This is a genomic window from Caulobacter sp. Root1472, from assembly GCF_001426985.1.
Taxonomy (GTDB): domain Bacteria; phylum Pseudomonadota; class Alphaproteobacteria; order Caulobacterales; family Caulobacteraceae; genus Caulobacter; species Caulobacter rhizosphaerae.
In genome coordinates, this window is record NZ_LMFX01000013.1 from 87,915 (window position 1) to 131,796 (window position 43,882).

A 43,882-nucleotide genomic window follows, 5' to 3' on the forward strand; every position below is an offset into this window, starting at 1 on the left:
ATAACGACCGCGCGGAGCGATCGGGCTTCGTCGAAACGGTATTCATTTTCAAACTCCGGACGATGTCCGGCGCTCCGCGTCCCTTTCCATCAGCTCAGCGGTGATCCGCGTGAGGATGAGAGATCGTGCCCGCGAAAGACCCCCTCAGTCGCTTCGCGACAGCTCCCCCAGAGGGGGAGCATCGACGCGACCAGATCCTCCCCCTCTGGGGGAGGTGGCCCGAAGGGCCGGAGGGGGATAGGCCGATGGCCGCAACCCGGATCGACGATTCCCACCGATCGCCGCGCGATCGCCTCTCCACAGGAGGAGGGGCGCGGGCCGGAGGGTCGATGTCAGTAGGGCAGTTGCTCCGGCGCCGGCGTTCCGGCCGGCGGGGTTTCGGCGGCTGGGCCTTCGGGGGCGGCGGGCGGGTTCAGGATGTCGCCGATCGGGTCCTCGCCGGCCGGAGCCGGCGGCTCGATCACCCCGCCGGGGATCGGCGTGGCCTTCAGGCGCGGCAAGGCCGCGGCCATGAAGTTGCGCCAGATCTCGGCCGGGGCGCCGCCGCCGGTCACCCGCTTCATCGAGGTGTTGTCGTCCTTGCCGGTCCACACCGCGGTGACGAAGCCGCCCGTGTACCCGACGAACCAGGCGTCGCGGTAGTCGCTGGTGGTGCCGGTCTTGCCGGCGATGTCATAGCCCTCGACCTTGGCCCGCGTGCCGGTGCCGCCGGCCACGACCTGGCGCATCATCTGGTTCATGTACTGCAGCGAGGGCGAGGCGATCACCTGGGCGCGCTGGCCCTTGTCGACGCCGTGGTCGTACAGGACCTTGCCGCTGGTGGTGCGGATCCGCTCGATGCCGTAGCCCTTGGCCAGGAAGCCGCCGTTCGAGAACGGGGCGTAGGCCTGGGCCATCTCCATCGGCGAGACCTCGACCGCGCCCAGGGCCATCGACGGGTCCAACTGGATCTTGCTGGTGATGCCCAGGCGGCGGGCGGTGGCCGCGACGTTGCTGGTGCCCACCTCGCTGGCCAGGCGCGCGGCGACCGTGTTGATCGACTGGGCGAGAGCCGTCTGCAGGGTCATCGGGCCCAGGTACTTGTTGGTGTAGTTCTTGGGCTCCCAGTTGCCGATCTTCACCGGCTCGTCGACGACCATGACGCTGGGATTGCGGCCCTGGTCCATGGCGGTCAGGTAGACGAACGGCTTGAAGGCCGAGCCGGCCTGGCGGCGGGCGCTGGTGGCGCGGTCGAACTGGCTGTCGCTGTAGTCGGCCCCGCCGACATAGGCGCGAACGCGGCCCTCGCCGTCGATGGCCACCAGGGCCGCCTGCTGCACGCCCTGGCCCTTGTGACCCTCGACGCCGGTCTGCACCGAACGCTCGGCGGCGACCTGGATCGGCAGGTCCAGGGTGGTCTCGACCACCAGGTCCTCGGTGGGTTCGCCGACCAGCGAGCGCACCTGGGCGTCGACATAGTCGGTGAAATACTGGGCGCGCTGGTTGGCCAGAGTGGCCGAGACGCGGACCGGCTCGGCGAAGGCCTGGTCGCGCTGCTCGGCGGTGATGGCCTTCATCCGCACCATCTCGTCCAGCACGATGGTGGCGCGGCGGGCGGCGCGATCGCTGGCCGAGACCGGCGAATAGCGGGCCGGGGCCTTCATCAGCCCGGCCAGCAGGGCGGCCTCGCCGACGGTCAGCTGCGAGGCGGGCTTGTTGAAATAGCGCTGCGAGGCGGCTTCGATGCCGTAGGCCCCGGCCCCGAAATAGACCCGGTTCATGTAGAGGGCCAGGATCTGCTTCTTGCTGAACTTCAGCTCCAGCCAGACGGCCAGGATCAGCTCCTGGGCCTTGCGGCGATAGTTCTGGGCCGGGCTGAGGAACAGGTTCTTGGCCAGCTGCTGGGTGATGGTCGAGCCGCCGCGCTGGGGGCCGCCCTCGTGGCTCAGGTTCCAGATCAGCGAGCGGGCGATGCCCCACGGGTTGAAGCCGATATGGTGGTAGAACTGGCGGTCCTCGATGGCGACGAAGGCGGCCGGCACGTAGTCGGGCAGGGCGTCCAGGTCGACCGGCGGCGCGTACTGGCTGCCGCGCACGGCCAGCAGGGCGCCGGAGCGGTCCAGATAGTTGATCGAGGGCTGGCGCTTGACGTCGTACAGCTTGGAGGTGTCGGGCAGGTCGCTGGCGAACACCGCGAAGAAGGCGACGACGAAGATCAGGCCCCAGACGCCCAGCACGACCGTCCAGTAGAGCAGCGCCTGCAGGGGCGTGCGTTGCGGCTTCGCCGGCTTGTTCCCGCCGAAGGTACCGTTGGCCATGTCGTCCTTAATCCCGCAAACGCGCGGTCGCCCCGGGGCCCGCGCCGCACTTCGTTTAGCCGATGCCCACAGAAGGCGCGACAAGATTGACGAGAGATGAACACATCTTCACCCGCCTCGCGCGCGCCCTTGCACCCCGGGCGTGTTCATGGTTCGTTTCGCCTTCCGGTCGCGGCGCGAACATGCTGGCGACCTTCCGTGCGGGGCCGTTGAAGCCGATGTCAGCCTTCAAGCCGATTTTGGCGGCCGGATCATGGCGCCGCGCTTGGCCTGGCCCCCGCGCGCTGTCAAAAGACGCCTGTGTACGACCATCCTGATTCCGCATACGGGGCCCCTGCGCCGGGGCCGGCCGTCTCGCTCGACGCGGCGCGCGAGGTGCTGCGCCGCACCTTCGGCCATGCGGACTTCCGAGGCCTGCAAGCCGGGGTGATCGGCGAGCTGCTGGCCGGGCGCAGCGCCCTGGCCGTGCTGCCGACCGGCGGCGGCAAGAGCCTGTGCTACCAGATCCCCGCCCTGGTCCGTCCGGGCCTGGGCCTGGTGGTCTCGCCGCTGATCGCCCTGATGGCCGACCAGGTGGCCGGCCTGCAGCAGGCCGGGGTGGCGGCCGAGCGGCTGGACAGCAACACCCTGCCGGGCGAGCGGGCCGAGATCTGGCGGCGGATCGACGCCGGGGTGCTGGACCTGCTGTACCTGTCGCCCGAGGGCCTGATGCAGCCGTCGATGCTGGAGCGGCTGTCGCGCCTGCCGCTGTCGCTGGTCGCGGTCGACGAGGCCCACTGCGTCAGCCAGTGGGGCCATGACTTCCGGCCCGAATACCGCATGCTGGGCCGCCTGGCCGAGGTGTTTCCGCATGCCCCCCGCCTGGCCGTCACCGCCACCGCCGACGCCCGGACCCGCGACGACATCCGCGCCGAGCTGCGCCTTTCGGGCGCGGCCGAGTTCGTCGACAGCTTCGCCCGCCACGAACTGGCCCTGAACGCCGAACGCAAGAAAGGCAAGGGCCACGACCGGGTCATCGAGCTGGTCACCGAGCGCCCCAACCGCGCCGGGGTCGTCTATGCCGGCAGCCGGGACTCCACCGAGAAGCTGGCCGAGAAGCTGATCGCCGAAGGGATCCCCGCCCTGGCCTATCACGCCGGCCTCGACAAGGCCGTGCGGGCCCGGCGGCTGGAGGAGTTCCTGGAGGCCGACGAGGCGGTGATGGTCGCGACCATCGCCTTCGGCATGGGGGTCGACAAGCCCGACGTCCGCTTCGTGATCCACGCCGACCCGCCGGCCGCCATCGAGGCCTATTGGCAGGAGATCGGCCGCGCCGGCCGTGACCGCCAGCCGGCCGAGGGCATCACCCTCTACAGCTCGGCCGACCTGGCCTGGGCCGTGCGGCGGATCGAAGCCCAGAGCGCGCCCGACGAGGTCAAGGCCGTGCAACTGCGCAAGCTGCGCCAGTTCTACGCCATGCTGGAGGGCGTCACCTGTCGCGCCGCCGCCGTCCGCCGCTATTTCGGCGAGGAGGGAGTCGAGCGTTGCGGGGTCTGCGACATCTGCGTCTCGCCGCCGACCGGCGTCGACGCCACCCAGGCCGCCCAGAAGGCCCTGTCGGCCGCCCATCGGATGGGCGGGCGGTTCGGACGCGGCCGCCTGGTCGACCACCTGCTGGGCAAGACCAAGGACGTGACCCCGGCCGAGGCCCAGATGTCGACCTTCGGCATCGGCAAGGAGTTCAGCCCCCAGGGCTGGCGCGACCTGATCGACACCCTGGTGTTCGAGGGCCTGCTGCGCGAGGACCCCAATGACGGCCGGCCGCTGATCGGCCTGGGCGACGGCGAGGGCGTGCGCCAGGTCTATCGCGGCGAGCGGCTGGTCTCGGTGCGCCAGCAGGCGGCGACGGCCGACAGTCCGGGACGTTCCGGCGCCGGCAAGACGGCCCGCAAGCGCCAGGCCCTGACCGTGCCGCTGGAGGACCAGGCCCTGTTCGAGGCCCTGCGGAGCTGGCGGCGCGAGGAGGCGGCTCTGCAGCACGTGCCGCCCTATGTGATCTTCCACGACGCCACCCTGGCCGAGATCGCCGCCGCTCGCCCGGCCACGGCCGCCGCCCTGGCCAAGGCCGGCGGGGTGGGCCAGGGCAAGCTGGACCGCTATGGCGAGGCGGTGCTGAAGGTGGTGCGCGACAACTAAGTTGGCGCCGGACAGGGAAACGTTTCACGGCGCGATGTGTTAGGCTGGCTGGCGCCTCATTCCACGGGATTTCGCATGACCGACTTCACGATCAAGACTCCGGCCCCCAAGGCCTCCGCCAAGACGAAAGCCCAGGCTGGCGTGAAGCGCGCCAAGGCCGCCGTCGAAAAGGCCGTCGAGACCGTGGCCGAAAAGGCTGAGGTCGCCCGGACCTACGCCGCGGAGAAGGCCGATATCGGCAAGACCTGGACCGCCGAAAAGGCTCAGGTCGCCCACCAGCAGGCCGAGGAGCATCCCGTCGCCCTGGCGGTCGGGACCTTCGTGGCCGGCCTGGTGTTCGGCTTCCTGCTGGCCCGCAACTTCGACCGCTAGGCGTTACAGGGACAGCCGCTCGGCGGTGACGCCGGCGGCCCGCAGCGCGGCCAGCCGGGCGAAGGCCAGGGTCAGGGCCTTGCGCCGCGCTGGGGCCAGCGGGGCGACCGGCGCCTCGCGCACCACCGCGCCGCCGAAGCCGTCGGCGACGATCAGCCCCGGCTCGTCGGGCAGGATCCCCTCGGGAAAGTCCGGTGACACCGCGAAATAGAAGGCGTCGCAAAAGGGGGCGTATTCGGGCCATTTGCGGTCGACCCGGAAGTCCTCCAGCCCCGACTTGACCTCGACGATCAGCACGTCGCCCTTGGGGCCCAGGGCCATCAGGTCGGCGCGGCGGCCGTTGGGCAAGGTCACCTCGGCCAGGGGCGCATAGCCCAGCGAGACCAGGAACCGCCCGGCCCCGCGGGTGACCAGGCCGGTGGTCTCGGGCCGCGAAGGCCGAAGATCGATGACGACGTCCATGCCGGAACCATGTTCCAGCTTTGTTCGCGGATCAAGAGTGCTTCGTCACCCGCAGCATCGACGTATCGTAGCCCATCGCCCTGGCCCTCCCGATCAGCGCCTTCAGCTCCACCGGGGTCGGCGGCCTGCGGGTCAGGAGCCACAGATAGCGCCCCGAGCCCTCGCCGACGATTGACCAGCCGTAGTCGTCGGCGTGGTCCAGCACCCAGTAGTCGCCCACGAAGAACGGGCCGAAGAACGAGACCTTCAGCTTGGCTCCAGTCGCCCGGTCGGCGACCTTGGCCTCGCCTTCGCTGACCTTGACGGGGCCGGTCGGACCGCCCTGATGGCAGGTGTTGACCACGCGGATCAGGCCGTCGGGCCGTTTGGAATAGACCGCCGTGACCCCGTCGCAGCCCCTCTCGAACGGCATGTCGTAGCGCGCCGCCTCGTACCAGAGGCCGGCGTAACGCTCGAGGTCGACGGCCTTGGCCGGGCGCGGCGGATGCGAATTGCCGCTGGGCCCGGCCACGCAGGCGGCGATGGAGGCCGTGGTCAGCAGGACGGCGGAGAGCGGCCCCGGCAGGCGGCGGATCACGGTCAGGCCGGCGGCTGCTGCGGATATTCCAGCTTGGCGTAGCCCAGGGCCTTGACCCGCGCCAAGGCCTGGGCCCTGGCGGAAGGGTCCATCACCGGCTTGCGCGACAGCAGCCAGACGAAATTGCCGCCCGGCGTGGCCATGATCGCCCAGGACTGGTCGTCGGCCCGGTCGAGCACCCAGTATTCCTGCTTCTTCAGGCCGCCCAGGAAGCTCATCTTGAACTTGGCGTTCTGGGTTCCCGAGACGATCTGGCCGGTCGTGTCGAACACCTTTTCCGCGCCCGAGGCCGAGCCCTTGCGGCAGACCTGGTGCACCGAGAAGCCGTTGGCGCCCTTGCCGGTGAACTCTGTTGTCGGGGCCTGGCAGTCGCGCTGGCCCGAATTGGGCGTGCGGGCGATCTCGTACCACTTGCCGGTATAGAAGCTGGCGGCCACCGGCTTGGACGGCTGTTGAGCCGCCGCCCAGGCCGCGACCGGGGTCTGGGTCGCGAGCAGGGTCGCGGCGATCAGGATCGTAAGTCTGTGCATGATGCCCATCTTGCCCCCCAAACCTTGCCCCAAGGACGCCAGGAACGCAAAGCGCCCCGCCGAAGTTCCGGCGAGGCGCTGGCGGTCGTGCGGCGGCGGCCTATTCGGCGGCGATGGTCACCGGCGTGGCGCGGTCCCTGAAGTTGATGGCCTGCAGGTGGCGGATGCCCTCCTCGGCGATGTCGTCGCCGACCATCCGCTCGCCCTCGCCCTTCAGCTCGTCCAGGTCGACATACATGGCGTAGAAGGCCTTGGTGCGTTCGGTGATGATGCCGGCGTTGAGCAGCGTCTTGACCAGCACCCGGAAGATGTTGGTCTGCTCCTTCATGTTCTCCCGACGCAGGTCGTCGGTCATGATCTTCCCATACTCCTCGACCACCTTGTCGGGATCCAGGCCGAACTCGGCGTAGAGGTCCAGCTGCTGGTGCGGTGAGACCAGGTTGAACAGCAGGGTCTGGAAGCAGTGCGCCGCCCAGTCCTCGATGATCGCGTGCTCCTCGGGGGTCAGCTTGGGCACCGTGCGGTCGGCCCAGATCTTCCCGAACTTGTGGTGGAAGGCCTCGTCGGTCATCACCAGCTGCAGCATCTTCTTGCCCAGCGGATCGTTGATCTGGGTGTAGAAGGTGGCGAAGGCCCCCATGGCCAGGCCTTCGACCAGCATCTGCATGCCGATGATCTTCTTGTAGACCTCGGGCGCGCCGATGATCTCGACCAGCAGGGTCTTCAGGGCCGGGCCGCATTCGACCGGCTTGCCCCAGCGGGCCTTGATGTACTTGGCGAAGGCGGTGACGTGCCGAGCCTCCTCGCGGGTCTGGTTGGCCGCGTATTCCTGGGCGCCCTGGTCCTTGAGCACGTGGCACAGGCTGGCCGACAGGTTCAGCGCCCCCTGCTCGCCGTGCAGGATCGACGAGAAGCTGCGCAGCACCGACTGGTTGATGAAGCGGATGCGCTGCTTGGGATCGCTGAGGTGGTTGGAGACGTAGTCGGTCGACAGGGCGATGACCAGATCCTCGGGAACCAGCGCCTGGTTCTCCATGTCGAACGGCTCGTCATAGTCGATATAGGCCTTGTCCAGCGGATCCCAGAAGTGGTCGTGGGTCGCGGAAATGATCTTGTCGAAGGCGGTCGAGCGGTTGTTGTAGCGGTCCAGCTCGAGCATCGACTCGAAGTCGTCCGGCGCCACCGCGTCGTACATGGCGTCCTTGGTGATGTTCTTGTCCGTCACGGGAAGTTCCTCGCCAATGGGTCTGGACAGGATCCGTCTAACGCGGGTCTCTTGCCTATCTGAACACTGTCCACTCAAAGAACCGGCGGGGTCAAATTAAAAATGACGGCTGCGTCAGGTTTGCAAAGCGGCGTCGCGCCGGGAGAAAACCCAACCATGGGCCTGAACGTCTTCGTCCTGACCGGCGCTGGCATCTCGGCCGAGAGCGGCCTGGGAACGTTCCGTGACGCCAGCGGAATCTGGACGCAATACGACCTCTCGGAGGTGGCGACCCCGGAGGGTTTCGCCCGTGATCCGGCCAAGGTTCGCGCTTTCTATAACGCCCGTCGCGCGAACCTGGCGGGCGCGGCGCCCAACGCGGCGCACCTGGCCCTGGCCCGGCTCCAGAAGGGCCTCGTCGCGCGAGGCGGACGCCTGTTCCTGTGCACCCAGAATGTCGACGACCTGCACGAGCAGGGCGGCTGCAGCGACGTGGTCCACATGCATGGGCAACTGGGGATCACGCGCTGCCACGGCTGCGGGGCGACCTGGCCGGATTCCGAGCCGCTGAGCGGCGAGACCGCCTGCGCCCGCTGCGGCGAAACCGGAACGGCTCGGCCGCACGTGGTGTGGTTCGGCGAGACGCCCCTGTTCCTGCACGGGATCGAGGACGCCCTGGAAGACAGCGACCTGTTCGTCGCCATCGGTACGTCGGGCGCGGTCTATCCGGCCGCCGGCCTCGTGGCCTGGGCCCGGCGGCTGGGGATCCGCACCTGCGAGCTGAACCTGGAGCCGTCCGACAACGCGCGGGTCTTCGACGAGCGCCGCTACGGGCCCGCGACCGAAGTCGTGCCAACCTGGGTGGATGAGGTGCTGGGCGGGCAGGGCGCGCGCCCTATCCCTCCAATCCCGCCAGCACCTTAGGGTTCTTCTTCGCCAACTCGACGATGCGTTCGATCAGGGCGTCCCGGCTCTCCAGAGCCAAGCCGTCGCGCAGGCGGGCCAGGCGGTCGCGGACATAGCCCCGGCCCGTGGCGTCTAGCAGGTTGGCCGCCGCCACCACGGCCGCCTGGTGCTTGCAGGCCCCGAACTTGTCGAAGCCTGGGCAGGTGCAGGCGCCCTCGCCGTCCGGCGCGCGCAGGGTGACGACATAGAGGTCGCCGGCGCTGCCGGTGACATGGCCGGTGACGACGTCGTCCTCGATCGCCACCAGGTCGACGGCCCCGGCCTCGGCCATGGCCGCGCCGCTCTCGAACCAGCGCTCGTCCATGCGGCCGCGCCAGGCGGCCTCGTCGAAAAAGGCGGCGTCGGACAGGCTGTCGGCGTGGCTCATGCGTCATCCTCGATGCGGTGGAGGGAGCCTTGAGCCCAGGTCGATCATTTGTCTAGGCCGGGCGCCCAGGCGGCGACCGGTTCGTTTCGTCCGGACGCCAACAGGGAGATCCGCATGGGAAAACCGATCAGTCCTCCGCCGGTCGTCGGCGGTCTTCGGGGCGAGCTGCCCGCCTATCTGTCGAACGGCGTGATCGGGCTCCGGGTCCGGCCCAATCCGCTGTCGGCGGGCATGACCCTGGTCAGCGGCCTGGCCGGCCGCCATCCGGCCCGCCACATCGAGGCCGCCGCCCTGGCCCCTTATCCGCTGGCCGCCGACATCAGCCTGAACGGGGTGTGGGCGTCGGACGCCAGCGACGCCCTGACGATCGTCGACCAGGTCTATGACTTCGAGACCGCCGAACTGACGACCCGCCTAGTCTACCAGCCCGGCGACGTGAGCGCCGAGATCACCGTGGTCGCGTTCTGCAGCCGCGACGATCCGACGATCGTCTGCCAGGAACTGAGCCTGCGGCTCGATGGGCTGGCCAAGGTCGTCCTGCGACCGATGATCGACGCCCGCGACGTGGAGGGCCGGGCCCTGGCCCACGAGCGCCACACGCCGGGCGAGGCCGAGCCCGCCTGCGACGGCTCGCTGCTGTGGGAGACCGAAGGCGCCCTGTCGACCTGCGGCCTGGCCATGGTCAGCAGCGTCGACGCGCCGGTGGAGACCCAGTATCCGCCGCTCCAGCGTGGCCGGCTCTATACCGAGCACAGCTTCGAGGGTGACCAGCGGCGCGAATACCGGCTGCGCCAGATTGTCAGCGTCACGCCCAACGCCATCCACGACCAGCCCGACCAGCACGCCGTGCGCATGGTCGCCTTGGCCCGCCGCCGGGGTTTCGAGGCGATCCGCGAGGCCAACCGCAAGCAGTGGCGCGACCTGTGGCGCGGCCGTATCGAACTGGTGGGGGCGCCGCCGCGCTGGCAGGCCCTGGCCGACGCCACCTTCTACTATCTGATGGCCTCGACGCACCCGTCGTCGCCGAGTTCGACCTCGATCTTCGGTTTGGCCACCTGGGGCGACTATCACTACTACTACGGCCACGTGATGTGGGACCTGGAGACCTTCGCGGCGCCGCCGCTGGTCTTCCTGCAACCGGGCGCGGCCGAGGCCCTGCTCGACTACCGCAGCCGCACGCTGGAGGCGGCCCAAAAGAACGCCCTGGCGCGCGGCCATCGCGGCCTGCAGTTTCCGTGGGAAAGCGGCCCGGCGACGGGGCAGGAGGCCGCGCCCTTGCCCGGCACGGCCTCCTGGCACGAGGACCATGTCACGCCCGATGTCGCCCGCGCCTTCGCCCTCTACGCCGCCGCGGCCGGCGACGAGGAATTCATGCGGGAGCGGGCCTGGCCGGTGCTTTACGGCGTCGCCCAATGGATCGCCAGCCGGGTGACCCCTACCGAGCGCGGGCACGAGCTGCAGGGCTCGATGGGCATCGCCGAGCGCCAACAGGAAAGCGACAATCCCGCCTTCGGCGTGCTCGCCTGCCAGGCCGCTCTCGACGACGCTCTGGATATGGCCGAAAGGCTGGACAAGCCCGCGCCGCCCGAATGGCGCGCGATCCGCGACACCCTGGTTCTGCCGATGCAGGGCGACCTGCTGGCGTCGCACGACGACTATCGCCCCGACGAGGAGAAGGGCGAGACCCCCGATCCGCTGATGGCGTTCTTTCCGCTCTGGCGCGACCTCGGGGCGGAGGTCGAGCGCGCCACCCTGGCGCATTACCTGTCGCTGGCCGACGCCTATGCCGGCGCGCCGATGCTGTCGGGCCTGCTCGGCGTCTGGGCCGCCTGGTCGGGGGATCGGGCGCTGTCGGCCCGCCTGCTGGAGGAAGGCTACGGCAAGTTCGCCTCGGGCCGCTTCAACCAGATCCTGGAATATCGTCCCGACCGCTTTCCCGAGCAGCCGCCGGCTGGGCCGTTCGTGGCCAATATGGGCGCGTTCCTGATGTCGCTGATCCAGGGCTTTCCGGCCCTGCGGCCGACCTTGGGCCCGCCCGAGACCTGGCCCCAGCGGCCGGTCGTGCTTCCGGAAGGCTGGGAGGCGATCCGCATCGGCCATCTGTGGGTCCGCGGCCGACCCTATCGCCTGGAGGCCCGACATGGTCAGCGGGCGACCCTGGAGCCCGTCGAGAGCGCGTAGGGCCGTCTGCTTCCTCGCAAGAGCCCCAGAACGGATCGACATTCCGATCCGGGGACCGAAAGCCTCGCCCTTCGACAAGCTCAGGATGAGGTTTTCTATGGCTCGGTCTGCAAATTGGTCCTCATCCTGAGCTTGTCGAAGGACGAGGACCGCGCACGGCCTTGAAGGTCGACCCGTCCTACGACTGCTCGACCTGCTCGATGCCCGCGTCGCTGAAGCCGAAATGGTGGGCCACCTCGTGAACGAAGACGTGCTCGACCAGCGCCTGGAAGCCGACGTCGCCCGCGCACCACTCGTCCAGGATCGGACGGCGGAAAAGCCGGATGCTGGAAGGGTTCGGCGCAACGTCGAACACGCTTCGCCGCGTCAGGTCGACGCCTTCGTAGACCCCGGTCAGCTCGAACGGGTCTTCGATCCCCAGGGCGTCCAGCGTTTCGTCGTCGGCGAACTCCTCGACCCGGACCTGGACGTCGCCGACCGCCGCCTTGATCGGCGGGGGAAGGTTGGCCAGCGCGTGGCCGGCCAGCGCGGCGAAATCGGCCAGCGATGGGGATCGGGCCCCGCTCCAGCCTTCCGAGGAGGCGGCCGCCGACGACCAGGCGGCGTCGACGGTCCTGCTCAGCTCGTCGGCCACGACATAGGCGACCAGGTCGCCCAGGGCGATGTCGCCGCGCTCGCACCATTCGTCGAGGATCGGCCGGCGATAGAGGACCAGCGTCGGCCGATCCTGGCCGACGTCCTGCAACAGGCCGGTCAGAGCGTACCGATCCTCGATCCCCTGGTCGTCCAGCACCGCGTCCGAGGCGAGGTCGTCGATACGCAGCGCCACCTCGCCGGCCTGCCGGCGGATCTCTGCGGGCAGGCCCTCGAAGGCTTTTCGCGCCAGGGTCGCCAGATCATCCAGCGAAGGGGCCAGGGTCGCGGCCAGAGGGTCGGTCCAGGTCATGGCCGGTAGATAGGCCGTCGGCGTCGCGTCGGAAAGGCGGGACCGCGAGGCCGTGACGGCCAGGCTCATCGCGCTCTGGTCACGCACGGCCTAATCTGTGAATCTGATTCGCTAACCACGTCCGCAGCCCGGGGGCCGACGACAAGCCTGATGACCTCGTCCGACTTGATCCTGGCCGCGACGGCCGGCGCGGTCTGCCTGGCGCTCTGCGCCACGCTGTGGGCCATGTCGCAGCGCCGGCGGTTCGAGGACCACCTCGTCCGCCTGAAGGCCCGCGCCGCGACGCTGGAGACGCGGCTGATGGACAGCCAGGGCGCCGCCGAGGCCTTCGAGACCGCGGTGGTCGTCCTGCACGACGACGGCGTCGACCTGGTCTCCGGCGAGGACGCTCTGACCGCCTGCGCCGGGATTCTCGACGTTCCCGCCGACGCCCAGGCCGTGGTCGTCGCCCTGACCGAGGCCGATCCGTCCCACGCCCACAAGCTGAAGGCCCTGTTCGAACAGGGCGAGGCCTGCGCCTTCGAGACGCGCGGCGCGCGCGGCGGGGTGCTGGTCGAGGGCCGGGCGGCGGGGACCCGGGCCTGGCTGCGCCTGGCCGCGGCGGCCGCCGACGAGACCGGCCTGCCGGACGCCCACCGCTTCGCCGCCTTCATGGACGGACTGGTCGAGCCGGCCTGGATCTCCGGCGCCGACGGCGCGCCGGTGTGGGGCAACGCGGCCTACCTGCGCGTCGTGGGGGTCGAGACGGCCGCCGACGCGGCGCGCGACAACAAGTCGATCGACCGGGCCGCCGACGCCCTGGCGGTCGAGGCCGCCAAGGCCGGTGAGCTGCGGGAGCTGGTCCGCTGGGTGCCGCTGGACGGCCGCCGCCGCGCCCTGCGCTTCTCGGCCCAGCCGCTGGAAGGCGGCGGCGTCGGGGTGTTCAGCAGCGACGTCACCGAAGTCGAGGACATGCGCGACGCACTGAAGAAGCACGTCGCCGCCCACGACGAGACCCTGAACCACATCGCCGACGGCGTGGCGATCTTCAGCGCTGGCCGGCGGCTAGCCTTCCACAACACCGCCTTCGCCGAGCTGTGGGGCCTGGAACCGGCCTGGCTGGCCGAGCGCCCGACCCATGGCGAGGTGCTGGACCGCCTGCGCCAGCGCCGCCGGCTGCCCGAGACGGTCGACTACGCCAAGTGGAAGGCCGCGGAGCTGGCGCGCTACGAGGACCTGGGCCCTCAGGCCGACGAGATGTGGGACCTGCCCGACGGCCGCACCCTGCGCGTCGTGCGTCAGCCCCACCCTCTGGGCGGCATGCTGCTGCTCTACTCCGACATCACTGGCGAGCTGCGGCTGAAAGCCCAGTACAACGCCCTGATCCAGGTTCAGCAGGCCACGCTGGACAAGCTGAACGACGCGGTGGCGGTGTTCGGCTCGGACGGCCGCCTGCGGCTGCACAACGAGGCTTTCGAGACCTTCTGGAACGTCTCGGCCCAGGCCCTGGAGGCGGCGGTCGACTTCGAGGGCGTGGTCGAGCTGTGCGTGCCGCGCCTGCACGACCTGAGCTTCTGGCGCGAGCTGAAGGGCCGGGTCGCCGATCCCGACCCGCAGATGCGCGCCCCGACCTCGGGCGAGACCCGCACCTCGGACAACCGCATCGTGGTCTACCAGAGCCGGCCGCTGCCGGACGGCGCGACCCTGATCGCCTTCGCCGACGTCACCGACACCCGCGCCCTGCAGAACGCCCTGGACGACCGCTCGGCGGCCCTGGCCGAAGCCGAGCGGCTCAAGCGCGACTTCGTTGGCAACGTTTCCTACGAGCTGCGCACCCCGCTGACGACGATCATCGGCTATTCGGAGCTTCTGGAGCGGGCCGACGGCCTGTCCGAACGCAGTCGCGGCCACGTGGCCTCGGTCCGGGCCGCCGCCACCCAGCTGGCCCGCTCGATCGACGACGTGCTGGACATGGCCCAGATCGACGCCGGCGAGATGGCGCTGGAGATCGAGGACATCCGCGTGGCCGGCCTGCTGACCGACGCCCAGGAGCGCTCGCTGAAGGCGGCCCAGCTGGGCGGGGTGACGCTGTCGGTGGAATGCGACAAGGACGTCGGCCTGATCCGCGGCGACCACAAGCGCCTGTCGCAGATTCTGGACCACCTGATCGAGAACGCCCTGCGCCAGACCCCCCCGGACGGGGTGGTCACCCTGTCGGCGCGGCGGGCCCTGGGCGAGGTGCGGCTGGACGTCTCGGACACCGGCCGCGGCGTGCCGTTCCACGTCCAGGCCCACATCTTCGACCGCTTCGTGGGGCGGGATCGCGGCGGTCCCGGCCTGGGCCTGGCCCTGGTCAAGGCGCTGGTCGAGCTGCACGGCGGCTGGGTGGCGCTGGAAAGCGAACCGGGCGCGGGCTCGACGTTCACGTGCCACTTGCCGGAGACGCAACAGCCCGGGGCGGCGCAGCCGGAGTTCGGGTTCTAGGCCAGAGATCCTCCCCCTGTGGGGGAGGTGGCCGAAGGCCGGTGGGGGGATGTGCAGCCTCGACACCGACCGGATCGACGACCCGAAAACTCCCCCCACCGATCGCTGCGCGATCGCCTCCCCCACAGGGGGAGGAATTTAGTGCTGGCTTTCCGGCAACCGAACCACCAGCCCGTCCAGCGCGTCGCTCACCTTGATCTGGCACGACAGGCGCGAGTTCGGCTCGACGTTCTCGGCGAAGTCCAGCATCGACTCCTCCATGGCCGACTTGTCGCCGGTCTTGGACAGCCAGGCCTCGTCGACATAGACGTGGCAGGTGGCGCAGGCGCAGGCGCCGCCGCAGTCGGCGTCGATGCCGGGCACGTTGTTCTTCACCGCGCCTTCCATGACCGTCAGGCCTGGCTTCACGTCGATGAGGTGGTCCGTGCCGTCGTGCTCGATATAGGTGATCTTGGCCATGGGTCCCCTGGACTGGTTTTGAACGGTCGTTTTACGCCGCTACGTCCTTCATGGAAATCGCCGGATCCATCAACCGGGCGATATCGACGGGCGTGCGTCGGGCGATCAGCTGCTTGCCGGCCATGAATTCGGGCGGGGCGTTGACCGCCTCGACGGCCTGAACCAAGTCGCCCTTCAGGTGGAAGACGGCGAACCGGGCGGCCGCCACGTCGCCGCGCACCACCTGGCGGTCGGCGTCGAACGGCAGGCCGGCGATCTGGAGTTTGAGGTCGTACTGGTCGGACCAGAACCACGGGATCTCGTGCGGCGGCATAGGCCGGCCGGCGATGGCGGCGGCGGCCTGCTTGGCCTGTTCCAGGGCGTTGGGTACGCTCTCCAGGCGGAACTGGCGCTCATAGGTCGGCAGCGGCCGGTGGGTCAGGTCGCCGATGGCGAACACGAACGGGTCGGCCGTCCGAGCCTCGAGGTCGACCACCACGCCGTTGGTGCAGTCCAGCCCGGCGTCACGGGCCAGTTCCTCGTTGGGGATCGCCCCCACCCCGACCAGGGCGACGTCGCAGGCGATCACCGAGCCGTCCGCCAGCCGCACCCCGGTCACATGGCCATCCTGGCCGTCGAAGCCCGCGACCTTGGCGTCGAGCACGAAGGTCACGCCGCGCGCGCCATGATAGTCCTGGAAGAAGGTCGACAGGGTCTCGCAGGCCACCCGGGCCAGGACGCGCGGCTCGCGCTCAAGGATCGTGGCATGGCCGCCCAGGGCCATGGCCGAGGCCGCCGCCTCCAGGCCCACATAGCCGCCGCCGACCACGGCCAGCCGCTTGCCGGGGCCCAGGGCGCCCTTCAAGGCCTCGGCGTCGGCCGCCGTGCGCAGGGCCAGGACGCCGGCCAGGTCCGCGCCCGGAAGGGGCAGGGCGCGAGCCCGAGCGCCGGTGGCGAGGATCAGGTAGTCGTAGGCGATGACCTCGCCCGACGCCAGGGTCACGGTCTTGGCGCCGCGATTGATCGACACCGCCACCCCGCCCAGCCGCAGGGAGACCCCAGCCTCCTCGTACCAGGCGCTGGGCTTGAGCTGCAGGCTGTCGGCGTCGGCCTCGCCCTTCAGCCAGGCCTTGCTGAGCGGCGGGCGCTGGTAGGGCAGCAGGGGCTCGTCGCCGATCAGGACGATCGGGCCGACATGGCCGTACTGGCGCAGGAAGGCCGCGGCCGAGCCCCCGGCATGGCCCGCGCCGACGATGACGACGCGGCTGTTCAGATCGCCCGTGCCCGCTTCGCTCAATGCACGCATCTCCCTCGTTCAAACAAAAGTGACGATGCCGTCACTTTTTGCAAGCCGCTTCCAGCGCCGTTCAGGATCTCGCGGCCTTGATCTTGAGCAGCAGGTCCAGCCGCGGGCGAAGCTTTTCGCTCAGCGACGGGTCGCGGGCCAGGACCTTTTGGTACCAATCGATGGCCTCGTCCATGGCGGCGACGTTGATCTGGCCCTTGACCGCGTTGGCTCGGACGAAGGCCTCATCCGCGAGGAACTGGTCGGCGTCCAAGCGTCCCTTGGCGTAGGCCACACGCCACAGGGCGGCGGCCCTGGCGTTGTCCTTGGGCACGCCATCGCCGTTCCAATAGATCTGGCCAAGCGTCATATGGGCGTTCTTCTGGCCCTGGGCGACGGCCTTCTCATACCAGGTCCGCGCCTCGCCGACGTCGCGCGGCACGATCTTGCCCCGCAGGTAATAGTCGCCCACGTCGGTCTGGGCGTCGGCGTCGCCCGCCTGGGCCGCTTCGCGACACAAGGCAAGGCCACGCTCGGGGTCGGCAGGACCGCCCTGGCCGAGGATCAGCAGGTTGCCCAGCGCGCATTTCGACTTGCTGAAGCCTCGATCGGCGACCGCCTTGTAGAGGCCTCGCGCCGCCGTCGGATCGCGCGGACGGCCGTCATAGCCCCTCTCGACGCACTCGGCATGGAGGTGAGCGGCCAGGGCCCGCGCCTTGGACGCCTGTTCCCAGAGCGCGCAGGACCTGGCTTTGTCGATCGAAAAGCCGCCTCCGCCGACGAACGATGCGCTGGCGACCAGAGTCTGGGCGTCGGGATCGCCGGCGGCGGCCAGGGCCTCGAGCGCCGGCTTGCCCGCCGGGTCGCCCGCCACCAGACGCGCCTTGGCCTCGGCATAGGCCGGGCTCGCGGTCGGTTCGTCCACGCCGGCGGCGCTGGAAACGAGCAGGCCGGCGGCGAGGACGAGCGCGGGGATCATACGACCCGTTCGACCAGCATCTTCTTGATCTCGGCGATCGCCTTGGCCGGGTTCAGGCCCTTGGGGCAGACCTGGGCGCAGTTCATGATCGTGTGGCAGCGATAGAGCTTGAACGGGTCCTCGAGGTTGTCGAGGCGGTCGCCCGTGGCTTCGTCGCGGCTGTCGATCAGCCAGCGGTAGGCGTGCAACAGGGTGGCCGGGCCCAGATACTTGTCGCCGTTCCACCAGTAGCTGGGGCAAGAGGTCGAGCAGCAGGCGCACAGGATGCACTCGTAGAGGCCGTCCAGCTTGGAGCGGTCTTCCGGCGACTGCTTCCACTCGGTCTGCGGCTCGGGCGTGACGGTGTGCAGCCAGGGCTCGATCGAGGCGTACTGGGCGTAGAACAGCGTCAGGTCCGGGATCAGGTCCTTGACCACCGGTTGGCTGGGCAGCGGGCTGATCTGCACGGCCTTGCCGGGCGTGTCGGCGTGGCCGTGGGTGCAGGCCAGGGTGTTGCGGCCGCCGATGTTCATCGCGCAAGAGCCGCAGACGCCCTCGCGGCACGAGCGGCGGAAGGCCAGCGTCGGGTCGATGGTGTTCTTGATGTAGAGCAGGGCGTCCAGGACCATCGGGCCGCAGGCGTCGACGTCCACCTCGTAGGTGTCCCAGCGCGGGTTGCGGCCGTCTTCCGGGTCGTAGCGGTAGACCTTGAACGCGCGGGTGTTCTTGGCGCCGGCCGGTGCGGGCCAGGTCTTGCCGTTCTGGACGGTGGAGTTCTTGGGGAGGGTGAGCTGAACCATCGATCGTACCCTCAGTACACGCGCTGCTTGGGCGGGATGTAGTCGATGTCTTTCGACATGGTGTAGCTATGCACCGGCCGGAAATCGATCTTCACCTGGCCGGTGCCCTGGTCGAGCCAGGCCAGGGTATGCTTCATCCAGTTGGCGTCGTCGCGCGTGGAGAAGTCCTCGCGGGCGTGGGCGCCGCGGCTTTCGGTGCGGTTGACCGCCCCGGCCACGGTGACCACGGCCTGGCCGATCAGGTTGTCGAACTCCAGGGTCTCCATCAGGTCGGTGTTCCACACCAGCCCGCGGTCGCTGACCTTGATGTCCTTGGCCTTGTCCCAGACCACGCCCAGGCGCTTGAGGCCGCCGTCCAGGGTCTCGCCGGTGCGGAACACCGCGGCGTCCTCCTGCATGGCCTTCTGCATCTCCAGACGCAGGGCCGCCGTCGGCTGGCCGCCGTTGGCGTTGCGGAAGCGGTCGAAGCGCGCCACATGCGCGTCGGTCATGCTGTCCTTCAGCTCCGGCTGGGTGGCCATCGGCTTGAGGATCTCGGCGCAGCGCAGGGCGGCCGCGCGGCCGAACACCACCAGGTCGATCAGGCTGTTGGAGCCCAGGCGGTTGGCGCCGTGCACCGACACGCAGGCCGCCTCGCCCACGGCCATCAGGCCGGGGATCACCTGGTCGGGATTGTCGCCCGACTTGGTGACGACCTCGCCGTGATAGTTCGTCGGGATGCCGCCCATGTTGTAGTGGACGGTCGGCAGGACCGGGATCGGGGCCTTGGTCACGTCGACGCCGGCGAACACCTTGGCCGTCTCGGAGATGCCGGGCAGGCGCTCGTGCAGGATCTTCGGGTCGAGGTGGTCCAGGTGCAGGAAGATGTGGTCCTTGTTGGGACCCACGCCGCGGCCTTCGCGGATCTCGATGGTCATGGCCCGGCTGACCATGTCGCGCGGGGCCAGGTCCTTCACCGACGGGGCGTAGCGCTCCATGAAGCGCTCGCCCTCGGAGTTGGTCAGGTAGCCGCCCTCGCCGCGGGCGCCCTCGGTGATCAGGCAGCCGGCGCCGTAGATGCCGGTGGGGTGGAACTGGACGAATTCCATGTCCTGCAGCGGCAGGCCGGCGCGCAGGGCCATGGCGTTGCCGTCGCCAGTGCAGGTGTGGGCCGAGGTGGCCGAGAAATAGGCGCGGCCGTAACCGCCGGTGGCCAGGATCACCATCTGGGCCTGGAACCGGTGCAGGGTGCCGTCGTCCAGCTTCCAAGCGGTGACGCCCCGGCAGACGCCGTCTTCCATGATCAGGTCGAGCGCGAAGTACTCGATGAAGAACTCGGTGTCGTGGGCCAGGGACTGGCCGTACATCGTGTGCAGCATGGCGTGACCGGTGCGGTCGGCCGCCGCGCAGGTGCGCTGGATCGGGCCTTCGCCGAAGTTCTTGGTCATGCCGCCGAAGGCGCGCTGGTAGATCTTGCCGTCCACGGTGCGCGAGAACGGCACGCCCCAGTGCTCCAGCTCGTAGACCGCGGCCGGGGCGTTGCGGGTCAGGTACTCGATGGCGTCCTGGTCGCCCAGCCAGTCCGAGCCCTTGACGGTGTCGAACATGTGCCAGCGCCAGTCGTCCTGGCCCATGTTGCCCAGCGAGGCCGAGATCCCGCCCTGGGCGGCGACCGTATGGCTGCGGGTCGGGAACACCTTGGTGACGCAGGCGGTCTTCAGCCCGGCCTGGGCGCAGCCGAGCGCGGCGCGAAGGCCCGAGCCGCCGGCGCCGACGACGACGACGTCGAACTTGTGGTCGATGAACTTGTAGGCCGACATCAGAGGGCTCCGGTGAAGGCGACCTTGAGGATCGCCACGACCCCAAGAGCGCCGCCGAGGACGCAGACGAAAAGATTGGCGAGGACCAGCACGGTCTTGGTCGTGAAGTCCGGGATGTAGTCTTCGATCACCACCTGCACCTGACCCTTCAAATGGATCAGGGCGACGACGATCAGCAGGCAGAGCAGGACGGTGTTGTGCGGGATGGCCACCCACTCGGCGGCGCCGTCGAAGCCCAGGGCCGCCAGGCGCAGCACCGCGAACAGGCCCCACAGGGCCAGCGGGACCAGGGCGATGCCCGACACGCGCTCGGTGACGAAATGGCCGACGCCGTGGTGCGAAGCGCCCAGGCCGCGGGCCCGGGACATCGGCGTGCGGAAGCGGGCGGAAGGAGAAGGACCGGCCATGATCAGAGCGCTCCGGTTTGGGCGGCGATGACCCAGACGACGATCGCGCCGACCACCGCGAAGGCGATGGCCCCGGCGCCGGTCATGTCGGCGGTCTTCGGCGTGAAGCCCTTGCCGGCGTCCCAGAAGGTCTGACGCACGGTGTAGGCGATGTTGTAGAGCACGGCGACGGTCAGGCCGAACAGCACCAGCTTGCCGAGCGGCGAGCCCAGCGCCCCGGTGTAGCAGGCATAGGCGTCGGGGCCCGAGGCCAGGGCGACGGCCCAACCGGCCAGCAGGAGGACACCGACGTACAGCGCGAACACGCAGGCCCGGTGCAGGATCGAGCAGGCCATGGTGATGTGCCAGCGCCAGACTTGCAGGTGCGGCGACAGGGGGCGCTCGGGAAGGCCCCCGCGGGTGTCGGTCATGGTTGCGTCCAACCTTTGGCTTTGTGCGTTGCGGGATGCTTTTAAGCGCGACGCCGGGGGTGTCAACGCGGCCGCCCTTGTTGAGAAACGTTCTCAGGGCGTTGACCCGGCGGCCGTTTAACGGGCCTTGAACAGGTTCAGCGCCGCATGCTGCAGCAGCATGATGGTCTTGGCGTCGCGGATGCGTCCGTCGACGACCATGGCCAGCGCCTCGTCGATGGCCAGCTCCAGCACCTCAATGTCCTCGCCCTCGTCCGGATGGCCGCCGCCGTCGCCGATCCGCATCGCCGCGTCGTACTCGGCCACGAAGAAGTGCAGGATCTCGGTGACCGAGCCCGGGCTCATGAAGGCCTCGAAGACCTTGCTCACCGCGCCCAGGCGATAGCCCAGCTCCTCCTCGACCTCGGCGCGGATGCGGACCTCCGGCTCGGCGTCGTCCAGCAGGCCGGCGGCGGCCTCGATCAGCAGGTCGTCATGGCCGTTGACGAAGGCGGGGTAGCGGAACTGCCGGACCAGCAGGACCGTGCGCCGGGCCAGGTCGTAGGGCAGCAACACCGCCCCGTTGCCGCGGTCGTAGACCTCGCGGGACTGGGTCTGCCAGGTCCCGTCGCGACGCTTCCAGTCGAAGGTGGTCGTCTTCAGGACATACCAGTTGTCCGAGAGCAGCCGGGTCTCGTGGACGCGGACGCGATCCTTGACGCTCATCTGGGTCTCCTAATCCCGCACCCGCGCCACATAGTCAGCCGAGCGCATTTCCTGCAGGCGCGACACCGTCCGCTCGAACTCGAACGACCCGTCGCCAGCCGGGTACAGGGTGTCGGGCTCGCCGTGAGCCAGGGCCACCAGCTTGGCGTCGGCCTCGTAGAGGGCGTCGACCAGGGTGTTGAACCGCCTGGCCGCATCGCGCCGCTCAGGGGTCAGCAGCGGCACGTCCTCGAGGAACAGGGTGTGGAAGCGCTCGGCGACCGCCAGGTAGTCCTGTGGGCCCAGGGCCTGCTGGCACAGGCTGGCGAACGAGGCGCGCAGCAGGCCTCCGGCGGCGCGGGGGAAGTGCATCTTGCGGCCCAGCACCTCCAGCTTGGCGCCGGTCTCTTCAGCCCCGTCCAGCATATCGGTCCACAGGGCGTCGAAGGCGGCGGCGTTGGCCTTGTCGTCCGGCGCCAGCCAGGTGCGGGCGGCGCGCAGGCGGTCCAGCCGGAAGTCCACCGGTCCGCGCACGGCGACCACCTCCAGCTTCTCCTTCAGCATCTCGATGAACGGGACGAAGAGCTGGCGGTTGAGGCCGTCCTTGTAGAGGTCGTCCGGCGGGCGGTTGGAGGTGGCCACCAGGGTCACGCCCTGAGCGAACAACGCCTCGAACAGCCGGCCCAGGATCATCGCATCCGCGATATCGGTGACCTGCAGTTCGTCGAAGCACAGCAGGCGGGCCTCGGCGGCGATCAGGTCGGCGGTCGGGACGATCGGATCGTCGCCCCGATGCTGGCCGAACCGCGCCTTGCGCTCGCCCGCGTCGCCCTTGCGCCAGGCGTTGATGTGCTCGTGGACCTCCGCCATGAACACATGGAAGTGCACGCGGCGCTTGCGGCTGACCGGGGCGCTGTCGAAGAACAGGTCCATCAGCATGGACTTGCCGCGGCCGACCGGCCCCCACAGATAGACGCCCTTCTGGCCCTTCGGCTTGCGGCCGAACAGCGAGAAGCCCGGCTCGCCGGCGTTGTCGAGGTCGGCCTCAAGGCGTGAGAGGGCGTCGACCGCGGCGGCCTGGGCGACGTCGGGCTTGATCTCGCCCTGGGCCAGGCGCTCTCGGTAGGCGGTGCGAACGGATGTGGGCATCGCCACGCGGGTTAGCGCGGCGAGGACGGCGGGGGAAGACCCCAAAGGTCGGCGAGCGTCCGGAAACGGGCCATGAAACGTGGCTGGAGCCGACGTCGTTAGTTGTTCTGACACGTCAGAGGAGACCGACATGGCTCAGCCCGAAGACCGCACGATTCCCTCGGACCTCGCCCCTGAGGGCGAGACGGCGGCGCTCTACGACGCCGACGACAACCTGGACATCGACGCCGGCGCCGAGCCGCGCGACGGCCAGCTGGACGGCCAGCACGGAACCAAGACCCGCCAGGCCCGCAAGAACGAGATCAGCAACCGGCCGGTGTGAACCGCCGGGGACATGCCCTTGCGGCGTGTCCCCTTCCGGCGCACCGCCTTTGGCTGGGGACACGCCGCGAGGGCGTGTCCCCGTCCACGACGCGCCTAAACCCCCAGATCCTTCCGCACGAAGCGATACGTCTCGCGCCGCTCGCAGGCGCAGGCCTTCATCTGGCCGTCCTTGGTCCACCAGACCAGCAGCGGATAGGCGAAGTTGACGCCGTTGGCCTTGAGCAGTGGCCGCAGGTCCTCGACGGTCTTGCGGCCGGCCTCGATCACGGCGGTTCGGGCGACGTCGCCGTCGGCGGGGGCGATGCCCGTCGCCTTCCAGGCCTCGACCGGGGTGGCGTCCCACTTCTCCGACAGCGCCCAGCTTCGGTTGACCCACAGCTCGGCCACCGTCGCCCGCTCGGCCGGCGTCGACTTCGGCACGCCGTTTCGGTCGGCGCGGGCGATCTCGATCAGCCGGGTGTCGACCCCGGCCTTGTGCAGACCCGGATACTCCTCCTGCTTGAACCGCACGCAGTCGGGGCACGTGCGGAAGCTGACCATGTAGAGCTTCTGCCCGTTCAGCCCCGGCGACACCCAGCCGGAGGCCTCCAGGATCTTGGTGATCTCGGCCTGGTTCCTGGTGATCGTCTTGGGCCGCCAGCGCAGCTCGAAGTTCCAGTAGGCCCAGGCTCCCGCCCCAACGGCGGCGATCACGACGATGGCGACGAGCCAGCGGCCGAAGGTCTTCATGCGGTGGTTTCCCCTCTCAAGATCACCCAACCTCGGACGCGGCGGCCCGTACGTCAAATGTCCCCGCCTCGCCTTGGAACGGCGCGGCGCCTTGTCTAGACTCGGGCCCGGGTCGAACGCCCGCATCTGAAGGACGGCTCCGCCCGTGATCGAGATTTCCCTGCCCGACGAGGCGGCCACCCAGGCCCTGGGCGCGAAGCTGGCCATCGCCCTGCGGCCGGGCGACGCCGTCTGCCTGACCGGTCCGCTGGGGGCGGGCAAGTCAACCCTGGCCCGCGCCCTGATCCGCGCCCTGACCTCGCCGGACGAGGAGGTGCCCAGCCCCACCTTCACCCTGGTGCAGTTCTATGACGGCCCCGACTTCCCGGTCGCCCATTTCGACCTCTACCGCCTGACCGATCCCGACGAGGCCTACGAGATCGGGCTCGAGGAGGCGCTGGAGGACGGCGCGGCCCTGATCGAATGGCCCCAGCGCTTGCAAGGTCGCCTGCCGGCTGACCGACTCGCTATAGACATCACCCCCATGGGCGACGACGGCCAGGCGCGCCGCGCCGTGATCGGGGCCCACGGAACCTTCGAAGGACGACCGCTTGAGCTCTGATCGCGAAACCCTCAAGGCGGCCTTCCTGGCGGCCAACGGCTTCGGCGACGCTCGTCGCGAGCCGCTGGGCGGCGACGCCTCGACCCGCGCCTACGAGCGACTCTATCGGGACGGCGTGAGCTTCATCTTCATGGACCAGCCGCCAGCCCTGGAAAGCGTGGTCTGCCCGCCCGGCGCCAGCGACGCCGAGCGCGTGGCCCTGGGCTACAACGCCGCCGCCCGCCTGGCCGCCGGCTCGGTCGCCGCCTTCGTGGCCACCGCCGCCTATCTGCGCGGGCGCGGCCTGTCGGCCCCGGCCATCCTGGCCCACGACATCGAGGCTGGGCTGGCGGTGCTGGAGGACCTGGGCGACGGCCTCTACGCCACCCTCATCGCCGAGGGCCAGGAGGAGGCCCCGCTGTACGAGACCGCCGTCGACGTCCAGGCGGCCCTGCACGCTGAAACCCCGCCCGACGTGCTCACGGCCGACGGCGGCGTGGCCTGGCCGCTGCTGACCTACGACGCCCTGGCCCTGAAGATCGCCACCGACACCTTTCTGGAGTGGTGGCCGAAGTTCTCAGGCTTGGCCCCGTTCAGCGCCGAGGCCGTGGCCGAGTGGGACGCCCTGTGGGCCCCGGTCTGGGTGCGCGGCGAGGCGGGCGCCTCGGTGTTCACCCACCGCGACTTCCACGCCCAGAACCTGCTGTGGCTGCCCGACCGCCAGGGCGTGGCGCGCGTGGGCCTGCTGGACTTCCAGGACGCCCTGCGCGCCCACCCCGCCTGGGACTTGACCCACCTGCTGCAGGACGCCCGCCGCGACGTCTCGCCCGAGCTGGAGCAGGCCATGCTCGACCGCTATCTGACCGCCCGGCCGGGCGTCGATCGCGCGGCGTTCACCGCCGACTATCGCGCCCTGGCCGCCTCGAACGCCGCCCGGATCCTGGGCCGGGTGTTCGCGCGCCAGGCCCTGCTGGGTCGGCCGCAGTACGAGGCCTACATGCCGCGCACCTGGCGCTACCTGGAGCGAAATCTCCAGGATCCGGCGATGGCGGGGCTGAAGGCCTGGTTCGACCAGCACGTGCCGTCGGAGTTCCGCCGATGAGCGGGCCCCTCAACCAGGCGCCCAAGGTCGCCATGGTCCTAGCCGCGGGCCTGGGCACCCGCATGCGACCCCTGACCGATGACCGGCCCAAGGCCCTGGTCGAGGTCGGCGGCAAGGCGCTGATCGACCACATGCTGGACCGCCTGGCGGCCGCCGGGGTCGAGACCGCCGTGGTCAATGTCCACTATTTCGCCGACCGGCTGGAGCAACACCTGGCCCGGCGCGCCGCGACCCATCCGCTGCCGCGCATCGTCATCTCGGACGAGCGGCCCCAGGCCCTGGAGACCGGCGGCGGCGTCAAGCACGCCCTGCCGCTGCTGGGCGACGACCCGATCTGGGTGGCCAATATCGACTCCGTCTGGATCGAGGACGCCTCGGCCGTCGAGGCGGTGGCCAGGGCCTGGGACCCGGAGCGGATGGACGTCTGCCTGATGCTGGCCTCGACCGCTGGCTCCCTGGGTTTCCACGACAGCGGCGACGTCTTCCTGGCCGACGACGGGGTCGTGCGGTTCAAGGATCCGGGCGAGACCGCGCCGCTGGTCTATGTCGGCGTCCATATCTGCAAGCCGCAGGTGGTGGCCGGCGGTCCCGACGGGCCGTTCTCGCTGACCCCGATCTGGAAGACCCTGGCCGCCGACCATCGCGTGCACGGGGTCGCCCCGGCCGGGGTGTGGATGCACGTCGGCGATCCCCAGGCGCGGGACGCGGCCGAGGCCCGGCTGGGCGGCCACGGCCCGGCGGGGCCGACCTAGCCATGGCCGGCCCCTTCGACCATCCGGGGCCGCGCTGGTTCTCGATCCCCGCCCACCGGCCCTTCGTCGAGGACCTGGCGCGCGGGCTGCTGCAGGCCTTGGCCCCGCTAGGCCCCGAAGCCCTGCCCGCCGCCACCGTCCTCACCCCCACCCGACGGGGGGCCCGCGCCCTGGCCGACGCCTTCGTCCAGGTCGCGGAGGGGGCGGTCGGTGGCGGCAAGGCCCTGCTGCTGCCGCAGATCCGGCCGCTGGGCGACCTGGACGAGGGCGAGCCGCCGTTCGAGCCCGGCGACCTGAGCCTGGACCTGCCGCCCGCCGTCTCCTCGCGCCGCCGCCGGTTCGAGCTGGCCCGGCTGGTGGCCGACCACGCTCATCTGCTGTCGTTCCAGCCGCAGGCGAGCCAGGCGCTGGAAATGGCCAAGGCCCTGGCCGACTTCCTCGACAGCTGCCAGATCGAGGAGGTGATCACCGACGACGGACGCCTGGACGGCCTGGCCGAGGGGGACCTGGCGCAGCACTGGCAGGTCTCGGCCCGGTTCCTGAAGGCGGTCCTGACCGCCTGGCCGCGGCGTCTGGACGAGATGGGGCTGATCGATGTCAGCGACCGGCGGGTGCGGCTGCTCAACGCGCTGTCGGACCAGTGGGAAGCCCATCCGCCGCAGGGCATGCTGGTCGCCGCCGGCTCGACCGGGACGGCGCCGGCCACCGCCCGCCTGCTGCGCGTGATCGCCGACCTGCCGCAGGGTGCGGTCGTGCTGCCCGGTCTGGACGACGGCCTGGCAGACGACGCCTGGGACAAGGTCGACGGCCTGGCGGGCGAACAGCATCCGCAGGGGGCGATGAAGCGCCTGCTGGTCGGGGCGGGCGTGACCCGCGACGACGTCCGCCCCTGGTGGCCCGAGGCCGACAGCCGGGGCCGCTGGCGCCGTCGCCTGATCAACGAGGCCCTGCGTCCGGCCGAGGCGACGGCCGACTGGCTGGCCCAGATCGACCGGCTGCGAGCCGAGGCGCCGGGCCTGGACCCGATCGAGGAGGGGCTGAAGGGCCTGTCCCTGGTCAGCGCCCGCACCGAGGAGGAGGCCGCCGTCGCCTGCGCCCTGCTGCTGCGCGAGGCCCTGGAGACCCCCGGCCTGACCGCCGCCCTGGTCACGCCCGACCAGGAGCTGGCCCGGCGGGTCAACGCCCGGCTGATGCGCTGGGGCGTGGTCCCCGACAGCTCGGCCGGCGCGCCCCTGGCCGCCAGCGCCGCGGCGATCCTGGCCCAGCACGTCGCCGGCCTGGCGGTGGATCCGCTGAACCCCGTCCGCCTGCTGGCCGTGGCCAAGCACCCGCTGCTGCGCGCCGACGCCCAGGCGGCGCGTGACCTGGAGCTGAAGGGCCTGCGCGGCCCGGCCCCGCGCGACGCCGCCCAACTGCTGGCGCGGCTCGAAAGCTATCCCGAGGCCAAGGCCCTGGTCGAACGCGTGCTGGCCGCCGCCCATCGCGTCGCCGCGCCCTACATGGCGAACCCCAAGGCCGGCCAGCCGGCCGCCGCCGCCCGCGCCCTGGTCGAGGCCCTGGAGGCCCTGGCCGATCCGACCGACCTGTGGGCGGGTTCGGCCGGCGAGGGCCTGGCGGGCCTGCTGTCGTCGCTGATCACCGACGGCCTCGTCCTGCCGCCGGCCTCGGCCCAGGGTTTCGCCGACCTGCTGGACCGTCTCGTCAACGAGGAGGCCCTGCGCACCGGCGGGGCCACCCACCCGCGCCTGCGGATCTTCGGGGCCATCGAGGCGCGGATGGTGCGGGCCGACCGGCTGATCCTGGCCGGGCTGGAGGAGGGGATCTGGCCGCGCGGCGCGCCGATCGACCCGTTCCTGTCGCGGCCCATGCGGACCCGGCTGGGCCTGCCGCCGCCCGAGCGCCGCATCGGCCTGACCGCCCACGACTTCGCCCAGGCCGCCTGCGCCCCGGACGTGGTCCTGGTCCACAGCGAGCGGCGCGGCGGGGCGCCGGCCGTCGAGAGCCGCTGGCTGTGGCGACTGAAGACCCTGGCGCGCGGCGCCGGCCTGCGCCTGACCGAGCGTCCGGACGTGCTGGCCTGGGCTCGCGACCTCGACGCTCCCGGACCTTACGACCCGATCAAGCGTCCCGCCCCGACCCCGCCGGTCGCCGACCGGCCGCGCCGGATGGCCGTGACCCGGGTCGAGGCCCTGACCCGCGACCCCTACGCCGTCTGGGCCCGCGACATCCTCAGGCTTTACCCGCTGGACCGCCCCGACGAGCCGGTCGAGGCCCGGGCGCGCGGCACGGCGATCCACGCGGCGTTCGAGACGTTCTCGCTGGAACATCCCGGCCCCGTGCCGGCCGACGCCGCCGAGATCTTCGCCGGCCTCTATCTGGGCGAGCTGGAGAAGGCCGGCATGCCGGCCGCAGCCCTGGCCCGCGAACGCGCCCTGGCCCGCGAGGCGGCGCTGTGGGTCGCCGAGCTGGAGACCCGCCGCCGGGCCGGGGCCGAGCGGATCGTCGTCGAGGCCGCAGGCGAGCTGACCTTCGACATCGGCGGCCGGCCGTTCACCGTCACCGCCAAGGCCGACCGCATCGAGCCGACCCCGGACGGCCTGGCCCACATCCTCGACTACAAGACCGGCGCGGCGCCGTCGAAGAAGCAGGTCGAGACCGGCTTCTCGCCCCAGCTGACCCTGACCGCCGCCATCCTGCGCGAGGGCGGGTTCAAGGACATCGGTCCGCGCGAACCGGGCGAGCTGACCTATCTGCGGGTCACCGGCCGCAAGCCGGCCGGCGTGGAGGAGGTCCGAGCCGCCGCCGGGGTCGACAGCCAGGAGGCGGCGATCAAGGCTTTGCAGGGTTTGCGAGACCTGATCGAGCGTTACGACAACCCGAAGCAGCCGTATCTGTCGCGCGTGGCTCCACAGTTCGTGCACGACCACGTGGGAGACTACGGACACCTCGCGCGGGTATTCGAATGGTCGACCAGCGGCGACGACGGGGAGGGCGGCGAATGAGCCGCGCGCGGCCATGGGCCTAGGCTTCGCCATCATTTTCTTCGCCGTCGTCTCGGCCGTCCTTTTCGGACTAACGGCCTTGCTCAGCCTGGCCGTCTGGCTGCTGACCGGCCGCAAGCATCGTCGGCTGGCGCCTTGGCTGATCGCCATGCCGGTGCTCGCCGGTGCCGCCCCGGTGCTGCTCCTGGTCGGCGGTCTGGTCTGGCGCAACTTCGCCCCGCCCGCCGCGCGGTTCGAGCAGGTCTTCGACGTCAAGCCCAGCCCCCGCGTCCGCGACCTGCGGACGGCGGGCTCCGGCACCAGCGATGCGGAAGAGGTCTACCTGGCCTTCACCACTGACCAGACCGATGAGGCCTGGCTGGTCGGGCCGCCCTTCGCAAAGGTCCCCCCGCCTATCGAGGGCCAGGATCTGGTTCCCATGCCGGCCGAGACTCCGCCCGCTTGGTGGACGGCTGGACGGTGCGCGAACAGAACCGTCCATCGCGCCCGAAATCTCCGCCAATGGGACGATGTCGTCGTCACCCACTGTCACGACGACGGGCGGACCTATGTACAGGCGCGCTGGGTTGACTAGCTCGCCTCCAGACCCCCAACGCATCGCCGCCGACCCGGCCATCTCGGCCTTCGTCACGGCCAACGCCGGGTCGGGCAAGACCAAGACCCTGATCGACCGGGTCGCGCGCCTGCTGCTGGCCGGCGCCGCGCCCGAAGCGATCCTGTGCGTCACCTACACCAAGGCCGCCGCCGCCGAGATGCAGCGGCGGCTGTTCGAGCGGCTGGGCGAGTGGTGCGTCACCCCCGACGTCAAGCTGCGCGAGCAGCTGGGCGCCCTGGAGGGGCGCGACCCGGCCGGCTTCGACCCCCGCGCGCTCTCCAAGGCCCGGGGCCTGTTCGCCAAGGCGCTGGAAACCCCGGGCGGCCTGAAGATCCAGACCATCCACGCCTTCTGCGAGAAGCTGCTGCGGCGCTTCCCACTGGAGGCCGGGGTCTCGCCGGGCTTCCAGGTGATGGACGACAGCGCCAGCGCCGCCATCGCCCAGGGCGCCCTGCGGCAGGTCGCGACTTATGTCACCGACCATGACGACGCCTTCGCCCAGGCCTATGCCCGGTTCTCGGTGGCCCTGGACTTCGCCAGCTTCGAGACGATGTTCGCCACCTTCGAGAGCCAGCGCGGGGCGATCGGGGCGTATCTGGACCAGGTCGGCGGCCTGCAGGGCGCGGTCGAGGACGTCTGGCGGGTCTGCGGCTTCCACTATGGGGCCAGCAGCATCGAGGCCGTCATGGCCGAGGCCATGGCCGAGCTGGACCGCGACCTCTGGCGCTCGGTCGCCGACGTGCTGCTGAACGGGACCAAGACGGACATCAAATGCGCCGGCCAGCTGCGGGCGGTGGCCACCGATCCTGGCGCCGACCTCGACCAGGCCCTGGCGGCGCTGTTCACCGAGAAGGGGGCGGGCACGCCCATGACCTGGCCGGCCAAGACCTCGGGCCTGAAGGCGCGCGAGGACCTGCGCGCGCGGCTGCTGGCCGAGCAGGAGCGCTTGGAAGAAGCTCGCGAATGGTTGCGCGCCGCCCGGGTGGCCGAGGACAGCGCCGACGCCCTGCGCCTGGCCGCCCTCTATGTCACCTCGCACCAGATCGAGAAGGACGCCCGCGGGGCCCTCGACTTCGCCGACCTGATCGACAAGACCCGGGTGCTGCTGACCGAAAAGGTCGACGCCGCCTGGGTGCTGTACAAACTGGACGGCGGCATCGACCACATCCTGCTGGACGAGGCCCAGGATACGGCGCCGGAGCAGTGGGCGATCCTGCGGGCCCTGACCTCGGACTTCTTCGCCGGCGAGGGCGCGGTCCGCTGGCGGGCCCAGCACCCGGGCGAGGACGCCCGCACCCTGTTCGTGGTCGGCGACGAAAAGCAGTCGATCTATTCGTTCCAGGGCGCCGATCCCCAGCGCCTGTTGGCCGAGACCCAAGGCTACATCGCCCAGATCACCGCCGCCGACCGGGTCGGCAAGGCCGTGCCGCTGACCATGTCGTACCGCTCGACGGTGGAGGTTCTGAGCTTCGTCGACGCCCTGTTCTCGGCGCCGGAGACCCGCTCGGGCGTGCCGGCCCCGGCCGGCGAGGACGTGGTCCGCCACCAGCCGTTCCGGGTCGACCACAAGGGCTGCGTGGACCTGTGGCCGCTGGAGCGCGAGCTGCCGGGCGCCGAACGCGAGGCCTGGGACGCGCCGCTGGACGCCGAGACCGAGCAGGGCGCCAACCGCCGTCTGGCCGAGAAGATCGCCGGCGAGATCCAGGCCCTGATCGCCCGCGGCGACGCGGTGTTCGACAAGGAGACCCGTCAGTGGCGGCCTGCGCATCCCGGCGACGTCCTGGTGCTGGTGCGTCGGCGCAAGGCGCTGTTCGAGGAGGTGCTGCGGGCCCTGAAGCGGCGCGGCGTGCCCGTCGCCGGGGCCGACCGCCTGAGCCTGTCGGCCCATATCGTCTTCGACGACCTGCTGGCCCTCGGTCGATTCTGCCTGTTCCCTGACGACGATCTGACCCTGGCGGCCCTGCTTAAGAGCCCGTTCTGCGGCCTGACGGACGACGACCTCTACGCCCTGGCCAAGGGGCGGCCAGGTACGCTGTGGCAGGCCGTCAACGATCGCGCCGCCGAGCAGCCCCGCTGGTCCGCCGCCCGCGACCTGCTGCGCTGGGCGCTGGCCGAGAGCCGCCGCCGGCAGCCGTTCGAGTTCTACGCCCTGCTGCTGGGCCGGGTGGACGACACCACGCGCTCGAACCGCGCCAAGGTGCTGACCCGCCTGGGCGAGGAGGCGGCCGAGGCCCTGGACGAGTTCCTGGCCCAGATCCTGGCCGCCGAGCAGCGCGGGGTCCGCGACCTGGAGGCCCTGGTCGCCGACTTCGCCAGCCTGGACATCGTGGTCAAGCGCGAGATGGAGGGCGCGCGCTACGAGGTGCGGGTGATGACCGCCCACGGCTCCAAGGGGCTGGAGGCGCCGATCGTCTTCCTGCCCGAGACCACGATGAAGGGCGGGGCGCGCGGCTCGCCGCTGATGCGCACCGAGGCGGGCGGCTTCCTGTGGTGCGCCAGCAAGGCCAACGACTGCGAGGCCTCGGCGCGGGCGCGGGAGCTGCGCGAGAAGAAGGACGCCGAGGAGGCCCTGCGGCTCTACTACGTGGCCCTGACCCGGGCCCGCGACCGGCTGGTGCTGTGCGGCCGGATCGACGCGCGGACCAAGGACGAGAACGTCGGCGGCTGGTACGCCGCCGCCCAGGCCGCCTTCGCCCATCCCGACATCGCGCCGGGCGTGCGGGAGATCTCCGAGGATGTCGCCACTGGGGGCCGCAAGCGCTTCGGACCCGACCCGATGCGCGCCGAGGCCCTGGCCCCGCGCGCCATCCCCGCCCTGGTCCCGACACCGGCCTGGACCCTGGCCCCGGCGGCGCCCGAAACCCCCGCCGCCCGCTACGCCGCCCCCTCGACCCTGGAGGACGAGGCCCGGGGCAGCGCGCCCTCGCCCCTGGCGGCGGTGGCGGGCCTGGGCCGCTACCGGCGCGGCGAGATCATCCACCGGCTGCTGCAACTCCTCCCGGACATCGAACCCGCGGGCCGCAGACTGGCCGCCGGCCGCCTGCTGGCCGCCGAGCGCGACCTGACCGACGACCAGCGCGACGAAATGGCCGCCGCCGCCTTCGGGGTTCTGGAGGACGCTCGGTTCGCGGCGGTGTTCGGTCCGGGCTCGCGGGCCGAGGTCTCGGTGGCCGGCGGGGCGCGCGGCCTGCCCGCCGAGCTGAAGATCGCCGGCCGGGTCGACCGGCTGGTGGTCACGCCAGACCGCATCCTGGTGGTCGATTACAAGACCAACCGCCCCTCGCCCGACCGGATCGAACAGGCCGATCCGGCCTATCTGTCGCAGATGGCGGTCTATGCCGCGGTGCTGGCCGAGGTGTTCCCCGACCGTCCGATCGAGGCCGCCATCGTCTGGACGGACGGTCCCAAACTCATGGCGGTTCCAGAAAAGGTGATGGCCGCCGCCCTGGCCCGGCTGTTCTAGATCATTGCCGAGGGGGGCGCGGGTCCCTAAATCTTGCTGCAAGACGGGGAGCGAATCCCCAGCCAACACAGTTTTCTAGCGCGCCCCGATCCTCCGGGCGCAGATGGAGCCAAGCGATGAGCACCGTGACGGTGACCGACGAGTCCTTCGAGAAGGACGTCCTGCAGGCCGACAAGCCGGTCCTGGTCGACTTCTGGGCCGAATGGTGCGGTCCGTGCAAGCAGATCGCCCCGGCCCTGGAGCAGATCTCCGAGGAACTGGCCGATCACGTCACCGTGGCCAAGGTCAATATCGAGGACAGCCCCACCACTCCGTCGCGCTACGGCGTGCGCGGCATCCCGACCATGATGCTGTTCCGCGGCGGCCAGATGGCCTCGATGAAGGTCGGGGCCATGCCTAAGGCCAAGATCCTGGAATGGCTGAACGAAGCCGGCGTGCACCAGCCCGCCTAGGCGTTCGTTGATTTAGCGCACAGCCGCCCGCCTCGCCGACGCGAGGCGGGCGGTTTGCGTTTACGAAGGCTCGGTCTCGCTTTCGCGGAATTCGTCCGCCGGCACGAAGGCCACGCCCTCTTCGTCCAGCACCCACGCCCCCATGAACGCGGGATGCGCCGGATCCAGCTCTTCGTCGATCAGGTCGCCTTCGTAGAGGCCAACATTGCTGTAGTCGAAATCCAGCGACAGTTGATGGGCCAGGCCCACCATCTCTTCAGCCATTCGGCGCGAATAGCCCAACGCTTCGCTCTCGTTGCCGAACTCGTCGGCAAGCGTGCTCACCTCCGCCGCGTCGCTGCCTTGGGTCGCGCTGGTCGTGACGATGGTGAAAGCGGGCATTGGCGTCTCTCTTGAGTGGGGGTCCATCACCTAGCCCCGTTCGTCCGGGGCGCGGGCTACATTCTGAAAAATCGTTCCGTCTCGACCGGGGCCGTTCGATCAGTCCCCGCTCCGGGCGTTTCTCTTCGTGGCGCGATAGGTCTTCTGAAGCCCCGCCAGGCGGCGGCGTTCGGCGTCGTTGGCCAGGCGCTCGGCCTTCGACTGGACCGCCGCCAGTTCGGCGCCCAGCTTCTGGAAGTGGGCCCAGCGGGCGGGATCCAGCGCGCCGCTGTCCAGCGCGCCGCGCACCGCGCAGCCGGGCTCCTTGACGTGGCCGCAGTCGTTGAACTTGCACGTCCTGATCAGATGCTCGATGTCGTCGAACACCACGCCCAGCCCTTCTTCGGCGTCGATCAGGCCCACCTCGCGGATGCCGGGGGTGTCCAGGATCAGCCCGCCGCTCGGCAGCAGGACCAGTTGGCGATGGCTGGTCGTGTGGCGTCCTTGGTCGTCGGTCTCGCGGATCGCCTGGGTCGCCATCCGTTCCTCGCCCAGGAAGGCGTTGACCAGGGTGGATTTGCCGACGCCGGACGAGCCGATCAGCACGCAGGTCTCGCCGGGCGCCACCTGGGCCAGCAGGGCGGCCAGGCCCTGGCCTTGCCGCGCCGACACCGTCAGCACCGGGCAGCCCGCCGCCAGGGCGGCGATCGCGTCGACCTGGCCTTGCGGGTCGTCGGCCAGGTCGGACTTGGTCAGCACCACCACCGGCCGCGCGCCACTCTGCCAGGCGGCGGCCAGGTAGCGTTCGATCCGGCGCGGATTGAGGTCGGCGTTCAGCGAGGTGACCACGAACGCCACGTCGATATTGGCGGCGATCACCTGCAGGGTCTGAACGCTGTCGGCCGCGCGGCGCACGAAGGCGGTGCGGCGCGGCAGGATGGCGTGGAGGGTGGCGCCCTGGGTCGGGTTCAGCGACAGGGCCACCCAGTCGCCGACGGCCGGATGCTCCGCCTCTTCCGCCGCGTGCATCAGGCGACCCGACGCCTTGGCGCGCAGCTCGCCCTCGTCGGTGGCCACTTGGTAGCCGTCGCGATGCTGGGCGACGATGCGGCCGGGGGCGTGGCCGGCGCGCGCGTGGGGTTCGAAGGCCTCGGCCAGCGCGTCGGACCAGCCATATTGCTTGATCAAATGAGGACTTTCACAACACCGACGATCTGTCGCCGGCGCGCCTTACCTCTTCTACGACCGTCCGTCGGCGGCCGCCAGCACTCAGTGCGACCCTTGCTCGACGTCCCTTCGGCCTCAGCGCTGGGATGGGGAATCCCTAGAGCTCAAGGCAAGACGATCGCCCCGAGCCTTAGGGTTGGCTCCAGCGGGCGAAGGCGACCTGGCGCTGGCCTACTTCTTTCCGGACGTGACGATGAACGGCGAGGCCGAGACCGGGACGGTCTTCTTGTCGGCCTTCGGCTTGCGGATTTCCTTGTTGGACTTTTTCTGGCCCTTGGCCATGGCGGCTCCTGCCCGGGCGCTCGCGCGCCGGGATGTCCAGCGGGCCGAGCCGCCCTTTCGGCGTGGCGTCATCCTAGAGCTTGGCCGGGCGAGGTCCTAAGGATTTCGGGACGCCGGCGCCGGGGACATGCACGCGTGCGTGTCCCCGGTTCGCTCAGGCCGCCTTCTTGGCGGCCTTTTCCTTCTTGGGCTTCTTGTCCTTCTTGCCGTGGCCGACCTTCTCGGCCTTGGGCGCCTTGAGCTTCTTGGCCTTGGCCTCGGGCTCGGCGTGGACGTCGGACACCGCCATGTCGGCCAGCAGTTCCAGGAAGCCTTCGCGCTTGCTGGGCTTGAGCAGGGCCAGGATGCGGGCGTCGGCCATGGCCACCTTGGGGCGGCTGTCCTCCAGCACGGCGGCGCCGGCGGGGGTCAGGCTGACGGTGTTGGCGCGGGCGTCCTGGTCGGAGCGCTGGCGCTCCAGGTGGCCCTTGGTGATCATCCGGGCGACCATGTCGGCCAGGGTGGAGCGGTCGATGCCGGTGGCGCGGACCAGGCCCGTCTGGGTGACGCCCTCGTTCTCGGCTACGGCGGCCAGGACGGCGTACTGGCGCTGGGTGATTCCGCCGTTGCCGCTCTCTTCGGCATAGATGTCGAGGGCCAGTTGCAGGACCCGGTGCAGGAGGTGGCTGGGCGAGCGGGCCAGGGCTCCGCCGTGTTCCGCCTTGTCACCCTTCGTATCGCCCTTGGTCTTGGCCATGGTCCGTCGTCCCTCTTTTCCGCCGACGGACCTTTGAGTACCACGCTTAGACGTCGTTTTGACGACAGATGGTCCGTGGGCGGCGGGTTATCCGGCCTCCGGGCCCGCGCCGGGCTCCTGCGGCGCCTTGTCCTGATCGCCGTCGTGCATGTGCTTCATCATGAACGGCACCTGGGTCAGCGAGAACAGGATCATCAGGACCGCCAGGCCCGGGAACTTGAACCACACCCACACCGCGTCGGACTGGGTCCGCCAGACCGCCTCGTTGACCCCGGCCAGCACCAGGAAGCAGGCGCCGTAGCGGATGGTCAGCGTCCGCCAGGCGGCGTCGGACAGGTGCATCGCCTCGCCCAGCAGCACCTTCAGCGGGTTCTTGCGCAGCGCCACGCCGCCGAACAGGAAGCCGGCATAGGCGATGTTGAGCACGGTCGGCTTGATCTTCAGCAGGCGCGGGTCATGGAACACCAGGGCCAGGCCGCCGAACACTAGGGCGCCCAGGCCGGCGATCAGCGGCATCGGCGCCAGGCGGCGCTCGACCGCGAAGCCGAACGCCAGGGCGATCGCCGAAGCGGCCACCAGCACCCAGGTCGCGGCGGTGATGCTGCGGGTGATCAGGAAGCTGACCAGGAAGGCCAGCAGCGGCCCATAGTCGACCGCGTGGCGGATCCAGGCGGACGGCTTGGCGGTGGCGTGCGGGGCAGGGGGCGGCGTTTCGGGCGTGCTCATCGCCTAGTCCTCCAGGCCGACCAGAGAGCGGGAGAAGGCGCGGGCGTCGAACGGCTGCAGGTCGTCCACGCCCTCGCCGACGCCGATCAGCTTGATCGGGCTGTCGGAGGCGCGGGCCACCGGCACCAGCACCCCGCCGCGCGCGGTGCCGTCCAGCTTGGTCATCACGATGCCCGACACGCCGACCTGGTTGCCGAAGATCTTCTCCTGGGCCAGAGCGTTGCGGCCGACCGTGGCGTCCAGCACCAGCAGGGTCTCGTGCGGCGCGTCGGGGTCGACCTTCTTGAGCACCCGGATCACCTTGAGCAGTTCGTCCATCAGGCCCTGCTTGTTCTGCAGGCGGCCGGCGGTGTCGATCAGCACGACGTCGTGGCCCTCGGCCTTGGCGCGCTCGACGGCCTCGTAGGCCAGGGCCGCGGCGTCGGCGCCGGGCGGGCGGGACATGAAGTCGGCCCCGGCCCGGTCGGCCCAGACCTTCAGCTGCTCGACGGCGGCGGCGCGGAAGGTGTCGCCGGCGGCGATCAGCACCTTGGCCTTCTTGGCGGCGAGGTCCGAGGCGATCTTGCCCAGGGTCGTGGTCTTGCCCGAGCCGTTGACCCCGATGAACAGCACCACATAGGGCTTGGGCCCCGACAGCGGGTCGAACACCCCCTCGCGGTCGGCCAGCTCGGCGGCGACCAGCTCGGCCAGGGCCTCCTTGACCTCGGTCTCGGTCGACGACTTGCCGAACCGGGCCTTGCCGAAGGCGTCGGTGATGCGGGCGGCGATCTGCGGGCCCAGGTCGGCCTCGATCAGCATCTCCTCCAGCTGGTCCAACTGCTCCTGGTCCAGCGGCTTCTTGGTGAAGGCGCCGGTGACCTGCTCGGTCATCTGCTGGGACGACCGGGCCAGGCCGGAGGTCAGGCGCTGGAACCAGCCTTTTTTCTGCTCGGGCTTTTCGCTCATGGCGTTCCTTTAGAGCGTGACAGGCGAAAGTGTGAGCGGTTTCAGCGTCCGTCACGCGCCAATAAATAGGGTTAGAGCCCGGGACAGGCTCTATCGGCCGTGGCATGAAACGCCAATGGACGCGCTTTCGACCACGCTCTTCTGGCTGGATTACGCCGCCGTCGCCGTGTTCGGGGCGACCGGGGCGCTGGCGGCCGCCCGTCGCAAGCACGACATCATCACCTTCGGCTTCTTCGCGGCCATCACCGGGGTGGGCGGCGGCACGTTGCGCGACCTGCTGATCGGGGCGCCGGTGTTCTGGGTCCAGCGGCCGGGCTATGTGATGGTCTGCCTGGTCGCGGCGACAGCCGTGTGGCTGCTGGGCAAGCGCGGCTGGCGCTTCCGGGCCCTGCTGTGGCTGGACGCCCTGGGCATGGCCGCCTACGCCGTGGTGGGCACGGCCAAGGCGCTGAGCCTGGGCGTCCACCCGTTCACCGCGGTGGTCATGGGCGTGCTGACCACCGCGTTCGGCGGGGTGATCCGCGACGTGCTGGCCGAGGAGCCCAACCTGCTGCTGCGCCGCGAGATCTATATCACCGCCGCCCTGCTGGGCGCGGCGGTGTTCGCGGGCCTGACCCTGCTGCACGTCGGCTTCTGGCCCGCCGGGATCGCCGGCTTCGCGGCGGCCTTCGGCCTGCGGGCCTGCGCCCTGAAGTTCGGCTGGAGCCTGCCGGGGTTCGCGGGCGGGGAGGACGCCCGCCTCTGACGCTCGCACCGCGTTAGTGCAGCGGCACTAGTCTCGATATAGTAGTAAATCCTGAGAAAATTCAAGCGGTTAAGGCAATGATACGGTTTTCCCGGCACAGCCTGGGAGATCATGATGTCGTTCCGTCTTGTCCTGCTGGCGAGCCTTTTGCTCGCCCTGCCTGTCAGCGCCCTGGCCGACCCTTGCGTCGCACCGTTGCCTGGTCCCTCGACCACCTTCAGCGGCGTTGTCCGCTATATCGGCGACGGCGACAGCCTCTGCGTCAGCCGCAGCTCCGATCCCCAGACCTGGGTCGAGGTGCGGCTCGGCGATTTTTCGGCCCCCGAACTGCACGACGCCGGCGGGGCGCGGGCGAAAGCCATGCTCAAGGCCCTGACCTATGGCCAGTACCTGGTCTGCCGGGCCGGACGGCAGTCCTATGACCGGGTGGTGGCCCGTTGCCAGCTGAATGGCGCGGGGATCGGCGACCTGCTGCGCCAGAACGGTGCGGTCGAGGGGGGCAACTAGGCCGGATCAGGTGTCGCGGTCGGGGTGCTGGCGGCTGACCACCGGCGCGGCGGGACCGCCCGCCGGCGGGCGCACCGGCATGTCGGCCAGGTGCTCCGTCCAGGCCGGACGTCCTTCGGCCGCCAGCTGAACCGCCGGTTCGACCCGCGACGGATCGTCGAAGGCGAACACCGCCAGGTCGATCTGGTCGGCGCTCCATTCAAAGGTCAGGGGCGTGCCGCAGGCGGCGCAGAAGCCGCGCTTCACCGCGTCCGAGCTCTGGAAGGTCGAGCGCTGACCGCGCGAGCAGACCAGGTCGGCGACGTTCACCGTCACCAGCGCCCCGAACGGCCCGGCGAAGGCCTTCTGGCACATGCGGCACCAGCAGATCGAGGCGCGGCCGGTCTCGCCCTCGACCCGAAAACGCACCGCGCCGCACTGGCAGCCGCCGGTCAGGGCAAGGTTGGACATGGCAAGACCTCAGGGCTGGTGCGGCGGGACCGGCAGGGCAGGGATCGGCGTCAGGCGAAAGGTGACTTCATAGGCGTCGTGATCGGACAGCACCGGCCCGCCGGTGGTCGAGCCGTCGAACCGGGCCTCGACCTGGACCGGCCGGATGGCCACCCGGTCGCCCGGCTTGAAGCCGATCAGGTCCTGGGTGTCCAGCCACGGGGCGTCGCCGTCGGCCGAGATCTTGGCGTCGCAGCTCTGCGGCTCCTGGAAGCAGACCTGGCTGACCACCTCGAACGGATAGCGCTGCATCACATAGTCATAGCGGTCCGGCGCGTGCATGACGTTGAAGTCGCCGCCGACGATCAGGGGCGCGCCTGGCGTGCGGTCGTTCTCCATGAAATGGCCCAGCTCCTCGGCCTGCAGGTGGTGGGCCATGCGGTTGCGGTTGCGCGGCACGCCCGAGGCGCCCTTGGAATTGAGATGGGTGTCGGCGATCTCGACCGGGGTGGGGAGGCCCGGCACGTCCAGGCTGACCAGCATCACGCCCTTGTTGGCCAGGCAGTCCAGGCCGGCGCAGTAGCGATAGGCGTGCGACTTGACCCAGTTGATCGGATGGTCGCTCAGCACCCACAGGCCGCTGGAGCCCCACTTGCCCCAGCCCTCGCCCTTGCGACGGTACTTCACCCGCTTGTAGGGCGGCCGGTCGTCCTTGCCGAACGGGTTGGCGTCACGCTGCTTCTTGCGCGGCCCCCGGGCGACGTGGGCGTAGCCGCTGAGCTGGATCAGGTCGCGGACCTCGTCGCGAAAGCCTTCCTGCAACAGGACGACGTCGGGCTGCAGCCCCTTCTCGCGCAACGCGGCCAACTGGCGGCCGATGGCCTTCAGCTTGGAGCCGCGCCCGAACCGCACCGGCCAGGGCAGGCCCTCGACATTGTAGGTCATGACGCTGAGTTCGACCGGCTGCATCGGGCCCACCGGATGGAAGGCGGCGGGCGGGGTGTCCTCGGTCTTGGGTTCCTGGAGAGGCGCGGCCTCCTGGGCGCGGGCCGAAACGCCGAACGACAGGGCCGCGGCCAGGGCGGCGGTCAGGACGAGGCGACGGATCATGCCTGGGCGGCGAGCTCGGCGATCACCCGCGCGCCGTCATGGCCGATCACCCGGAAGGCGGCGATCTGGCCCTGGGGCGCGGGACCCCCCAGGGCGGGATCGAAGGCGATCTCCGTAAAGTCTTCGGCCCGGGCCACGCCGTCGCGTTCCACCAGGCCCGACAGGGTGCGGCCCACCTGGCGCTGCAGGTGGCGTTCCAGCCCGGCCTGGCCCGCCTCGCGCAGCCGGCGGGCGCGATCCTTGATCACCGGGCCCTTGACCGGCGGCATCCGCGCCGCCGGCGTGCCGGGGCGGGCGCTGTAGGGAAAGACGTGCAGGAAGGCCAGGCCCGCCTCCTCGACCAGCTTCAGGGTGTTCTCGAACGCCTCGTCGCTCTCGGTCGGGAAGCCGGCGATCAGGTCGGCGCCGAAGGCGGTGTCGGGACGCACGCGACGCACCTCGGACACCAGCTTCAGGGCGTCCTCGCGGCTGTGGCGGCGCTTCATGCGCTTGAGCACCAGGTTGTCGCCGGCCTGCAGCGACAGGTGCAGATAGGGCATCAGCCGCGGCTCGGTCTCGAGCAGCTTGAACAGGTCGGGATCGATCTCGGCCGCGTCGATCGATGACAGGCGCAGGCGCGGCAGGTCGGGGACCATCCGCAGGATGCGGCCCACCAGTTGGCCGAGGGTCGGCTGGCCGGGCAGGTCGGCGCCCCAGGAGGTGACGTCGACGCCGGTCAGCACCACCTCGTTATAGCCCTCGGCCGATAGGCGACGGACCTGCTCGACCACCTCGCCGGCCGGGGCCGAGCGTGAATTGCCCCGGCCGTAGGGGATGATGCAGAAGGTGCAGCGGTGGTCGCAGCCGTTCTGGACCTCGACATAGGCCCGCGCCCGGTCCTTCAGGCCGGCGATCAGATGACCGGCGGTCTCCTTGATCGACATGATGTCGTTGACCCGCACGCGGGTGGAGGTGTCGAGCAGGGCGCCCGGCGCGGCCTTCTCGGCGTTGCCCAGGACGAGGTCGACTTCGGGCATGGCGGCGAAGGCGGCGGGATCGATCTGGGCGGCGCAGCCGGTGACGATCAGCCGGGCGTCCGGCCGCTCGCGGCGGGCCTTGCGGATCGCCTGGCGCGCCTGGCGCACGGCCTCGTTGGTCACCGCGCAGGTATTGAACACCACCGCGTCCGCCAAGCCGTCGGCCGAGGCGCGGGCCCGGATGGCCTCGGACTCGTAGGCGTTCAGCCGGCAGCCGAAGGTGACGACGTCGACGCCGTCCGGGCCGGACACGGTGGTCGCGGGACCGCCTTCTTCGCCTACAGCGGGCTTGGGCGTCGGAGGCCTGGAGATGAGCGTGTAGGTCGTCACGGCCGGTCCACGAACGCCGCGAAGGCGTCCTTCCAGTCGGGATGCCAGCGCGACAGGGCGGGCCGGTTTTCGATGACGTCGCCCATGGCCCAGGCCATGCGCTTCTCGTCCAGCGACCGCGGCACGTCGTTGTCCGGGCACAGAATGTAGAAGTCGCCGCGGGCGATGCTGTCCAGCATGAACTGCACGGTCTGCTCGGGCGTCCAGGCGACGGCCGGCTTGTCGGTCCCGCGCCGGGTCATGCCGGTGTGGACGAAGCCGGGGATCAGCAGGCGGGCGTCGACCTGGCAGTCGACGATCTCGCGCAGGGTATGGGCCAGCCCTTCGGTCAGGGCCCTCACCGCCGACTTGCTGACATTGTAGGCCGTGTTGCCCGGCGGCTGGGTGATCCCCTGCTTGGAGCCGGTGTTGATGATCAGGCCGGGACGGCTGCTGGCCGCCATCTCCTCGCCGATCAGCTGGACGCCGTTGACCACGCCCCACAGGTTGACGTCCAGCACCCGCTTCCACGGGTCCTCGCCCGAGAAGGCGTCGCCCCCGCCGCCGACTCCGGCGTTGTTCATCAGCACGTCGACCGCGCCGAACCGCTCGACGGCGGCGTCGCGCAGGGCCTGGACGGCGGCGCGGTCGGCGACGTCGGTCGGCACGGCCAGGGCCTTGTCGCCGATCGCGTCGGCGGCCTTCTTCAGGGCCCGGCCCATGATGTCGGCCATGACCACGTTCATGCCGAGGTCGGCGAAGGCCCTGGCGGCGGCCAGGCCGATGCCGTCGGCCGCGCCGGTGACCACCGCCGTCTTGCCCGGTCCGATGGCGGGATGGATGGTCATGCGGCCGCGCGCTCCGGCAGCTTGCCGACGAACTCCATGGTCACGGGACCGGTCATGATCACGTGGCCGTCGGCCTCGCGCCATTCGATGGTCAGGGCGCCGCTTTCGAACTCGACCTTGGCCACGCGATCGGTCAGGCCGCGGCGCACGGCGGCCACCTGGGCCGCGCAGGCGCCGGTGCCGCAGGCCGCGGTCAGGCCCGCGCCGCGTTCCCAGACCTTCAGCTGGATGTGGTCGCGGGCGGCGACGTGGGCGAAGCCGACATTGACGCCTTCCGGGAACAGCGGGTGGTGCTCGACGAGGCTCCCCGTGCCGGTGGCGAACGCGTCGTCGACCGGGGCCTCGACGAAGAACACCACGTGCGGATTGCCCATCGAGACGCAACCGGGCGTGTGGACCAGGGGCGCGTCGATCGGACCGACCTGCAGCTCGATACCGACCGTATCCATCTCCTCCGCCAGCGGGATCCGGTCCCAGGCCAGGCCCGGCTGACCCATGTCGACGGTGACCAGCTTGTCGCCGGCCATCACGCCCGACAGCCGTCCGGCCACCGTGTCGAAGGCCACCGCGTCCTTCTTGCCCGACTGCATCAGCAGCCAGGCCACGCAGCGCGTGCCGTTGCCGCAGGCTCCGGTCTCCTCGCCGTCGGAATTCCAGAACCGCACATAGGCGCTGGCGCCTTCAGCGCGCGGCGGGTCGATGGCGATCACCTGGTCGCAGCCGATCCCGCCTTCGCCCTTTTCCGAATTGGGGCGTTTGGCGATGGCGCGGATGTCCTCAGCCGTCGGATTGAAGGGCTGGGTCAGGGTCTCGATGACGACGAAGTCGTTGCCGAGGCCGTTCATCTTGAGAAAGGTGCGGCTCATGGTGGGGGCTATATAGTGGAAAACCTCGGCCGAGTCAGAGGCCGGGCCCAACTGCGGCGTTTTGAGCGCGGCTTTTTGGACGCGGACCTTCTTGAACTCTCTTCCAGCGGGAGAGGGAGTGGCCCGCCCGCGCAGCGGTTGGGAGGGTGAGGGATTACGCCCTCACCGTTTTTCACGGCCGCCCTGCCGGCACGCCGTCTGACACCTAAACCCCTTGTCTGTTGGAGAAGCGGTAAGCTGCTGGTGTCTTCCGGGACGTCCGCCTGGTGTTCTCAGCACCAGGCGGACCGCCGGCGGAGGGACCGAT

Annotated in this window: 43 protein-coding genes and 1 pseudogene; 15 read left to right on the forward strand and 29 right to left on the reverse strand. The window is 70.3% G+C overall.

Annotated features, from left to right (window positions below):
* Together ASD47_RS28210 and ASD47_RS11235 are read right to left on the reverse strand one after the other, a co-directional pair.
* Window positions 1–105 (reverse strand): annotated as a pseudogene (locus tag ASD47_RS28210) (hypothetical protein); the annotation flags it as partial.
* A 227-nt stretch (window positions 106–332) separates the two neighbouring features.
* The gene (locus ASD47_RS11235) at window positions 333–2,297 is read right to left on the reverse strand and encodes a transglycosylase domain-containing protein (RefSeq protein WP_056755955.1); all 1,965 of its coding nucleotides are present in this window, start codon (window positions 2,295–2,297) and stop codon (window positions 333–335) included.
* Between the two features lie 300 nt (window positions 2,298–2,597).
* On the opposite strand from ASD47_RS11235, the gene recQ reads away from it, so the two are divergent.
* On the forward strand, window positions 2,598–4,472 hold the full coding sequence (gene recQ, locus ASD47_RS11240) for a DNA helicase RecQ (protein ID WP_200945254.1): 1,875 nt from the start codon (window positions 2,598–2,600) through the stop codon (window positions 4,470–4,472).
* A gap of 75 nt (window positions 4,473–4,547) precedes the next feature.
* Window positions 4,548–4,844: a hypothetical protein gene (locus ASD47_RS11245; protein ID WP_056755958.1), complete on the forward strand. Its 297-nt coding sequence runs from the start codon at window positions 4,548–4,550 to the stop codon at window positions 4,842–4,844.
* A gap of 3 nt (window positions 4,845–4,847) precedes the next feature.
* Here the strand turns inward: ASD47_RS11245 and mmcB are convergent, their stop codons facing one another.
* The 4 genes from mmcB to ASD47_RS11265 form a co-directional block, all read right to left on the reverse strand.
* On the reverse strand, window positions 4,848–5,306 hold the full coding sequence (mmcB, locus tag ASD47_RS11250; RefSeq protein WP_056755961.1) for a DNA repair putative endonuclease MmcB: 459 nt from the start codon (window positions 5,304–5,306) through the stop codon (window positions 4,848–4,850).
* A 31-nt stretch (window positions 5,307–5,337) separates the two neighbouring features.
* Window positions 5,338–5,880: a lipocalin family protein gene (locus ASD47_RS11255; RefSeq protein ID WP_082564581.1), complete on the reverse strand. Its 543-nt coding sequence runs from the start codon at window positions 5,878–5,880 to the stop codon at window positions 5,338–5,340.
* Between the two features lie 5 nt (window positions 5,881–5,885).
* Window positions 5,886–6,413 carry a lipocalin family protein gene (locus ASD47_RS11260; RefSeq protein ID WP_056756071.1) on the reverse strand — a complete coding sequence of 176 codons (528 nt, stop codon included), beginning with the start codon at window positions 6,411–6,413 and terminating at the stop codon, window positions 5,886–5,888.
* Between the two features lie 100 nt (window positions 6,414–6,513).
* Window positions 6,514–7,638, reverse strand: coding sequence for a ferritin-like domain-containing protein (locus ASD47_RS11265; RefSeq protein WP_056755963.1), 1,125 nt, complete (start codon window positions 7,636–7,638; stop codon window positions 6,514–6,516).
* A gap of 156 nt (window positions 7,639–7,794) precedes the next feature.
* On the opposite strand from ASD47_RS11265, the gene ASD47_RS11270 reads away from it, so the two are divergent.
* Complete coding sequence (locus ASD47_RS11270) at window positions 7,795–8,541, forward strand: NAD-dependent deacylase (RefSeq protein ID WP_056755965.1); 747 nt, start codon at window positions 7,795–7,797, stop codon at window positions 8,539–8,541.
* Here the strand turns inward: ASD47_RS11270 and ASD47_RS11275 are convergent.
* Window positions 8,513–8,950, reverse strand: a complete 438-nt coding sequence (locus ASD47_RS11275; protein WP_056755968.1) for an SWIM zinc finger domain-containing protein — start codon at window positions 8,948–8,950, stop codon at window positions 8,513–8,515. The genes ASD47_RS11270 and ASD47_RS11275 overlap by 29 nt on opposite strands.
* A 114-nt stretch (window positions 8,951–9,064) precedes the next feature.
* Between ASD47_RS11275 and ASD47_RS11280 the strand changes: the two genes are divergently transcribed.
* Entirely contained in the window at window positions 9,065–11,131 is a 2,067-nt protein-coding gene (locus tag ASD47_RS11280; RefSeq protein WP_056755970.1) for a glycoside hydrolase family 65 protein, read from the forward strand.
* Window positions 11,132–11,309: 178 nt separating this feature from the next.
* Here ASD47_RS11280 and ASD47_RS28215 read toward each other — a convergent pair whose 3' ends face one another.
* On the reverse strand, window positions 11,310–12,164 hold the full coding sequence (locus tag ASD47_RS28215; RefSeq protein ID WP_369800288.1) for a metallopeptidase family protein: 855 nt from the start codon (window positions 12,162–12,164) through the stop codon (window positions 11,310–11,312).
* Window positions 12,165–12,227: 63 nt separating this feature from the next.
* On the opposite strand from ASD47_RS28215, the gene ASD47_RS11295 reads away from it, so the two are divergent.
* Window positions 12,228–14,540, forward strand: coding sequence for a PAS domain-containing sensor histidine kinase (locus ASD47_RS11295; RefSeq protein ID WP_056755973.1), 2,313 nt, complete (start codon window positions 12,228–12,230; stop codon window positions 14,538–14,540).
* Between the two features lie 138 nt (window positions 14,541–14,678).
* Here the strand turns inward: ASD47_RS11295 and ASD47_RS11300 are convergent, their stop codons facing one another.
* The 9 genes from ASD47_RS11300 to zapE form a co-directional block, all read right to left on the reverse strand.
* On the reverse strand, window positions 14,679–14,999 hold the full coding sequence (locus tag ASD47_RS11300) for a 2Fe-2S iron-sulfur cluster-binding protein (RefSeq protein ID WP_056755975.1): 321 nt from the start codon (window positions 14,997–14,999) through the stop codon (window positions 14,679–14,681).
* 31 nt (window positions 15,000–15,030) lie between these two features.
* Window positions 15,031–16,284 (reverse strand): NAD(P)/FAD-dependent oxidoreductase, encoded by a 1,254-nt coding sequence (locus tag ASD47_RS11305; RefSeq protein ID WP_056755978.1) that lies wholly within the window; start codon window positions 16,282–16,284, stop codon window positions 15,031–15,033.
* Window positions 16,285–16,345: 61 nt separating this feature from the next.
* Window positions 16,346–17,242, reverse strand: coding sequence for a tetratricopeptide repeat protein (locus tag ASD47_RS11310; RefSeq protein ID WP_056755981.1), 897 nt, complete (start codon window positions 17,240–17,242; stop codon window positions 16,346–16,348).
* A complete protein-coding gene (locus tag ASD47_RS11315) occupies window positions 17,239–18,021 on the reverse strand; it encodes a succinate dehydrogenase iron-sulfur subunit (protein ID WP_056755985.1) in 783 nt (260 codons plus the stop codon). Before ASD47_RS11315 ends, ASD47_RS11310 begins: the two co-directional genes overlap by 4 nt.
* A gap of 11 nt (window positions 18,022–18,032) precedes the next feature.
* Window positions 18,033–19,820, reverse strand: a complete 1,788-nt coding sequence (gene sdhA / locus ASD47_RS11320) for a succinate dehydrogenase flavoprotein subunit (RefSeq protein ID WP_028039431.1) — start codon at window positions 19,818–19,820, stop codon at window positions 18,033–18,035.
* The gene (gene sdhD, locus ASD47_RS11325) at window positions 19,820–20,227 is read right to left on the reverse strand and encodes a succinate dehydrogenase, hydrophobic membrane anchor protein (protein WP_056755990.1); all 408 of its coding nucleotides are present in this window, start codon (window positions 20,225–20,227) and stop codon (window positions 19,820–19,822) included. Before sdhD ends, sdhA begins: the two co-directional genes overlap by 1 nt.
* A 2-nt stretch (window positions 20,228–20,229) precedes the next feature.
* Window positions 20,230–20,637 (reverse strand): succinate dehydrogenase, cytochrome b556 subunit, encoded by a 408-nt coding sequence (gene sdhC, locus ASD47_RS11330; protein ID WP_056755993.1) that lies wholly within the window; start codon window positions 20,635–20,637, stop codon window positions 20,230–20,232.
* A 117-nt stretch (window positions 20,638–20,754) separates the two neighbouring features.
* A complete protein-coding gene (locus ASD47_RS11335; RefSeq protein WP_056755996.1) occupies window positions 20,755–21,342 on the reverse strand; it encodes an NUDIX domain-containing protein in 588 nt (195 codons plus the stop codon).
* 9 nt (window positions 21,343–21,351) lie between these two features.
* Window positions 21,352–22,470 carry a cell division protein ZapE gene (gene zapE / locus ASD47_RS11340; RefSeq protein ID WP_056756000.1) on the reverse strand — a complete coding sequence of 373 codons (1,119 nt, stop codon included), beginning with the start codon at window positions 22,468–22,470 and terminating at the stop codon, window positions 21,352–21,354.
* 130 nt (window positions 22,471–22,600) lie between these two features.
* Here zapE and ASD47_RS11345 point away from each other — a divergent pair, with 130 nt between their 5' ends.
* On the forward strand, window positions 22,601–22,792 hold the full coding sequence (locus ASD47_RS11345) for a hypothetical protein (RefSeq protein ID WP_056756003.1): 192 nt from the start codon (window positions 22,601–22,603) through the stop codon (window positions 22,790–22,792).
* Window positions 22,793–22,887: 95 nt separating this feature from the next.
* On the opposite strand, the gene ASD47_RS11350 is transcribed toward ASD47_RS11345, so the two are convergent.
* Complete coding sequence (locus ASD47_RS11350) at window positions 22,888–23,523, reverse strand: hypothetical protein (protein WP_056756004.1); 636 nt, start codon at window positions 23,521–23,523, stop codon at window positions 22,888–22,890.
* Between the two features lie 145 nt (window positions 23,524–23,668).
* Between ASD47_RS11350 and tsaE the strand changes: the two genes are divergently transcribed.
* The 7 genes from tsaE (at window position 23,669) to trxA (ending at window position 33,469) form a co-directional block, all read left to right on the forward strand.
* Window positions 23,669–24,124, forward strand: a complete 456-nt coding sequence (gene tsaE, locus ASD47_RS11355) for a tRNA (adenosine(37)-N6)-threonylcarbamoyltransferase complex ATPase subunit type 1 TsaE (protein WP_056756007.1) — start codon at window positions 23,669–23,671, stop codon at window positions 24,122–24,124.
* A complete protein-coding gene (amgK, locus tag ASD47_RS11360; protein WP_056756010.1) occupies window positions 24,114–25,205 on the forward strand; it encodes an N-acetylmuramate/N-acetylglucosamine kinase AmgK in 1,092 nt (363 codons plus the stop codon). Before tsaE ends, amgK begins: the two co-directional genes overlap by 11 nt.
* Window positions 25,202–25,957, forward strand: coding sequence for an N-acetylmuramate alpha-1-phosphate uridylyltransferase MurU (gene murU, locus ASD47_RS11365; RefSeq protein WP_056756013.1), 756 nt, complete (start codon window positions 25,202–25,204; stop codon window positions 25,955–25,957). Before amgK ends, murU begins: the two co-directional genes overlap by 4 nt.
* A gap of 2 nt (window positions 25,958–25,959) precedes the next feature.
* Window positions 25,960–28,959 (forward strand): double-strand break repair protein AddB, encoded by a 3,000-nt coding sequence (gene addB, locus ASD47_RS11370; protein ID WP_056756015.1) that lies wholly within the window; start codon window positions 25,960–25,962, stop codon window positions 28,957–28,959.
* A 13-nt stretch (window positions 28,960–28,972) separates the two neighbouring features.
* Window positions 28,973–29,533 (forward strand): hypothetical protein, encoded by a 561-nt coding sequence (locus ASD47_RS26630; RefSeq protein WP_156402213.1) that lies wholly within the window; start codon window positions 28,973–28,975, stop codon window positions 29,531–29,533.
* On the forward strand, window positions 29,526–33,017 hold the full coding sequence (gene addA, locus ASD47_RS11380; protein ID WP_235525853.1) for a double-strand break repair helicase AddA: 3,492 nt from the start codon (window positions 29,526–29,528) through the stop codon (window positions 33,015–33,017). Before ASD47_RS26630 ends, addA begins: the two co-directional genes overlap by 8 nt.
* A 116-nt stretch (window positions 33,018–33,133) precedes the next feature.
* A complete protein-coding gene (gene trxA / locus ASD47_RS11385; RefSeq protein ID WP_018061274.1) occupies window positions 33,134–33,469 on the forward strand; it encodes a thioredoxin in 336 nt (111 codons plus the stop codon).
* A 60-nt stretch (window positions 33,470–33,529) separates the two neighbouring features.
* Here trxA and ASD47_RS11390 read toward each other — a convergent pair whose 3' ends face one another.
* From ASD47_RS11390 to ftsY, 6 genes are all read right to left on the reverse strand, one after another.
* Complete coding sequence (locus ASD47_RS11390) at window positions 33,530–33,850, reverse strand: hypothetical protein (protein WP_056756023.1); 321 nt, start codon at window positions 33,848–33,850, stop codon at window positions 33,530–33,532.
* A gap of 99 nt (window positions 33,851–33,949) precedes the next feature.
* Window positions 33,950–35,017 (reverse strand): ribosome small subunit-dependent GTPase A, encoded by a 1,068-nt coding sequence (rsgA, locus tag ASD47_RS11395; RefSeq protein WP_056756024.1) that lies wholly within the window; start codon window positions 35,015–35,017, stop codon window positions 33,950–33,952.
* Window positions 35,018–35,227: 210 nt separating this feature from the next.
* Window positions 35,228–35,338: a hypothetical protein gene (locus ASD47_RS26635; RefSeq protein ID WP_156402214.1), complete on the reverse strand. Its 111-nt coding sequence runs from the start codon at window positions 35,336–35,338 to the stop codon at window positions 35,228–35,230.
* 154 nt (window positions 35,339–35,492) lie between these two features.
* Window positions 35,493–36,074, reverse strand: a complete 582-nt coding sequence (locus tag ASD47_RS11400) for a MarR family winged helix-turn-helix transcriptional regulator (RefSeq protein ID WP_056756027.1) — start codon at window positions 36,072–36,074, stop codon at window positions 35,493–35,495.
* A gap of 87 nt (window positions 36,075–36,161) precedes the next feature.
* Window positions 36,162–36,800, reverse strand: coding sequence for an inner membrane-spanning protein YciB (locus ASD47_RS11405; protein ID WP_056756029.1), 639 nt, complete (start codon window positions 36,798–36,800; stop codon window positions 36,162–36,164).
* A gap of 3 nt (window positions 36,801–36,803) precedes the next feature.
* Window positions 36,804–37,745, reverse strand: coding sequence for a signal recognition particle-docking protein FtsY (ftsY, locus tag ASD47_RS11410; protein ID WP_056756032.1), 942 nt, complete (start codon window positions 37,743–37,745; stop codon window positions 36,804–36,806).
* Window positions 37,746–37,860: 115 nt separating this feature from the next.
* On the opposite strand from ftsY, the gene ASD47_RS11415 reads away from it, so the two are divergent.
* Window positions 37,861–38,490: a trimeric intracellular cation channel family protein gene (locus ASD47_RS11415; RefSeq protein ID WP_056756036.1), complete on the forward strand. Its 630-nt coding sequence runs from the start codon at window positions 37,861–37,863 to the stop codon at window positions 38,488–38,490.
* Between the two features lie 114 nt (window positions 38,491–38,604).
* Window positions 38,605–38,997, forward strand: coding sequence for a thermonuclease family protein (locus ASD47_RS11420; RefSeq protein WP_056756039.1), 393 nt, complete (start codon window positions 38,605–38,607; stop codon window positions 38,995–38,997).
* A gap of 6 nt (window positions 38,998–39,003) precedes the next feature.
* On the opposite strand, the gene ASD47_RS11425 is transcribed toward ASD47_RS11420, so the two are convergent.
* From ASD47_RS11425 to dapF, 5 genes are read right to left on the reverse strand one after another with little or no spacing between them, the layout of a single operon-like run.
* Entirely contained in the window at window positions 39,004–39,447 is a 444-nt protein-coding gene (locus tag ASD47_RS11425; RefSeq protein ID WP_056756043.1) for a GFA family protein, read from the reverse strand.
* A 9-nt stretch (window positions 39,448–39,456) separates the two neighbouring features.
* The gene (locus ASD47_RS11430; protein WP_056756046.1) at window positions 39,457–40,536 is read right to left on the reverse strand and encodes an endonuclease/exonuclease/phosphatase family protein; all 1,080 of its coding nucleotides are present in this window, start codon (window positions 40,534–40,536) and stop codon (window positions 39,457–39,459) included.
* Window positions 40,533–41,882, reverse strand: coding sequence for a tRNA (N(6)-L-threonylcarbamoyladenosine(37)-C(2))-methylthiotransferase MtaB (gene mtaB, locus ASD47_RS11435; protein ID WP_056756050.1), 1,350 nt, complete (start codon window positions 41,880–41,882; stop codon window positions 40,533–40,535). The genes ASD47_RS11430 and mtaB overlap by 4 nt, the downstream gene beginning before the upstream one ends.
* Window positions 41,879–42,793, reverse strand: coding sequence for an SDR family NAD(P)-dependent oxidoreductase (locus ASD47_RS11440; protein ID WP_162251635.1), 915 nt, complete (start codon window positions 42,791–42,793; stop codon window positions 41,879–41,881). The genes mtaB and ASD47_RS11440 overlap by 4 nt, the downstream gene beginning before the upstream one ends.
* Window positions 42,706–43,575: a diaminopimelate epimerase gene (gene dapF / locus ASD47_RS11445; protein ID WP_056756077.1), complete on the reverse strand. Its 870-nt coding sequence runs from the start codon at window positions 43,573–43,575 to the stop codon at window positions 42,706–42,708. The genes ASD47_RS11440 and dapF overlap by 88 nt, the downstream gene beginning before the upstream one ends.
* Between the last annotated feature and the right edge of the window lie 307 nt (window positions 43,576–43,882).

Coding starts and splice junctions, on each gene's coding strand:
- ASD47_RS11300 (WP_056755975.1), bottom strand. CDS start 14,999: ATGGCCAAGATCACCTATATCGAGCACGACGGCACGGACCACCTCATC.
- sdhA (WP_028039431.1), bottom strand. CDS start 19,820: ATGTCGGCCTACAAGTTCATCGACCACAAGTTCGACGTCGTCGTCGTC.
- ASD47_RS11335 (WP_056755996.1), bottom strand. CDS start 21,342: ATGAGCGTCAAGGATCGCGTCCGCGTCCACGAGACCCGGCTGCTCTCG.
- ASD47_RS11280 (WP_056755970.1), top strand. CDS start 9,065: ATGGGAAAACCGATCAGTCCTCCGCCGGTCGTCGGCGGTCTTCGGGGC.
- sdhC (WP_056755993.1), bottom strand. CDS start 20,637: ATGACCGACACCCGCGGGGGCCTTCCCGAGCGCCCCCTGTCGCCGCAC.
- trxA (WP_018061274.1), top strand. CDS start 33,134: ATGAGCACCGTGACGGTGACCGACGAGTCCTTCGAGAAGGACGTCCTG.
- sdhD (WP_056755990.1), bottom strand. CDS start 20,227: ATGGCCGGTCCTTCTCCTTCCGCCCGCTTCCGCACGCCGATGTCCCGG.
- mmcB (WP_056755961.1), bottom strand. CDS start 5,306: ATGGACGTCGTCATCGATCTTCGGCCTTCGCGGCCCGAGACCACCGGC.
- addB (WP_056756015.1), top strand. CDS start 25,960: ATGGCCGGCCCCTTCGACCATCCGGGGCCGCGCTGGTTCTCGATCCCC.
- ASD47_RS11275 (WP_056755968.1), bottom strand. CDS start 8,950: ATGAGCCACGCCGACAGCCTGTCCGACGCCGCCTTTTTCGACGAGGCC.
- ASD47_RS11430 (WP_056756046.1), bottom strand. CDS start 40,536: ATGATCCGTCGCCTCGTCCTGACCGCCGCCCTGGCCGCGGCCCTGTCG.
- ASD47_RS11425 (WP_056756043.1), bottom strand. CDS start 39,447: ATGTCCAACCTTGCCCTGACCGGCGGCTGCCAGTGCGGCGCGGTGCGT.
- ASD47_RS11310 (WP_056755981.1), bottom strand. CDS start 17,242: ATGATCCCCGCGCTCGTCCTCGCCGCCGGCCTGCTCGTTTCCAGCGCC.
- murU (WP_056756013.1), top strand. CDS start 25,202: ATGAGCGGGCCCCTCAACCAGGCGCCCAAGGTCGCCATGGTCCTAGCC.
- ASD47_RS26630 (WP_156402213.1), top strand. CDS start 28,973: ATGGGCCTAGGCTTCGCCATCATTTTCTTCGCCGTCGTCTCGGCCGTC.
- ASD47_RS11235 (WP_056755955.1), bottom strand. CDS start 2,297: ATGGCCAACGGTACCTTCGGCGGGAACAAGCCGGCGAAGCCGCAACGC.
- ASD47_RS26635 (WP_156402214.1), bottom strand. CDS start 35,338: ATGGCCAAGGGCCAGAAAAAGTCCAACAAGGAAATCCGCAAGCCGAAG.
- zapE (WP_056756000.1), bottom strand. CDS start 22,470: ATGCCCACATCCGTTCGCACCGCCTACCGAGAGCGCCTGGCCCAGGGC.
- ASD47_RS11270 (WP_056755965.1), top strand. CDS start 7,795: ATGGGCCTGAACGTCTTCGTCCTGACCGGCGCTGGCATCTCGGCCGAG.
- ASD47_RS11260 (WP_056756071.1), bottom strand. CDS start 6,413: ATGCACAGACTTACGATCCTGATCGCCGCGACCCTGCTCGCGACCCAG.
- ASD47_RS11345 (WP_056756003.1), top strand. CDS start 22,601: ATGGCTCAGCCCGAAGACCGCACGATTCCCTCGGACCTCGCCCCTGAG.
- ASD47_RS11295 (WP_056755973.1), top strand. CDS start 12,228: ATGACCTCGTCCGACTTGATCCTGGCCGCGACGGCCGGCGCGGTCTGC.
- ASD47_RS11415 (WP_056756036.1), top strand. CDS start 37,861: ATGGACGCGCTTTCGACCACGCTCTTCTGGCTGGATTACGCCGCCGTC.
- ASD47_RS11400 (WP_056756027.1), bottom strand. CDS start 36,074: ATGGCCAAGACCAAGGGCGATACGAAGGGTGACAAGGCGGAACACGGC.
- ASD47_RS11405 (WP_056756029.1), bottom strand. CDS start 36,800: ATGAGCACGCCCGAAACGCCGCCCCCTGCCCCGCACGCCACCGCCAAG.
- ASD47_RS11315 (WP_056755985.1), bottom strand. CDS start 18,021: ATGGTTCAGCTCACCCTCCCCAAGAACTCCACCGTCCAGAACGGCAAG.
- ftsY (WP_056756032.1), bottom strand. CDS start 37,745: ATGAGCGAAAAGCCCGAGCAGAAAAAAGGCTGGTTCCAGCGCCTGACC.
- ASD47_RS11245 (WP_056755958.1), top strand. CDS start 4,548: ATGACCGACTTCACGATCAAGACTCCGGCCCCCAAGGCCTCCGCCAAG.
- ASD47_RS11440 (WP_162251635.1), bottom strand. CDS start 42,793: ATGGCGCGAGGCCGACGGCCACGTGATCATGACCGGTCCCGTGACCAT.
- ASD47_RS11350 (WP_056756004.1), bottom strand. CDS start 23,523: ATGAAGACCTTCGGCCGCTGGCTCGTCGCCATCGTCGTGATCGCCGCC.
- ASD47_RS11305 (WP_056755978.1), bottom strand. CDS start 16,284: ATGCGTGCATTGAGCGAAGCGGGCACGGGCGATCTGAACAGCCGCGTC.
- dapF (WP_056756077.1), bottom strand. CDS start 43,575: ATGAGCCGCACCTTTCTCAAGATGAACGGCCTCGGCAACGACTTCGTC.
- ASD47_RS11420 (WP_056756039.1), top strand. CDS start 38,605: ATGTCGTTCCGTCTTGTCCTGCTGGCGAGCCTTTTGCTCGCCCTGCCT.
- ASD47_RS11390 (WP_056756023.1), bottom strand. CDS start 33,850: ATGCCCGCTTTCACCATCGTCACGACCAGCGCGACCCAAGGCAGCGAC.